Origin of the sequence: Burkholderia sp. BCC1047 (assembly GCF_902833155.1) — a bacterium.
In the GTDB taxonomy this organism is placed as follows: Bacteria; Pseudomonadota; Gammaproteobacteria; order Burkholderiales; family Burkholderiaceae; genus Burkholderia; species Burkholderia sola.
Map to the genome: position 1 here is coordinate 1 of NZ_CADFEH010000034.1, position 57,671 is coordinate 57,671.

At 62.8% G+C, this 57,671-nt stretch carries 46 protein-coding genes, 1 tRNA gene and 1 pseudogene (1 of these 48 running past the window's edge); 32 read left to right on the top strand and 16 right to left on the bottom strand.

The window, feature by feature from the left end:
- Positions 1 to 132 precede the first annotated feature (132 nt).
- The 4 genes from HWX55_RS28305 to HWX55_RS28320 form a co-directional block, all read right to left on the bottom strand.
- A complete protein-coding gene (locus HWX55_RS28305) occupies positions 133 to 903 on the bottom strand; it encodes a DUF6710 family protein (protein ID WP_175978122.1) in 771 nt (256 codons plus the stop codon).
- A 215-nt stretch (positions 904 to 1,118) separates the two neighbouring features.
- Positions 1,119 to 2,138 (bottom strand): DUF4365 domain-containing protein, encoded by a 1,020-nt coding sequence (locus HWX55_RS28310; protein WP_175978123.1) that lies wholly within the window; start codon positions 2,136 to 2,138, stop codon positions 1,119 to 1,121.
- Between the two features lie 32 nt (positions 2,139 to 2,170).
- Entirely contained in the window at positions 2,171 to 4,171 is a 2,001-nt protein-coding gene (locus HWX55_RS28315) for an ATP-binding protein (protein ID WP_175978124.1), read from the bottom strand.
- Between the two features lie 138 nt (positions 4,172 to 4,309).
- On the bottom strand, positions 4,310 to 4,903 hold the full coding sequence (locus HWX55_RS28320; protein WP_175978125.1) for a recombinase family protein: 594 nt from the start codon (positions 4,901 to 4,903) through the stop codon (positions 4,310 to 4,312).
- Between the two features lie 394 nt (positions 4,904 to 5,297).
- On the opposite strand from HWX55_RS28320, the gene HWX55_RS28325 reads away from it, so the two are divergent.
- The 7 genes from HWX55_RS28325 to HWX55_RS28355 all read left to right on the top strand — a co-directional run bounded on the left by HWX55_RS28325 (position 5,298) and on the right by HWX55_RS28355 (position 19,066).
- A complete protein-coding gene (locus tag HWX55_RS28325; protein ID WP_175978126.1) occupies positions 5,298 to 8,966 on the top strand; it encodes an SIR2 family protein in 3,669 nt (1,222 codons plus the stop codon).
- A gap of 437 nt (positions 8,967 to 9,403) precedes the next feature.
- The gene (locus HWX55_RS28330) at positions 9,404 to 11,911 is read left to right on the top strand and encodes a type VI secretion system Vgr family protein (protein ID WP_089445342.1); all 2,508 of its coding nucleotides are present in this window, start codon (positions 9,404 to 9,406) and stop codon (positions 11,909 to 11,911) included.
- Between the two features lie 51 nt (positions 11,912 to 11,962).
- Positions 11,963 to 14,980 carry a lytic transglycosylase domain-containing protein gene (locus HWX55_RS28335; RefSeq protein WP_175978127.1) on the top strand — a complete coding sequence of 1,006 codons (3,018 nt, stop codon included), beginning with the start codon at positions 11,963 to 11,965 and terminating at the stop codon, positions 14,978 to 14,980.
- The gene (locus tag HWX55_RS28340; RefSeq protein ID WP_175978128.1) at positions 14,977 to 15,924 is read left to right on the top strand and encodes a hypothetical protein; all 948 of its coding nucleotides are present in this window, start codon (positions 14,977 to 14,979) and stop codon (positions 15,922 to 15,924) included. The genes HWX55_RS28335 and HWX55_RS28340 overlap by 4 nt, the downstream gene beginning before the upstream one ends.
- Positions 15,925 to 15,934: 10 nt before the next feature.
- On the top strand, positions 15,935 to 16,186 hold the full coding sequence (locus HWX55_RS28345; RefSeq protein ID WP_047900375.1) for a PAAR domain-containing protein: 252 nt from the start codon (positions 15,935 to 15,937) through the stop codon (positions 16,184 to 16,186).
- A 1,907-nt stretch (positions 16,187 to 18,093) separates the two neighbouring features.
- Entirely contained in the window at positions 18,094 to 18,387 is a 294-nt protein-coding gene (locus HWX55_RS28350) for a hypothetical protein (RefSeq protein ID WP_175978129.1), read from the top strand.
- Positions 18,388 to 18,391: 4 nt separating this feature from the next.
- Positions 18,392 to 19,066, top strand: coding sequence for a hypothetical protein (locus HWX55_RS28355; RefSeq protein ID WP_175978130.1), 675 nt, complete (start codon positions 18,392 to 18,394; stop codon positions 19,064 to 19,066).
- Between the two features lie 4 nt (positions 19,067 to 19,070).
- On the opposite strand, the gene HWX55_RS28360 is transcribed toward HWX55_RS28355, so the two are convergent.
- A complete protein-coding gene (locus HWX55_RS28360) occupies positions 19,071 to 19,391 on the bottom strand; it encodes a helix-turn-helix transcriptional regulator (RefSeq protein WP_174387813.1) in 321 nt (106 codons plus the stop codon).
- 121 nt (positions 19,392 to 19,512) lie between these two features.
- On the opposite strand from HWX55_RS28360, the gene HWX55_RS28365 reads away from it, so the two are divergent.
- A complete protein-coding gene (locus HWX55_RS28365) occupies positions 19,513 to 20,418 on the top strand; it encodes a hypothetical protein (RefSeq protein ID WP_175978131.1) in 906 nt (301 codons plus the stop codon).
- A gap of 22 nt (positions 20,419 to 20,440) precedes the next feature.
- Here HWX55_RS28365 and HWX55_RS28370 read toward each other — a convergent pair whose 3' ends face one another.
- On the bottom strand, positions 20,441 to 20,764 hold the full coding sequence (locus HWX55_RS28370) for a helix-turn-helix transcriptional regulator (protein ID WP_060042739.1): 324 nt from the start codon (positions 20,762 to 20,764) through the stop codon (positions 20,441 to 20,443).
- 107 nt (positions 20,765 to 20,871) lie between these two features.
- On the opposite strand from HWX55_RS28370, the gene HWX55_RS28375 reads away from it, so the two are divergent.
- Positions 20,872 to 21,348 carry a hypothetical protein gene (locus HWX55_RS28375; protein WP_175978132.1) on the top strand — a complete coding sequence of 159 codons (477 nt, stop codon included), beginning with the start codon at positions 20,872 to 20,874 and terminating at the stop codon, positions 21,346 to 21,348.
- Between the two features lie 122 nt (positions 21,349 to 21,470).
- Here the strand turns inward: HWX55_RS28375 and HWX55_RS28380 are convergent.
- Positions 21,471 to 22,612 (bottom strand): IS3 family transposase gene (locus HWX55_RS28380; RefSeq protein WP_175978169.1). Its coding sequence is split into 2 segments (ribosomal slippage): positions 21,471 to 22,375 and positions 22,375 to 22,612, totalling 1,143 coding nucleotides; the frame shifts between segments, so codons are not numbered across the junction.
- A gap of 59 nt (positions 22,613 to 22,671) precedes the next feature.
- Between HWX55_RS28380 and HWX55_RS28385 the strand changes: the two are divergent.
- A pseudogene (locus tag HWX55_RS28385) lies at positions 22,672 to 22,881 on the top strand (H-NS family nucleoid-associated regulatory protein); the annotation flags it as partial.
- A gap of 81 nt (positions 22,882 to 22,962) precedes the next feature.
- The gene (locus HWX55_RS28390) at positions 22,963 to 24,138 is read left to right on the top strand and encodes an ATP-binding protein (RefSeq protein WP_175978134.1); all 1,176 of its coding nucleotides are present in this window, start codon (positions 22,963 to 22,965) and stop codon (positions 24,136 to 24,138) included.
- Positions 24,139 to 24,440: 302 nt separating this feature from the next.
- On the opposite strand, the gene HWX55_RS28395 is transcribed toward HWX55_RS28390, so the two are convergent.
- A tRNA-Ser gene (locus HWX55_RS28395) sits at positions 24,441 to 24,531 on the bottom strand.
- Positions 24,532 to 24,588: 57 nt separating this feature from the next.
- Positions 24,589 to 26,769: a TonB-dependent siderophore receptor gene (locus HWX55_RS28400; protein WP_175978135.1), complete on the bottom strand. Its 2,181-nt coding sequence runs from the start codon at positions 26,767 to 26,769 to the stop codon at positions 24,589 to 24,591.
- Between the two features lie 334 nt (positions 26,770 to 27,103).
- On the opposite strand from HWX55_RS28400, the gene HWX55_RS28405 reads away from it, so the two are divergent.
- The 8 genes from HWX55_RS28405 (at position 27,104) to HWX55_RS28440 (ending at position 33,887) form a co-directional block, all read left to right on the top strand.
- Positions 27,104 to 27,733, top strand: coding sequence for a LysE family translocator (locus tag HWX55_RS28405; protein ID WP_175978136.1), 630 nt, complete (start codon positions 27,104 to 27,106; stop codon positions 27,731 to 27,733).
- Between the two features lie 45 nt (positions 27,734 to 27,778).
- On the top strand, positions 27,779 to 28,195 hold the full coding sequence (locus tag HWX55_RS28410; protein WP_175978137.1) for a hypothetical protein: 417 nt from the start codon (positions 27,779 to 27,781) through the stop codon (positions 28,193 to 28,195).
- A gap of 352 nt (positions 28,196 to 28,547) precedes the next feature.
- A complete protein-coding gene (locus tag HWX55_RS28415) occupies positions 28,548 to 29,645 on the top strand; it encodes a toxic anion resistance protein (protein WP_175978138.1) in 1,098 nt (365 codons plus the stop codon).
- A 20-nt stretch (positions 29,646 to 29,665) separates the two neighbouring features.
- Entirely contained in the window at positions 29,666 to 30,406 is a 741-nt protein-coding gene (locus tag HWX55_RS28420) for a VWA domain-containing protein (RefSeq protein WP_175978139.1), read from the top strand.
- A 43-nt stretch (positions 30,407 to 30,449) separates the two neighbouring features.
- Positions 30,450 to 31,466, top strand: a complete 1,017-nt coding sequence (locus tag HWX55_RS28425; RefSeq protein WP_124557638.1) for a DUF475 domain-containing protein — start codon at positions 30,450 to 30,452, stop codon at positions 31,464 to 31,466.
- Positions 31,467 to 31,563: 97 nt separating this feature from the next.
- On the top strand, positions 31,564 to 32,220 hold the full coding sequence (locus tag HWX55_RS28430; protein WP_050018000.1) for a TerD family protein: 657 nt from the start codon (positions 31,564 to 31,566) through the stop codon (positions 32,218 to 32,220).
- Between the two features lie 51 nt (positions 32,221 to 32,271).
- Complete coding sequence (locus tag HWX55_RS28435) at positions 32,272 to 33,144, top strand: hypothetical protein (RefSeq protein WP_175978140.1); 873 nt, start codon at positions 32,272 to 32,274, stop codon at positions 33,142 to 33,144.
- 122 nt (positions 33,145 to 33,266) lie between these two features.
- Positions 33,267 to 33,887: an HAD family hydrolase gene (locus tag HWX55_RS28440; protein ID WP_175978141.1), complete on the top strand. Its 621-nt coding sequence runs from the start codon at positions 33,267 to 33,269 to the stop codon at positions 33,885 to 33,887.
- 21 nt (positions 33,888 to 33,908) lie between these two features.
- Here the strand turns inward: HWX55_RS28440 and HWX55_RS28445 are convergent, their stop codons facing one another.
- The gene (locus HWX55_RS28445; protein WP_175978142.1) at positions 33,909 to 35,018 is read right to left on the bottom strand and encodes a fatty acid desaturase; all 1,110 of its coding nucleotides are present in this window, start codon (positions 35,016 to 35,018) and stop codon (positions 33,909 to 33,911) included.
- A gap of 224 nt (positions 35,019 to 35,242) precedes the next feature.
- On the opposite strand from HWX55_RS28445, the gene HWX55_RS28450 reads away from it, so the two are divergent.
- On the top strand, positions 35,243 to 36,280 hold the full coding sequence (locus HWX55_RS28450; RefSeq protein ID WP_175978143.1) for an AraC family transcriptional regulator: 1,038 nt from the start codon (positions 35,243 to 35,245) through the stop codon (positions 36,278 to 36,280).
- A 59-nt stretch (positions 36,281 to 36,339) separates the two neighbouring features.
- On the opposite strand, the gene HWX55_RS28455 is transcribed toward HWX55_RS28450, so the two are convergent.
- On the bottom strand, positions 36,340 to 37,386 hold the full coding sequence (locus HWX55_RS28455) for a beta-propeller fold lactonase family protein (protein WP_175978144.1): 1,047 nt from the start codon (positions 37,384 to 37,386) through the stop codon (positions 36,340 to 36,342).
- Positions 37,373 to 38,740 (bottom strand): MFS transporter, encoded by a 1,368-nt coding sequence (locus tag HWX55_RS28460; protein ID WP_175978145.1) that lies wholly within the window; start codon positions 38,738 to 38,740, stop codon positions 37,373 to 37,375. Before HWX55_RS28460 ends, HWX55_RS28455 begins: the two co-directional genes overlap by 14 nt.
- Positions 38,741 to 39,312: 572 nt before the next feature.
- On the opposite strand from HWX55_RS28460, the gene HWX55_RS28465 reads away from it, so the two are divergent.
- Positions 39,313 to 40,293 (top strand): acetyltransferase, encoded by a 981-nt coding sequence (locus tag HWX55_RS28465; RefSeq protein ID WP_175978146.1) that lies wholly within the window; start codon positions 39,313 to 39,315, stop codon positions 40,291 to 40,293.
- 327 nt (positions 40,294 to 40,620) lie between these two features.
- The gene (locus HWX55_RS28470) at positions 40,621 to 42,099 is read left to right on the top strand and encodes a deoxyribodipyrimidine photo-lyase (protein ID WP_175978147.1); all 1,479 of its coding nucleotides are present in this window, start codon (positions 40,621 to 40,623) and stop codon (positions 42,097 to 42,099) included.
- A 22-nt stretch (positions 42,100 to 42,121) separates the two neighbouring features.
- On the opposite strand, the gene HWX55_RS36360 is transcribed toward HWX55_RS28470, so the two are convergent.
- From HWX55_RS36360 to HWX55_RS28480, 3 genes are all read right to left on the bottom strand, one after another.
- Positions 42,122 to 42,244, bottom strand: coding sequence for a hypothetical protein (locus HWX55_RS36360; RefSeq protein ID WP_050017994.1), 123 nt, complete (start codon positions 42,242 to 42,244; stop codon positions 42,122 to 42,124).
- The gene (locus tag HWX55_RS28475) at positions 42,235 to 43,464 is read right to left on the bottom strand and encodes an MFS transporter (protein WP_244140661.1); all 1,230 of its coding nucleotides are present in this window, start codon (positions 43,462 to 43,464) and stop codon (positions 42,235 to 42,237) included. Before HWX55_RS28475 ends, HWX55_RS36360 begins: the two co-directional genes overlap by 10 nt.
- 165 nt (positions 43,465 to 43,629) lie before the next feature.
- Complete coding sequence (locus HWX55_RS28480; protein ID WP_175978148.1) at positions 43,630 to 44,571, bottom strand: LysR substrate-binding domain-containing protein; 942 nt, start codon at positions 44,569 to 44,571, stop codon at positions 43,630 to 43,632.
- Between the two features lie 284 nt (positions 44,572 to 44,855).
- Between HWX55_RS28480 and HWX55_RS28485 the strand changes: the two genes are divergently transcribed.
- Both HWX55_RS28485 and HWX55_RS28490 read left to right on the top strand, forming a co-directional pair.
- Positions 44,856 to 45,896, top strand: coding sequence for an alpha/beta fold hydrolase (locus tag HWX55_RS28485; RefSeq protein ID WP_175978149.1), 1,041 nt, complete (start codon positions 44,856 to 44,858; stop codon positions 45,894 to 45,896).
- Between the two features lie 127 nt (positions 45,897 to 46,023).
- A complete protein-coding gene (locus HWX55_RS28490) occupies positions 46,024 to 46,779 on the top strand; it encodes a 4'-phosphopantetheinyl transferase superfamily protein (RefSeq protein ID WP_175978150.1) in 756 nt (251 codons plus the stop codon).
- 19 nt (positions 46,780 to 46,798) lie between these two features.
- On the opposite strand, the gene HWX55_RS28495 is transcribed toward HWX55_RS28490, so the two are convergent.
- On the bottom strand, positions 46,799 to 47,719 hold the full coding sequence (locus HWX55_RS28495) for a glutamate/aspartate ABC transporter substrate-binding protein (RefSeq protein ID WP_175978151.1): 921 nt from the start codon (positions 47,717 to 47,719) through the stop codon (positions 46,799 to 46,801).
- Between the two features lie 212 nt (positions 47,720 to 47,931).
- On the opposite strand from HWX55_RS28495, the gene hutH reads away from it, so the two are divergent.
- From hutH to HWX55_RS28535, 8 genes are all read left to right on the top strand, one after another.
- Positions 47,932 to 49,455: a histidine ammonia-lyase gene (gene hutH / locus HWX55_RS28500; protein WP_175978152.1), complete on the top strand. Its 1,524-nt coding sequence runs from the start codon at positions 47,932 to 47,934 to the stop codon at positions 49,453 to 49,455.
- Positions 49,456 to 49,459: 4 nt separating this feature from the next.
- The gene (hutC, locus tag HWX55_RS28505) at positions 49,460 to 50,155 is read left to right on the top strand and encodes a histidine utilization repressor (protein ID WP_050017987.1); all 696 of its coding nucleotides are present in this window, start codon (positions 49,460 to 49,462) and stop codon (positions 50,153 to 50,155) included.
- A gap of 39 nt (positions 50,156 to 50,194) precedes the next feature.
- Positions 50,195 to 51,883, top strand: coding sequence for a urocanate hydratase (hutU, locus tag HWX55_RS28510; RefSeq protein WP_175978153.1), 1,689 nt, complete (start codon positions 50,195 to 50,197; stop codon positions 51,881 to 51,883).
- A 2-nt stretch (positions 51,884 to 51,885) separates the two neighbouring features.
- Positions 51,886 to 52,497 (top strand): HutD family protein, encoded by a 612-nt coding sequence (locus HWX55_RS28515; RefSeq protein WP_175978154.1) that lies wholly within the window; start codon positions 51,886 to 51,888, stop codon positions 52,495 to 52,497.
- A gap of 4 nt (positions 52,498 to 52,501) precedes the next feature.
- On the top strand, positions 52,502 to 53,725 hold the full coding sequence (gene hutI, locus HWX55_RS28520) for an imidazolonepropionase (protein ID WP_175978155.1): 1,224 nt from the start codon (positions 52,502 to 52,504) through the stop codon (positions 53,723 to 53,725).
- Between the two features lie 199 nt (positions 53,726 to 53,924).
- On the top strand, positions 53,925 to 55,301 hold the full coding sequence (locus HWX55_RS28525) for a formimidoylglutamate deiminase (RefSeq protein ID WP_175978156.1): 1,377 nt from the start codon (positions 53,925 to 53,927) through the stop codon (positions 55,299 to 55,301).
- 60 nt (positions 55,302 to 55,361) lie between these two features.
- Positions 55,362 to 56,159 carry an N-formylglutamate deformylase gene (gene hutG / locus HWX55_RS28530; RefSeq protein WP_175978157.1) on the top strand — a complete coding sequence of 266 codons (798 nt, stop codon included), beginning with the start codon at positions 55,362 to 55,364 and terminating at the stop codon, positions 56,157 to 56,159.
- 734 nt (positions 56,160 to 56,893) lie between these two features.
- Positions 56,894 to 57,671: the 5' portion of a gamma-glutamyl-gamma-aminobutyrate hydrolase family protein gene (locus HWX55_RS28535; protein WP_175978158.1), read on the top strand. It continues 35 nt past the right edge of the window; the window shows 778 of its 813 coding nt (coding positions 1–778); it begins with the start codon at positions 56,894 to 56,896; its stop codon lies beyond the right edge, outside the window.

Below are 57,671 nucleotides of genomic sequence, written 5' to 3' on the forward strand. Positions count from 1 at the left end.
AGCCACGTCGATCACTCCGTTCCCCTGCCCGTTGCCGAGCAGGTCAGTGTTCTACGTGGGTCAATATTCGATGCAAATTACTGCGTAGGGTGGGTCAGGATTCCGTGCAAATCAACATGTATATGAACGTGTTCACGACTGGCTGCGGAGGCGATTCGGCACTACGCCATGCGCTATCATGAGGCGACCGATTTCAAATACGGCAGCAATGCGTGGATTGCTGACTGGAGCGATTTTGCGGCCAGTCGCAACCTCATGATAGTGCCGTCCATCACAGTGGACCCTGTCCAACATGGCGGACATGTCATAGACGGCTTCCGGTACCAGTTCACCTTCACCTGACACAATCCCCGCTGTCAGCGAATGATTGCCACCTGCGACAAACGCAATGCCCCACGGCAGCCAGAGCAACACACAGTGGTTTTTGAAATCCTGCTCCCATGGACCCGCCGCTTTGCCGGTGCCGATTGATGAGAGTGTATTTGCAATGCGCTGGCGATTCCACGGCCAAGGGAGCACTACGTCTGTCGACAGCCGTATGCGAAACTGCTCATTGGGTAGCTCGCGCTCGTAAAGTTCACCGGTTCGAAAATTATTGTCGGTGAAGAAAAACGTCGGACCTTCAATGTCAGCTGGCGCCTCATGCTCCGCATTCTCCACGACACCAAGCATTGCCTCAGCCTGAATCGGCCGGAGAATCAATTTGACAAGGTCGTACAGCGCGCCTGGATTTTTATCTGCGACAGCATGGGCCATGTCGATAATATTTTCGAAGGGCGTTTTGCGCTTTATGCGCTTACGGGGCCTGAGTTGCCGAAGTATTTTGAAACGCCAGCGTTCCAAGAAGCTCATTCCAATGGTTTGTGGGTCCACAACCTTCAAATCGCCCAGATTTTCCGACATCGTTGTTCCTCTTTTTTCTTTGTACCTATGAGGCCCCGAACTTGATGGAGGCGCCGTCGTTGCGATGGCACAGGCGCCTCGATTATCGCATCTAGGCGTATAGCTTTTCGAAGGTCCTTGCTTCTGCGGGCGCGCGAGTGGTACTCCGAACGTTTGCCCTATTGATGACATGTCAACCGGCGAGTGACATGCCGCAACATATTCGCGCTGGCATATCACGAGTTGCGTGCTTGAAATGAAAACTTGAGTGCGCCGATTGCTTTAAGCTTGGCCTCGATGGCTGCGTGAAAATTTGGGTCCGATTCACGGTGATCCACCATTACCTGCTGAATGTGCCGAGCGGTCGCTATACGCCCGACAAAATTCCAGAGGTCTTGGTTTTCGACGGTCAGTTCTGTGCTTTTGACTCGTTCGACGACCTTGCTCAATGCCTCCTGATAAGCTTGACCGATCAACTTCATCGCTTCACTGAAGGTCCCCCAGGACAGCAAGGAACCACCGTTCCATAAACCCGAGTTGCGCATGTACCAGTCATCAAGCGACGGAAGTTCGTCGTTCGAGAGGCCGACTTCGAGGCGCAAACGAAGGGCATGACGATAGAAAAGGCGAAAATCTCCGTCCTCTGCTTCTGCTAGTTCAGACCATGCATCGTAGTGGTCGACATCGGATTTGAGCCTTTCGTATATGGCATGGAACGGAGGAATCTCTCGCAACATTGCATCGCCGGCGCGAGCTGTGAACCAAGAATCGAGGTAAGCACGAAGGGGGGAGAGACCGTGCCGAAGGTCATTCGATTCATCGAATTTAACAGAAAATGAAGATGCTCCCGTTCTAGGGTGATGTGCCAGCGCAGGGGTCCAGTACGCGGCTCCAGAGGAGGTGTCAACGTGGAACAAAATTGTAATAGTTGGGGTCGCTTTCCATAGGTTGTACGTCGAAGTTTTGACGGACACTGACGACTCGCCATCCTTAAATGTGATCATCTTGCTAGATTTGACTTGACATTTCGCGATGCGCCCGGTGACCTTGTTGCGTTCAACAATTTCGATTTCACCGTCAATGCCAAAATCGTCGTCCCCCGCTTGACGTCGAAAAATCCAACCCTCTTTCTCGAAGATGACCTGAAGCTGGCTTACACCTAGGCGGCCCGTTTGATTATTTTCGTCGGGGAGGTTAGAGTCCATAGGGAGGTATATAAAGAGTTCGAATAACGCTGCATCGCTCCTCGCTTCCATTGCACGGTAGCGAACGCGCCACTGACGATATTTCAGTGCTTGTGCAGGCCAAGCTTGTCGAAGAGTACTCTATTCCGTCGATTGGCATCTCGAAGTAGCTTATCGTACGAGATGATCTCGATCGAGCCATTCCCACCGGGTAGCGAGTAGAAGTACCCTTCGTTGTCAGCGGTCCTGTGGTAACGCATAGCGACCTGCCGCTGCAGCGTCGGGGTCAAATCGGCTATGAGGTAACCCGTATATCTCAGGCGTTCGGGATTTATCGGTCGGCCGTCGATGTCCTTAACCCCGCCTTGGTCGATCTCTACGAAACGCTGGATGATTTGGTCGGCAGGGTCTTTGTCATAGTTGTCCCGGCCTGGCCGTTTGAACTCGACGATTACGACTCCGCCACCGGGCAGATTGTCTGGTTCAGCAACTCCAATGGGGGTGTCGTAGAAGAACGCAAATATATCTGGCTCCTTTCCGGACGTCTGGCCGAGGCCGGGCACCTTGTTCAGTTTCTTGTCGGAAGTCAACAGCGTATGAAAGCACAGACGTTCGTCAATGAGCCAAAGATTTTGCTGGTCGAGAAAGATGTCTTTTGACGAAACGCCCATTGGGAAGATCATTTTGTGCAGCACCTTCTCGAAGGGGTACATCTCGTCGTTTTGTACTCGCTTAAGGCTTTGATTAACCAAGTCCAGGATTGTGCGCCGATGCGCAACATAGTCGGCCAGTTTAGCTTTGCCAACATCATTCATTTCTTCCATCAGGCCTTTGATGCGCTCCTGATACGCATCAAACGATTCCTTTTCGATAAGCGCCGCGACATGGCGCTCCTCGACCCGAATACTGTCTTCAATTTCGCGGCGAATATGAAGCAGGGCTTCGTCAAGTTGTTCATCCTTGAGGCCAGGCTGCACTCGCTGCTCAAGGATCGGACGATATTTTTCATGAGTGAGAACGCGGTACTCAGGTGCTCGCTCAACGAAGCGACCGATTTGGGCGATCTTCTCCTCGTTGGTAACCTTGAGATCGGCAGCAAGGACAGACCGTAGCGCTGCCGCAAGTCCTTTGTTAAGCGCCTGACGCGAAACGAGGGTTTCCTCAAGTTCGGGCTCTTCCTCGGATTGAAATGCAATCTTTGTACGTTCCTGATTGGCGTGGTCGTCGAGATACTCCCCCGTCACAAGCACTATCAGTGTGTAGGCTTCCTGCGCGTCGTCCACCAGTCGCTCCGGAAGTTCGGGGAGCAGATCGCGCAACTTGTACGTCATCACGTCGCGGCCGTTCGCGCACAAGTGATAGTCGTGACGCGAGCGACCGTCACGGTGTCGGAATGCTTGGAGCGCGAACGTGTGTCCATGCACGTCAAAGAAACGATCTTCGATGTGCGGCTGGACGGTGGACTGGAAAAGCTTATGGAGGTCTATTGGTTCGTACCTGGGAGCTTCAAGTGTCATGCGGGGGCAAGAGCGCGCAGCAAAGCGAATGAGAAAATGTGCAACGATACGTGCGGCAAGTATCGCGGGATCGGTCGGCCACGCGGCGCGGTATCGGTCTGCTAAACCGCGCACTCGAACCGTCGTGCCAGTCGGAGCGCTGGTCGGGGTGACCTTGTCTGCCCCATTAAGCTCTTCGGTGATCGAGAAACTGAAGTTGCGTGCGAAATGCTTGCCGTCGCGCTCGTAGACGCTACTTATTTCGCAATGGTTGAAGACCTTGAGGAAGGTGAATCTGCCGACGCCCTTGCCGCCGAGCTTAACTTTCGAGAGTGTGTATGCCTCTCCGAAAGAAGCGATGTTGAGTTCATTGAATCCGACGCCATCATCAACCACGTCGAAGCCGTCCGTAATCAGCGTGTCGTCACCGCCTTTCTGAGCAAGGTCGTCGGACGGGAGTAGCTTGATTTTAATTGAACCGGCTGCAGAGCTGCCATGCTTATCCTCGATAGCGTCCATCGCGTTCGATACCGCCTCAAAGAGCGGCATGAGACCGCGCGACGGCGCTAAATCGAGTCTATCGACAAGTCCCCGGATGTTGGTAAGCATGGCATCCCTCGTTCTGCATTTTTTGTCGCACTGGTACGAGTCACCTCGTCACGGAATCTCGATTCTAATGCACGCTTGAGCATTTGCACCGACCGACTTGCATGTCGGAAACTGATGGAGCGGGGCACCCAGTCATGTTCAATCGCCGTCCGCGCACGCTCGCTTGACCGTCGCAGTGCCGACCCCGAAGTGCTCTGCCGTCCCTCGAATGCTCGCGCCGTTCTCAGCGCGCCACTCCTTGATCGCTGCGTAGTCGTTCGACCGCGCTCGCCCCTTGTACTTTCCATCTGCCTTGGCAATTGCGATGCCCCGACGCTGCATCTCGGCGCGGTTCAGGTAGTCGGCTTCGCCCTGCGCGGCCATGAATGCAAGGATCGCGTCGCGCGTTGCTTTCTCGATGGGGTCCTTTGCTTTCCCATCGAACACCATCCCGTTGAGCGTGCATTCGACACGCACGCCCAGTTGCATGAGTCGGCGCATGGTCGCGTGTAGCTCGTCGTAGCGGCGACTGATCCGGTCCAGCCAGCGCACGATGAGAATGCCTCCGTGACGCAGATCGTGTTCGGCTCTGCCCCACTGTTCCCGTGCGTCAGGAGCCACGTGATAGCCGCTCACGCCCTCGTCAATGAAAACGTCCTTTTCCTGCACGCCGTGGGCTTTGGCGTCCTCGTACTGGCTCGCGGATGACTGGCCGTCCGTGGTCGAAATTCGCCCGTAATAGAGCTTGCGCATGGCTTTGCGATGGATCTTTTAAGATGGTAGATCAATTATATCATCTGGATCAACAACGGTTGACCCTATTGATCCATGCGCCAGCCCCTGAGCGGATAGCTCATTACAGTGTACCCAAGTGATCCATATTTATGAATGGCGTGCGCGCTGGTGTTTATGCGTGCTGCTCCCGTTGACTCTGCGAGTTGCGGTAGGCTACGGCATTCGATATCAGGCTTTGTTCGATGTCGTTTTTGACCAAACGGAGACTAAACTGAGGTTCCTACCTGACGGGCCGTCGATCCCAAATGAGCTGCTAAGCCTCAGGGATAAAGGCGAAGTAGTATTTTTTTGTGGCGCTGGTGTTTCTATGCCAGTTGGCTTACCGAGTTTTTTCAAACTCACGAAGTGCGTCATGACGCGTCTGGGTGTTTCCCCAGCGTCAAAAATTGGCAAGCTCATGGCGCCTGCAATGGAGAAAAACGACCCGGACCTGGCGCCGCCGTTGGATCAAGTATTTGGCCTTCTTCATAGAGAGTATTCCCGTCCGAGGGTCGAGCGGGAGGTCAATTGGCTATTGAAGATACCAAAGGCAGCAAATCCGACTAAGCATGAAGCTATCCTCCGTCTCTCTGCTGATGCTTCCGGTACTCCGCTCGTAGTGACGACAAACTTCGATCTGATGTTTGAGCGGGCGAATAGACAGCTGCGTCGGTGGACACCACCGTTGCTGCCACCGATGACAGCCATGGAGGTGCCGACGGGGATTGTTTATCTTCACGGCCGTTTGCGGCAGCAGAGCGACGATGGTCAGAATCTCGTGCTGAGTTCGGCCGACTTCGGCCGTGCGTATCTTGCAGACGGCTGGGCGACGACATTTATGCGTCAGTTGCTTGAGCAGCGGGTGGTTGTGCTATTGGGATACTCAGCAAGTGATCCCCCGGTTCGTTATCTCCTCGAAGGTTTGTCCGCAAGCAATTCCGCGAAATTGCGCACAATTTATGCGTTCGACCGAGGGGAGCCGGAGACCGTGCGCGCGAAGTGGCACGAATTGGGTGTAACCGGTATAGCCTTTCGGCAGTTTGATGACTTATGGACAACGCTCGAAGCTTGGTCTGTTCGAGCAATCAACAAGGACTCGTGGACTGCAAGTGTTCTCGCGCATGCGCACACATCGCCACGGTCGTTGCTTCCACATCAGCGTGGTCAGGTTGTTGCGTTGGTCGAAACTCGAGAAGGCGCGAAAGCGTTTGCTGACGCTGAGCCCCCACCTCCAGCGGAATGGCTGTGTGTTTTTGATAAATTCTCGCGATATGGACGTCCAGAAAAGAATGGCTGGTCGAATGATGCAGCAGAGATCAATCCGCACGTAGAGTTTGGACTGGATGATGATCCACCTCGTCCTCCAGCGAATGGCCGGTCTACGGACGTAGGCGGTGTCGATCTGATCGGAACATTGGCCACTGATGACGATGGTCAGAACTACATGCGCCTCGCTGGGATGCGATCCTCTCCCGGTACCGTGGATTCGAAGCGTCTCTGGTGGCTGGTCCGTTGGTTTGAGCGAGTCGCAGAACAACCTGCCGCTATTTGGTGGGCCGCGCGGCAGCGGAGTCTACATTCATCGCTCTTGGAGGCTGTGGATCGTCGATTGAATGGGCGCAATGGAGCCGTTTCAGCATTTGAAGGCGAATCTAGACATATTTGGGCGCTCATGTCCGAGTCGTTCGCTGAGTTGCCGGAAGATGTAAGGGAGTTTTCATGGTATAGGCTTGCTGATCGAATTCGTACCGAGGGCTGGTCTACTTCCGTACTTCGCAAGCTTGAAAAAATCGCGCAGCCACGGCTTTCAGTGAAGGCTATGTCTGCCACCCGCCCATCCGTACCGCCTCCGATAGATGAATCGGTTGATATGGAGAGGCTTGTTCGATTTGAAGTTGTAACCGCGCAGCGACATGGAGCCGACATTAACGTCCCGGACCATCTCGTGCTTGCTGTTTTTCAGATTGTTCGGCGAATATTGCTCCGTTCAATAGACCTTCTGAACGAAATCATCGGATCGTTAAGTTATTTTAGGTTGCCTGCAATTGAACCTGATGCAAGACCGGGAGGGCATATCCGTCATCGTGAAGGTGTCGAGGCGGATTTCTTCTGGGCGGTTGAATTGTTTCAACGCTTGTGCGATCTTTATCCGGAAGACGCACGTGATGAGGTGGTGAAATGGCCTAAATCAGATAGGTATTTTTTTGACAAACTGAAATTACATTTTTGGCGGAATCGCATCGTATTTGATGGCGAGTGTGTTGAGCAGGGGCTTAATTGGTTATCTGATGAGGTGTTCTGGAATGCATATATGCGGCGGGAAGTGCTTCTGTTGCTCAGAGATCGATGGTGTGATGTTCGACCTGAGATCCGAAGGCGCATAGAGCAGAGGTTCATCGACGGTCGGCAACCGTATGAGGGGGAGGCGTCTGAGGACTATGAGCAGAGAGTTATTTTTGATGCCGGTACTTCTCTAGGATGGCTCGAACGGAATGGCTGCGAGTTATCGCGATCAGCCGTAAATATTCTCAGTGCTATCCGGAGAAGGCCGGGTTGGAGTGAGGATGCTGAGAAGGCTGCCGACCACGATTGGGATGGTAGAAGCGGCTGGGTTCAGCGAAAGACGGACCCAGAGAATTTGCTGCACCTGCCATTGGCCGAAATTGTCCCGCAAGCTCTTAAATTGTCACGACATGACAATTCAGATTTTGTCGAACACGCACCGTTCGCTGGACTTGCGTCGGCGCGGCCAGTCAGAGCACTCAGAGCTCTTTCGGTGTATGAACCAGGGGGCGACCATAGTGTATTTCTTTGGAAACAGTTGCTTTCCAATTGGCCGGATGCCGCGCCGAGAAAAGCACTTCTGATTTGTGCGTACAAGCTTGCTGACGCTCAAGAAGATTTATTTTTTAGAATTCGCTTTGAGGCTACATCATGGATTGAAAAATACTTGCCTCGCTTGTTTTCTTATCGAGAAAATGTCTTCTGGAGTCTATGGGACAGGGTATTCGATAAGATTATTGCGATGGGGGGTAGGGCAACGGAAAGTGCTATTCATGAGATAAGGCAGGGTGGGGAGGTGAAATCTTTTTCGAGGTCGATGGATTTTGCCATAAATGCACCGGTAGGTCGTATGGTTGAGACGTTGTTTTCTACTTTGGGGGAGAAGAGCTACCAATTAAATGAGGGGCTCGATGCTGAACTGCTTGAAAGAATCTGCCGAGCGCTTACATCCCCTGGTGACGGGGCGCATCATGCGGCTACCTTGGTTGGCCGACGATTGAACTTCCTCTTTTATGTGGACAGCCGATGGGTAAAGCGCCGAATACTTCAACTTTTCTCTCGCAAGAACACATTGTCGAACGCAGTATGGGCAGGTTTAATTTGGGAGGCAAATGTGCCTTCGGCTGCGCTCTTTCATTTGTTGAAGAGTGATTTTGTAGCGCTTTTCTCGGAATCCAAAAGTCTGTTGTCAGATGAGGAGCTGGAAAGGAATGCGGTACATATGTTGATCGTCGCCAGATATTGGTGGGCTAACGATAGGCGATATATTAATGCTGTAGAATGCCGTCGCATTCTACAGGAGATCAGTGATTTGGGGCGGCAGTCTGCATTATGGATGGTTGGTCGAATCGTGGTGGATCAGTCGGCGTGGGAAACATTTGGTAAGTCATTTTTTGTATCGACTTGGCCACAGGAAGTCGTATTGCAGTCTAGTGCTATCACGGAAAGCATGATTCGTATGGCTCAGGATCTACCCAATCTCTTCAATAAGGTTGTAGAGGCTGTGCGAGACTACCTTACCCCAATTGAGCATCCGGACGTGGTGCTTTATGGCTTGCGAGAAAAGATGACAGAAAATCTGTCACTCTCCAGAAGATGGCCAAAGCAGGTGCTTTTCTTGATAGACAGAATCATCGAACAGGCACCTAGCTATCCCCCTATGGGATTGCGGGAGCTACTGGATGAAATTGTCGAGGCTGCCCCTACTCTACGAGCCACAAAATCGTGGAGAAGACTACATAATTTATTGTCGGAATAGGGTGCTGATAGCGCCTTGTATTTTTACTGGGGCGCGATGTAGATGGCTCGTGAAGCGGGCCCGTCAACCACTCTGATTTCTCGTAGTAAATGACGCACTGAGTGGTTGACGACTCGACGATCGACAGGTCGGCGGGCGCTGATTTTGGTTGTGCTGGTGTGAAGGTCGGTAATTCGAATCTGCGATGAGTTTCGGCGGATAGCGTCAAGAAGACAGTCAAGAATCGTCACGGCGCCTTTATCGTGGCGAGCGGACTTTGGTATGATCTTTGGAGGCATCTTCCGCAATCACACTTTAGGTCGACTGCGGCCTCTGCGTGAAGGCTAAATTTAATATTTATGTTTGTTATTTGTAATTTTCATGTAACACATACGCAGTCCCGGCGTTTTGATGTCTAGTTACGGTCGGACGCGTTCTGTACAAAACGGGGTGACCGCATGAGCGGGGAAGTCTTGCTGAAGGTGCTGCGCGGAGGCTATGCGCAGTTCGACCGCATCGTCAAACTTGACACGCCGGTTGGTGACGACTGGCTCACGCCGCTGTACGTCAAGATCAACGCGCGGCTTGGGCGCAATTTCGAGGTGACCGTTGACGCCTCATCCGTCATGGGCGACAAGATCAAGCTCAACGCTCTGATGCTGCAACCCGTCACGCTCTGGATTCGGCAGACTGACGGAGGCTATCTGCCGATCCATGGCTATGTGCAGCGGGCTCGCCGCCTTGGAAACGATGGAACCGTCTCGTATTTTCAGCTTCAGTTCTCTTCGTGGTTAAGCTTCCTCAAGCTCAGCAGCGATCGGCGCGACTGGCAGGAAGCCAGCGGCTGGCAGATTCTCACCGACGTCTTCGAAAAACATCCGCAGGCTTCCGGCAACTATGGTCAGGAGCTACGCGCGGCGATGCGCTCGTATTCGCACCGTGTGCAGTGGGAAACCGACTGGAATTTTGTCCACCGGAGTCTGGAAGAGGTCGGCGTGTTTCCGCGATTCGATTTCGCGAAGGATGGCAAATCGCACAAGGTCGTCATGATGGACGACCTCTATTTTGGGCCATCGTTACCGAATTCGGAGATGAAGTTCAGCCACGCGGGTACCGACGAGGATTTCGACGGACTTACCCAGTTGAGCGAACAGCAGGACGCCCAAAGTGCGACGCTGACGCTCGGGACCGCCGACTACAAGCGACCTGACCTCGATAAACAGGCGAGCACGCCAGCGGCCGACTTGGAGGAGTTACCTGGTCAGGGCGAAGAGTATCTCTATACCGGCTCACAGACGTGGGCCGAATCTGATGCTGGACAACAACAGGCCCGCATCCGCACCGAGGAATGGGCATCGCGAGCAAAACGCTATTTCGCGATCGGCAGTCCCCGCTATGCATTGCCAGGCTACTGGTTCAAGGTGTCGGGACATCCCCTCTTCGATGCATTGCCGGAAGAGGAACGCGAGCTGTCGATCATCGCGAGCGACTGGCTGATCCAAAATAACTTGCCCGGCATGGATGCGCTCACGCGATTCCCGCGCAGCCTGCGCAGCGCGATCGAACAGGTCAAGGTGGCCGGAACTGGTACGACCGTGAGCCACCGCGATGGCGGTACCGGATTTTTTCACGTCGAGATCGAAGCGCAACTTCGCAAGACGCCATTTCGCAGCCCATTCGAGCATGAGAAGCCGGAAATGCATTTGCAGACGGCAATTGTCGTAACCGATAGTGACGAGGAAATCGTCACAGACGACGGCAATCGTGTGCGGGTCCGGACGTCGAACAGTCGAAAGGATCGCAATACGAAGTCTACGTCGTGGATTCGCGCGGCGATGCCGGACGCGGGCGCTAGGCGCGGCGGCTATTTCCCGTTGCGCAAAGATGACCAAGTGCTTCTAGGATTCGTAAATGGCGATTGCGACCGACCGGTGATCATCTCGCGACTGCACGGGGGCGCGACGATGCCGGTATGGCATACGCACGGCCTGCTGTCTGGTTTCCGCTCTCGCGAGTATGGTGGCGACGGCTTCAACCAGCTTGTCATGGACGACTCGAGCGGGCAGAACCGGGCTCAACTTTACTCGTCGAGCTACAGTTCTCACCTGCATCTCGGCTATCTGATCGAACAGTCCGATAACACGCGCGGCTCGTTCGTTGGCAGTGGCTTTGATCTCAAGTCGGAGGCGCATGGAGCGATTCGGGCGGTACAAGGCCTGTCGATCTCGACTCACCCGGCAGCGGTACAGCCAATGAACGTATCGGCCGCGACCGATCAGCTCGCAGCTTCGGAGGCAGTATTAGAGACGGTCTCGCAGGCGAGCGAAACGAATCGGGCCGAAAGCCTGCAGGACGGCAGCGATGCGATGAAGGCCTTTACTGAGATGACGCAGGGCAACGTTCCGGGCGTCACCAAAGGTGGCCGCACGGCTGGCGGTGGAACGGGGAATGCCAGTGGCTTTGCGAAACCGGCGTTGCTGCTGTCGAGCCCGGCAGGTGTCGGCCTATCCAGCCAGCAATCGATTCACGCGTCGGCGAATCAACAGGTCAACTTGGTAGCGGGGAAAAATGTCAATCTCGCAGCCGGGAAGTCGCTGCTCGCGAGCGTGATGAGCAAGATCAGCCTGTACGCTCAAAACCTCGGGATCAAAATTTTCGCGACCAAAGGCCCTATCGAAATTCAGGCTCAGAACGATGCGTTGACGATGCTGGCGCAGCAGGACGTCAAGATCGAGAGTGCATCGGGACGGATGATTCTGCGCGCAGAGAAGGAACTGATTCTTAATGTCGGTGGATCGTATATCAAGATCACGCCTGACATGATCGAGAACGGGACGTCGGGCCAGATTCTCGAAAAATGCGCGTCGTGGGACAAGCCCGGTGCGTCGACCATGACGTTGCGTGATCCGCTGAACGGCACGCCGATTTCGAAGCATGGTGGTTACGCCGACGATTTCTCTGGTTGATCGAGATGCCCCGTTCCTGAAGCACGATAACGACTTACGATTTCAATTGCCATGACGGATAAGCACCCTCCTAAAAAACAACCTCCCAAGACGCCTGAGCCGGACGCCAAACCCGCGTACACGCCTCTTGCATGGAGCTATCCATTTTCGCCTGCTACCAAGGAAGGTGCAGCGTCCGATGCCGCAGACCCCATGACCTACATGAAGGTGCTTGCGACTGCGGAGGATGGATTTTATCCACTGGGAGCTAGCGGCATCTGGCACGGCGGCATTCACTTCGGGCAGAAAACAGGTGAGGCCCTGAAACAGGACGAAGGCGTACGCGCGATCGCCACGGGCGAGGTTGTCGCTTACCGACTCGACAACGAATACCCCACGCTGACCTACCAGGACCAGCGTCATGCGTTGTACTCGCGGGGCTTCGTGTTGATCCGCCATACATTGCAATTGCCACCCGCACCGATAAAGACGCAACCAGCACCCGCCCCCGCAAATGCACCCGCCGGATCACCCGCCTCAGGGGGCAATGCAACGCCTCCGCCGCCAGCCCCGACACCAGCTCCCGCGTCCTCCGGTCCGCCACCCGGTGAAACGCTGACGTTCTTCAGTCTGTACATGCATACGCTCGACTGGAAAACGTATAAAGCCGCGCTCGATCAGCCCAAAACGGAGAGTGCGGACACCAAGGCGCCGCAACTCAAGCCTCTTCCGTACTGGGAAGCTGACCGCTCGTATCGAGCATTGAAACCGAACAAACAGGACCTTCCGAAACCGAAGCCGATCGATCCGAGTGCGCCCGATGACGATTCGTCGCCGCAGCAACGAGGCCCAGATGATGCGCTGCCGGAGCCTGTATCGGGTGTGCGGGTTCGCATTACTCCGAACGCCAAGCTCCTCGGTTTGCTACCCGAGGGCACGGAACTCACTGTGAATGAGGCCGATAACGGTGGGCGCAAGGGCTGGGCAAAAATCACGAAGATCATTAAAGGTGATCCGGTGGGCCCAGTCGTTGGTCAGCCGCCCGACGTGCAACTGAAGTGGGGTTACGTTTTCGTTTCGGAGCTCGAGCCGATTCCCCAGTCTGGCCCCGTCGATAAGGTGGTCGTGCTCAAGAAGCCGTACCCCGTCAAGGCGGGAGACGTTGTTGCGCATATCGGACAATACCAGCGATACAGGGAAGCGAAGCCCACACCGCCGTTGCCCACCCGACCGTTGCTGCACCTCGAAGTTTTTGCGGGCAACGATCTTCCAGCGTTCATCGCCAAGAGTCAGGCGCGCGCGAAGGAATTGTCGGCGGCAGATCCGAATATGGACAAGCCTTTTCTGGAAGTTCTGACAGGTGCAAAACTCGTGACGAAAGCGCCTGATCCAGATTACACCCTTGAGCAGACGGGTTTGAAGCTTGTTCCCGTCAGCGATCCGAAATCGCGATGGGTCAAGGTACAGCCCAAGACAGTAAGAATTCCCGCCGTGCAACCGGAGCCTGCTGCTCCGGCTGGCAAGGGGAAGAAGCACAAGGCAAAGCCTGCGAAAAAACCTGAGGCAATCGAGACGCCGACCGGTATCCCGTTCTGGATCGACAGCACCCTAGGTCTTGTAAATCAAATGACGACGGCGCCTGTCAAGGGCTGGAAAGACTTTCCGCTAAAGGTTAGCCAAGCAGACGGGCCCCCAACGGACTTCCGGGTCATGTTTCGGGTGGTCGATCTCGACAAGCAGGGACCGCAAAGCTTGGCACGAGAAGACAAGGACGCGAGCGGAAAAACGAAACGCTGGTGGAATGTGACGGTCGGCACGAAAGACGGTGGAACCCGTCAAGGCTGGGTGCGTGAACGGGACCATCCCAAAGTGCAGCTGTGTAGCCAGTGGGACTGGCCGGGGTTCGAGCTCGTCGACAACAGTTCGACCACGATGGTCGATATGTTCAAGCGTTACCTGTTCGTCGCTGAACTGGCCATGGGAGAGGATCAGGATAACTTCAAGCCGAGTGCTGATGCATTGGCCACCAGTGAGCTCATCCAGAAGCTCGAAAAAGCCATTGATGTCAATCACGATGGCAAGGTTACTGCCGCGGAATTGGCGGATGCGCAGAAGACGCCATGGTTAGCCGAAGCAATCTCGCACATAGTCGTGAAAAGTGAGAGCGAATGGGGCGGCAACATGGGGAAGTGGGAGGACATCACGCCCCATATGAAGCTCGTGCCGTGGAAATGGCTGAACGAGATGGAGCGGATCAGAAAACTGCAGTGGTGGGAGGATGTTCAGGGGATTGACGCGAAGATTCTGCCGAAAGAGCCAAAGCCGTGGCATTTTCATCCGATCGGGCTGATTGGAAATTTTTCGGCATCAGGCTCCTGCAATTGCATAAACGTGGATGAGTTTTGCAAGCGATATGCGGATCAACATCCGACTGAATTTGGCTGGTTCGAAGGCAAGAAACATGTGACGTTGCCACCGATGAATCCCCAGTCGGTCAAGAGCTTGCATGATCTTGTGACCGAAATGATGAAGCAATACCCAGTCCATTTCAAGGAATGCAAAACAGAGTACCTTGCGTATATGCTGGCAACAGCTCGAATTGAGTCGTACGACTGGCATACTCAGCATTTCTTCTCCCCGATATGCGAAGGAATTTCATATGATGAGGCGGAGACAAATTACGGAGTTGGTCCTCATGCAACAGAGGCACATAAAAAACGGGCTATAGCCAACGGAAACACAGAAGCTGGAGATGGATATAAATATCGGGGGCGCGGACTGGTTCAACTTACGTGGAAAATTGGATACAAGAAATTTAAAGAAATAGCTGGTGCCGATATTGTCGCAAATCCAGATTTGGTCTTGGATTTACCGGTTGCGGTTAGAATTATGATGATTGGAATGAGGGACGGATTGTTTAGAGGGGGGAACTCGCTATCAACTCACCTCGATGGAACAAAGCCTGACTATTATCATGCTCGCTACATTATTAATGGCGATAGTCCGGCAGGATCAGGTCATCCAGACAAAGCCGAGCAGTTTCAGTTTTATGCCGAGAAATTTGAGAAGCTTATCAGGGAAACGAAATGATTGCTAAGTTTAGCTTTGGAACATGCCTCGCGTTTGCATTTGCGTCAACTGCACTGGCGGGCAGCTATCAGATTCCTGGTCTGGAAGTTTGCGATGCGAATTCATCTGGGAAGCACTGCGGCCTCCAGTTGGATAGCAGTGGTTATCTCGTGGATAGTGCTAGCGGTACACACTTGTCTTCTGATCCCGATTTCAAGGGAGTCGTGAGTGATGCTACTCTCTATGAGAGCAAGACAAGTCTGGCTTTGGAATACAGTGATTCTTCATCGTCAAAAAACTGGACCGTCCTCATCTTCTCCTACAAGAATGGCGAGTTGCATGCTAAGAATTACATATCGCTCTCGAAGATGACGTTAGTGAATGGTGAACGATGGGGCGGGCAAAGTTGCCGAGGGGATGTGGTCTTGACCAGGGGGAAAACCATTTTGGCGAGTGCCTTTAAGGGTCTGTGCAATGGGAATGTGAATAATGATTCGCCGACTCCGACCAACACAGAAGCAATCAGAGTTGCGAGCCAAGCAGGGCTTGTTGTAACAGTGCCAGCATACGATGCTGATACGAGAGTTTGGTCGGTGGCAACGTACGCTTTCCCTTCCAACAGCGTGCCCGACGCAAGCGCATTACTCTGCCTTTCTGGTTGCAAGACTGACCCAGTCCATCAGCGTTTAGGTGGATGGATTGGAAAGGATTTTTGGATAGATGCATCCTTGCCCAAAAGTGAGGCTGGCACGGTCGACGGCAGTTACATCTATCTGAAGAAAAAGGCGCCAATTTCAATTAAAGGAACAGTGGCGAATGGAAGTATGAGCTTAACAGAATATTCGAGCTCAGGAAACGTGCCTGTCGCGACATTCACTGGAAAGAAGTTTGATAGCGCATATGTTGGAACCTGGGCATCAAATAACAAAAAATACAAATTCCTCCTGGGAACAATACTTTATTGATTATCCCGCCATGATTGATCTTATCCGCATCGGCGACGACACCGACCATGGCGGCAAGGTCGAAACGGGCTCGGCGACCATGCGTTTCGATGGTCGCTATGTCGCCCGCAAGGGTGATCGCGTGTCGTGCCCCCAACATCCCGATGTCTCACCTAACCTCATCGAGGAAGGCGATCCATCGATGACGGATGATGGTATTCCGATCGCTCGTCACGGCCACCGCGCCACGTGCGGCTGTCACCTAATCTCAAGTCTCGTTTGAGTTTGAGGTCGAGCAGGTAGCCCAGTGTCGACACCATCATCGGTTATGTAGTGAAATCCGCACTCACAAATGTATAGTACCTAGTGCCCACACTTTTGCCGGGCTGGGGTGTTGGGTAACACATGGTTTGTTATTGGTAACGAGCGCTGTTTTTATGGCAACCGGCAACGATCGCCTCTCGAAAATTCGTGACTACCTGGCCACGGCGGGATTCACGCTGATGGCCCGTGAGTGGTGCGACGTATCGAGTCCGTACCGGTTCCGTTGCGAGAGCGGTCACGCTTCTTCGCAGTCGGGAGCTAGTCTTTTGCGCCTCGTCCGAGGGACGCGGGGCTTGCTACGATGCCGTCAATGCTGGATCGAGCAGACGATGACTCGAATCCACGAAACCGCTGGCTCGGCTGGAGGCCAGTGCCTGAGTAAGCGGTATCGTGGAAAAAGCGCACACTACCGCTTCGTCTGTGCTGCAGGCCATAAGTTTGAGGCCACCGCCGCTTCGGTCTTGACCGATCATTGGTGTGCAAAGTGCTCCACCGAACGACGAGCCGAGCGTCGTCGATATCAAGGCGGCCTGAAACCGATACAGGATCGTGCGCGAGAGCGGGGCGGCGAATGCTTGTCGACCGCCTACGACGGCCGGATGGCGAAATATCGGTTCAGATGCGGTGCGGGACATGAATGGGAGGCCGCGGGCTACGACGTCTTGCGCAAGGCGTGGTGCCAAGAATGCTCTTCAGATCGTAAGCGAATACCGGACGGACTTGCGAAGCTGCAAGAGAGGGCGGCCGAGCACGGCGGCAGATGTCTCGCATCCCAGTATCAACGTATCCAGGCTCGTTACCCATTTCAGTGCGAGCGGGGACACGAGTGGATGGCGTGGGGTACGGAAATCTTGAAGGGGCACTGGTGTCCGACATGTCGTACCGAAGACAGGCAGCGACAGGGCCTCGAATTGATGCGATCGATTGCTGCGGACCGGGGCGGCATGTGCGTATCTGAGCACTATGTCGACAACAACTCGAAGCTCGAATGGGAGTGCGCGCGCGGTCATCGATGGTGGGCGAGACCCCGGCAGGTTTCGTCAGCGGGCAACTGGTGCGCTCAATGTCAGTACCTGTCGCAGATTACCCTGGAAAAAACGAGGCGAAAGCGTCGTTATGAGGCAGTTAAGTCGTCGGAACCTTGATTCGACGTCACATGAATGAATCTGATGGGACTGGAAAGCGATGTCGAGCCTTGTTTTGGCATTCCAGCGCCTGATTCGGGTAGTAATAAAGGCGTTAGCCTATATTTCGGGCTGCCAAGTACCTGAGGCAGGCTGTTTTGCTCAAAAAATGAGCAAAGACGACCATTTTTTGCCCCCGAAACGGTCCCTCCAACGGTGGCCGCGCCGCGCAAATATTACAAAATTCTTTCGTCGCAAAAAATCGGGCCATAGCTCCGTCGCATGGGTGCACCCATGCCAAGCCCTATCCGGGGTGAATCGGGGCCCCTAACGGGCCGGAAAATAAGTCAGAGGGTCATTTCCGATACCGCCGGAGCGTTCGAGACCCGCCAGAAGACACTGAAAAGTAAAAATTACCGATTTGAGAGCGATTGATCGATCCCTTTTATCGGTTTTGGTCGAGTTGTGTTACATTTTCCGTGCCGAAGAGTCGTTCTGGGGTGTTTTTGGTCGGTTTTTAGCGAAAATCCCTAGCTCTGCCTCATTACCTCGTGGTTGCCGCACGTTTTACGGCCCGCCTGGGCATCGCGTCTTCAACGGCTCTCGCGGTCCCATTCACCGCACCTCGCTTTCCTGAAACGCCCCTATATTGCCTCGCGTTTCAGTCTTTTCCACCCTTGAGATTGTTTCCGAACATCAGTTCGGTGCCTTCGCTCGCCTAAATTATTTCGGATACCTAATTATGTATACGCATCGTCGTGAACCTTTGTTCCCTCTTGGCTTGGTTGTTGCCACACCGGGTGCGCTCGATCTTCTCGATCGAACCGGCACCAACGCAAATGGCCTGCTTCGGCGGCACAGCAGAGGTGATTGGGGTGTCGTCAGAGCGGCCGATGCTCGCTCGAACGATCTCGCGGTGACGCATGGAACGCGTCTGCTGTCTGCGTATGAGTTGGGCGATCGTCGCGAACGGCTGTGGGTCATCACGGAAGCCGATCGCCGGGCGACAACCCTCTTGTTGCCGTTCGAATACTGACCCGATGGAGGCCACCGTGCAGCAACTCCATCCTGCTCTTCAGTCCGGCCGACGCCTCACGCTAGTCGGCTCGAATACCCCGGCGTTCAGTTTCCAAGGCTGCTGGGACGGCGGCTGCGCGTGCCATGCGACAGCAATGGCGCTTGCCATGCTTGGGTTCTTGTCCGATCCCTTAAATGTGTCGTCGCGTCGTCGCGCCCCGGAAGCGGAATTCTGGCGTCGTGCGCGGCCGTTTTACTTCTCCGGCGTGTCACTCCAAGAGCTGCAAACGCTAATTCGAGAACTGGACGTGGGGCTGCGCCCGACCCGCTTCGAAGGGACGCACGTAAATGTACTCCGCTTCAGCGAGCGAGAAGTACTGCGCGGTCGGCCGGTGATCCTGACGTTTCGGCAATCGCGCCGGGCAACTCTGCATGCGGTGTTGGCCGTCGGCATCGAAGGAAGAAGGATCGGCCGGACCTTCGACGGACACACGTTGCTGGTAGTCGACTCTGCCGAAGCCGAACCTGTACTCGCGGCCTACAACGCGCGGTTGACACGGACAGCAGCCGACCGCGGCAGGTTGGGCGGGCACGCCCAGTACGTCACCGGGCTCGATCAGCGAAAAGTTGTGCTGGCCGGCGCAATGTCGATCCGGTTATCTGCAACGGCAGCAGACCGGAAAGCGCGGCCGCCGTAGTGCATCAGCGCAACCGTGAGCGCTCGATCTTGGGCGGCTTGGCGGCATTGACTCGACGTGCGTCCTTGTCGTTCAGCGTCATCGTCAGCGGCGCGAAAAGTTCCGCGAGCGAAATGCCGAGCGGCCCGCACAACGCCGCCAGCGTCAGCACCGTCGGGTTTGTCACACCCGACTCGATCGAACTGATCGCGGCTCGACCGACCGACGCCTCGTGAGCAAGGTCTTCCTGACTCTTGCCGGCTTGGCGACGGACTTCCTTGAGCCGTTTTCCAACGGCGACGGTAATGGGGTTGCGTTCTTCGGTGGGCGGGACGGGTGCTTTCATGTCCGAGAGGATGCCGCCTCAACGCAGCAATTACCATCGCACAAACCGTACATATTTTGTTATGTTAACCGTACAACATCACCAAGGGCAAACACCCACAACCATCCGGGGATTCAGAAAAATGTCGGCACCTACCATCCAGAAAACCACTACAGCAGACGGGATTCAATTCGAGAGATGGCCCGCGCGGCGTTCGATCGGTCACGGGCATGATCATCCGGCTGTCCAGATCGTCGGGGTAGGAGAAACGGGCGGTGGATTGGCTGCCGGCCTGTACTACCGGCTCGGCGTCGATGACGGCATCGCGTTCCAGCATGTCTCGGCAACGGACGGAGCATTATCGGGCGACGCATCGCTAGTTGTTGATCACGTGCCGTTCGCAGGGGCAAGCGCGGTAATAGTCATCGCGGCCGCCGCCGAGCCGGACGCGCTGCGGGTTTCGGTGATCGTCAGCGCCGCCGCACAGAAGGCCGGCGCGGGAGTTGTAGCGCTGCTTGCCCAGCCGCCGCTTCCTCCGGGCTCGCTGGTTCGGGCGGTCGCAGCCGAGCTATCACGCTGCGCTGACGCGGTCGTGTTCGTTCCCGAATCTCCCCACCCTTCCGTGCTGTACTGCCTGGTCGACGTCTACGTGGCGGCAATGCGGGGGACGCAGCCGGATTTGTCGGAATGGAAGATGCCGACCGGAAGTGATTTCCTTGATGTGCGAGAGGCGTTTGCCGGTACGACTGGAGCGGTGATCGGTGTCGGCGAAGGAAGCGGCCCAGATCGTATCAAGAACGCCGCCCGGCAAGCGATTCTGGATGTTGGTTCCGACCGGCTTGCGATGGCGGGTGGCCTGCTTGTGATGGTTTCGGGCGCGGAATCCCTTCGGCTCCGGGAGGTTGCGGCGGCGGTCTACGCCATCTGCGAGGCGACCACGGGCGATGCGGGCTCTGTGCTCGCCGCGCATTACGACGATCGGCTCGGCGAGACGGTTCGCATTACCGTAATCGCAGCCGAACGTGACGACACCGACTGCATGCAATAACGGTGTTTGCAGACGGATGCAGCTACCGCAGAGGACGGCGTCTCGGCTGCGGTGCTTCGCCTCGGTGTTCACCTGTTGGCTTGAGTGCCATTTTCAGCGGCTCGAATAGGTCCGCGAGCGTGATCCCAAGCACGTAGCAGATAGTCGCCAACGTTTCCACCGTGGGATTACCGATGCCCCGTTCGATCGCGCTGACGCGGGTCCGATCTAGACGAGCTTCGTAGGCCAACTCTTCTTGAGACTTCTCGGCCTCGATCCGGCACGCCTTCACTCGCTTGCCGATAGCGGTTGCCACGGCGTTACGCCGATCACGGGTTCTCGGTTTGGTACTCATGGCGTACAGCATGCTTTTCTGACGCCTTTAGAACCACGTCTTACAAACCTCTATTAAATGAATCTTATAAGCAACATGTTTACGATACACTTCGGGCCGCCGGACGGCGGTAGACCGGTATGGACGAAGCGGAACTTCACGAAACAGTCGCCCTGCGTCGAGATGACAGCGGGCACCAATCCAAAACTGCAAAGGGGCTTTCAATGAATACTTCTGGAGACCAGACGGGCAGCGCTACGACGACTCAAGCCCAAACCGCCTCCCCGATTCGAACAAGCAAGTTGGGAACAGCGGCTTGGATTATCGTCGCGCTATTTGTCGCCCTCTTGGCGACGGGTGTGTACATGCCTCAACATCCGAGCCATCCTGCTCTCAAGTTTCTCTTTCTCTGGTTCGGTGGTGCGTGGCTTGGCTATATCGGCGTCAGGCTGGGTGACGGCGTGCGGAGAATTTTCCGACCGGACATCATCGTGACGAGCGGCGGAATCTCCGATGCTATCTGGACGAGGATGTGCTGGGCGATCGGTCCGCAATGTGTTGGCCTGCTCTTAGGCGCAGTCACCGGCACCAGCATCTTGGCTGGATGGATTAGCTGAGCCAGGCGGACGAGTCTACTGAAGACTCACACGTGCCGAAGGCAGCGAAGCCGTCTTGCGCTTCGCTGCCTTTATCGCTGAAAAATTCTGGAGGGGTGGACCGGCCAGAGTTTCATAGACACTCACGAGCCGTTTAACGCGTAGCGCCGCTCGAACTCAATCGGTGAAAGATCGCCGGCGGAACCATGCCGACGAACCGGGTTATAAAACATTTCGATGTAATCGAACAAGTCCGAGGTCGCGGTCGCCCGACTCGGATAGATGCGCCGCTTGATTCGCTCCTTCTTTAGGGCACTGAAGAAGCTCTCGGCCACGGCATTGTCGTGGCAATTACCGCGCCGACTCATGCTTGGCACCATATGGTGTGCCTTCAGGAATGACTGCCAGTCATCGCTCGTGAATTGACTGCCCTGGTCGGAATGCACCATGACACCGGGTCCCGGTTTGCGTTTCCAAACCGCAGCCAACAGCGCCTGTAAAACCAGATCGCTGGTCATCGTCGAGCGCGTAGCCCAACCGACGATCTGGCGCGAGTACAGATCCATAACAGCCGCCAGATACAGCCAGCCCTCGTAGGTCCGGATGTACGTGATGTCCGTTACCCAGACCCGGTTCGGTGCGGTTGGCGCGAACTCACGGTTCAACACGTTGGCGATTACGCCGACCGGACCACCCCGATAGCGGGGCTTGCTGCCATAGCCCACTTCTGCCCGCAGACCTTCGCCTCTCATGAGGCGATGGACGCGGTGACGGCTGCACGTTTCGCCCGATTCACGCAAATCCATCGTGACCTTGCGGTAGCCATAGACGCCGCCGCTGGCCAGCCACGCATGCTTGATCAGACCGAGCAATCGCTCATCCTCACGCTTGCGGGCCCCGACTGTCTGCCGCTGCCAGACGTAATAGCCGCTACGATGCACGCCAAGGACCCGGCACATCGAGTACAGGCGGAACTCGCCGAGATGGGCTCGCATGAACGCGTACCTTGCCGCTATCCCTTTGCAAAGTACGCGGCGGCTTTTTTTAGAATGTCGCGCTCCTCGGTCACGCGTTTGAGCTCGGCCTTCAGTCGCCGAACCTCGGCGCTCTGATCCAGCTGCGCTTGCCGCACGACGTCGGGCCTGCCGAACTTCAGTTTCCAGGCGTAAAGGCTGTGGGTCGTGATGCCCAACCGCTGCGCCACATCCGCCACCGAATGACCCCGTTCGGTTACCTGTTTGACTGCCTCGATCTTGAACTCATCCGTGTACCGCTTGCCGCTCATCCTGACCTCCTCGGTTGCCATAAATTATGGCTCGAAGATGTCTACGAAAGGCTGGCCGGTCCACATTAAGGATTTTTGTGACGGAGTATGGCATCACGGAGTTGGAATTACCCCAGGACGAAGGCTTCGTGAAAGCGAAGAAGCAACCGCCTGCGAAGTACTACGATCCGTCGTCGGGGAAATCATGGTCAGGGCAGGGCTCGTGTCCGAAATGGCTTGTCGGTAAGAACCGTGACGACTATCTGGTTCGCGAAACGCCAAAACCTTGATGGCTAGAGAAAGCGCGATGAGACTCGGATGCACTCTTGAAATATAGGGCCAGTGTGGCTTCACCATGTGGAGAATGGGTCATGATTCCAAAATCGATCGCTGATATTGTTCAGGCAGATATTGACGCGCTCGTTGCCAATGCTGTTGAAGAGAGCGACCAACTCGACTTCAAGCAGGTGCTCGCAATAAACACACGAGACGAAAGGAAGGAGTTTGTCTCGGATGTCTGCGCATTTGCAAACGCTCGTGGTGGCGACCTCATATTTGGAATTCAAGAGAACGCCGAGGGGCGAGCACACGCAGTAGTGCCGATGACCTTCAATGCTGACGAAGAAATTCTTCGAATCGAGAACATTATCGCCGACTCGGTGGAGCCGAAGCTATTTGGCGTGCGTGCTAAGGCTATTGCGTATGACGCGGGGGCGGTGTTGGTTGTTCGTGTGCCACGATCAGTGCAAGGCATCCATCGGAACAAGCTTGATGAACGATTCTGGGTGCGGGAGTCGCGATCCAAACGCTCCCTCGATGTCCCTGCGCTAGCAATCCGCTTCCAAGGTTTGGCTGAGCGTCAGGACAAGCTATCGGAGTTTCTTGCCGGTCGCTATGCGGCGGTTGCCACCGATCAGTTGGCAGTCCCTATGCGGCCCGGACCGAAACTTGTCATTCACGTCTTTCAAGGTTTTGCCGGAATCGATCAGGTTATCGATGTCCAGCCAGTTGCGGAGGTTTTAGGATTGCCGATTCCAACAAGGCCGGGTGATCGAGACTTTCGCATGACCTATGAAGGTCCAATGCAACATTCCCCCATCGCCGACGGGTGGATTCGCGCCTACACACTTACGCATCATTCTGGTGTGATTGAGGGAGTCTCGAAGATTGCCGATCCGGGCGAGCCCGTTCGGACTGAGACCGTCGAGTGCGCAATATTGCAATACATTGGCGATCTCATTCCCGCTGCAATCGGGAAACTCTCGATCGATCCGCCGTTCGTGGTCCGAAGCAGCATTGTTGGCGGCCTAGGAACAGTAGTACAACCGTTCCCTGCTGCGGGGCGGTGGGCGCTTGATGCGCCACATCCGAGTCCAATAAGCCGTACTGCACTTGTGCTACCTGATGCCGTACTTGAAACTGGCCGCGAAGACTTGCCAGCCTTGTTTCGTCCGGTATTTGATCGACTGTGGCATACGGCTGGCTATCAGAGAAGCTTTACGTATCAGGATCGAGGGGCTGGTCTTGTATGGGCTGGCCGTTGCTAAGGCGGATTTACGCGATGCCCCGCCGTAACGAAGTCGCTCTGACCATTGAAGAACCGAAGGAGCTTATCGAGGATCGATGGGCAGACCCCAAGCCTTGGAGCAGATTTCACCGGCGGCTTGCGTCGCCAAAGTTCGTGCGGAGCGTTGGAGTCGATGCCCGCCATCGATACCCGGCTATCCGAGCGTGTTTGGATCAACTGGGATGCTACTCAGTAAGACGGAAGCGGGTGATGGGCCGTGCGATGGGCTGAAAACAAAAACCCCCGTAAGTCATTGACTTTACGGGGATTTTTGCGGTGTCCTGGCGGAGAGAGGGGGATTCGAACCCCCGATAGGCGATTAACCTATACACGCTTTCCAGGCGTGCGACTTAAACCACTCATCCATCTCTCCGGAAGACCGAGAGTATAGCAAACTCTGGCGGCAGCCCGCCACTCCCTTCCGCGTTCGTCAGAAATCCGTCGTCATCGACAGCCACACCGAGCGCGGATCGCCCTGCGTCAGGTATCCGCCGATCGTCGACGACCAGTACGACTTGTTCGCGACGTTGCGCACGGACGCGCGGAACGTCGTCTTCTTGCCGAACACCTCCGTCGCGTAACGGGTGCCGAGGTCGACGCGGTCCCACGCGTGGATCGACATCGTGTTCGCGACGTCCAGGTACTGCGGCCCGGTGTGGATCCAGCGCGCGGTCAGCGTGAGCCCGTTCAGCATCGGCACGTCGTATTCGGCGCCCGCGTTGAGCAGGAACGACGGCACGCCGATCGGCCGGTGGCCGTCGTTCGCGCCGCCCGCCGTGTCCTGCAGCGTCGCGTTGAGGTACGTCGCGCCCGCGATCAGCCGCACGCCTTTCCACGGTTCGCCGTACACGGCCGTCTCGATGCCGCGGTGGCGCTGCGTGCCGTCGGCGCCGAACAGGTTCGTCGCCGGATCGGTGTACGCCATCGGCTTCTCGATCTGGAACAGCGCAAGCGACGCGCCGACCTTGTCGGTGTCGTAGCGGATGCCGGCTTCATATTGCTTCGACCGGTACGGCGACAGCGCCTGGCCTGCGTTGCGTGCAGTGTTCGGCGCGATTTCGCCCTGGGCGAGCGCTTCGCTGCGGTTCGCGAAGATCGACACGTTGCGCCACGGCTTCACGACGAGACCGAATACCGGCGTCGTGATCGCGTCGCTGTAGACGCCCGTGACCTCGCCCGTGTAGCTGAAATTGTCGACCGAAATCGACTGGCGGCGTGCGCCGATCGTGAACAGCACGCGGTCGTCGAAGAAGCCGAGCGTATCGGACACCGCGACGCTGCGCAGCCAGCTCTTCGTGACCGTGCCCGGATCGTTCATGTCGCCGCCTGCATAGGCCGTCGGCGGGAACGCGACCGGCGCCGGATCGTAGAGCGTCGTCGGGAACGCGTTCGACAGCGTGTACGCGGACTGGCTGTCGACGCGGATGAACGACGCGCCGGCCGTCACGAAGTGCGACACGGGGCCGGTCGTGAAGCGGCCGCGCACGCCGGCTTCGGCCGACTGCGCATCTTCCTTGTGCGGCACGCTCAGGCGCGAGCCGGTCGTGCCGGACGACGAATAGGTCGGCGTGTAGTAGTCGCCGTGCTCGTTCGTATGGCGCGCGCCGGCCGATACGTAGGCCGTCCACGCGGGCAGGAAGTCGTACTCGGCGTGCACGATCCCGACCGTGTCCTCGAGTTCGCTGAAGCTCCACGGCTGCGCATAGTTGTGCGTCGCGGACGGCACGGCGGGCAACTGATTGCCGCTGACGAGCACGATCGGGCGGCCGTTGTCGATCCGCTGCCGCTGATACAGGAAGTCCCCTGACAGGCGCAGCCTGTCACCGCGCCAGTCGAGCGACACCGCCGTCACGTTGCCGCGGCGGCGCTCGTCGTCGACGGCCGTGTCGCCGCCGCTGATCGACTGGTTCACCCGTACGCCGAACTGGCCTTCGCTGCCGAAGCGGCGGCCGATGTCGACATGCGTGCCGAGCGAACCGGACGTGGCGCCGTCGACGGTGACGCGCGTGAGCGGCTTGTCGTCCGCGCGCTTCAGTTGGAGGTTCACGCCGCCGCCGACTGCCGAACCGTTCGGCGATGCCCCGTTCAGGAATGCATTGGCGCCCTTGAACACGTCGACGCGCTCGACCGCATCGGTTTGGACGAGCTGCCGCGGCGTGACGCCGTACAGGCCGTTGAGCGACACGTCGTCGCCGGCGAGCGCGAACCCGCGGATGACGAACACCTGCGAGAAGTTGCCGTAGCCGGATGCGCTGCGCACGGCCGGATCGTTGTCGAGCACGTCGGCGAGCGTGCGCGCCTGCTGGTCCTCGATCAGTTTCGACGTGTAGGTGGTCATGCTGAACGGCACATCACTCGCCTTTTGCCGGCCGAGCACGCCGAAATCCGCGCCGCGCGCGACCTGGCCGCCGGCGTAGGTCGGCGCGAGGTCGCCCGGCAGCGGCTCGGCCGCGCCGGTCACGTTGATCGACGGCAGCACGGCGCCATCGGGCGCGGCGTTGGGGGCGGACGTCGCTTGCTGAGCGCGTGCGGCGGCCGGGAAGGCGCAGGCGAGCACAATGCCGAAGGCAATCGGCGTGAGACGCCGGACGGGTAACGAAAGTGTCGACATGGGACGCAAATCGGTGTGGTCGATGATCCGTCCCAGGGCGGCAAGTCGGAATCCGGGCGGCGTGACGCGTCCGTACTGTCGCGGACGTGTTTTTATCGAGCGGCGGAGTCTAACGTAAACGAGAATCATTGTCGTTTACGGAGAAATCAGTCCACTATTTGAGATAACCGGGGGCCGTTCACCGGCGACGGCGCATAACCGCCGAACGGGTGTCGGGACGAACATGCGATCATGCGAAGTCCGCATTCGTCGTAACAAATCGAACGCATTGGCCGGGGCTAATCCTGACGATACCGTCCGTCCGCACCGCCATCTTCAAAAGGAACGCCACACCATGTCGCTCTCCGCCTTGCTCGCCTTTGCGCTGATCCTGTCCGTCGGTGTCGCGACGCCCGGCCCGACGGTGTTGCTCGCGATGAGCAACGGTTCGCGCTACGGGTTGCGTCACGCGATGGTCGGCATGCTCGGCGCGGTCACCGCCGACGTCGTGCTCGTCGCGCTGGTTGGCTTCGGTCTCGGCGTGCTGCTCGACGCGTCGGAAACGGCGTTCGTGACGCTGAAGCTGCTCGGCGCGGCATGGCTCGCGTATGTCGGCATCCGGATGGTGATGTCGAGCGGCGGGGCTGCGGCTGCGCAGCCATGCGTATCTGCGACGCCCGATCGTCGGACGGCCTTTGTGAAGAGCTTCTTCGTCGCGATGAGCAACCCGAAGTACTACCTGTTCATGTCGGCGCTGCTGCCGCAGTTCGTCGACCGGTCGCACGCGATCGCGCCGCAGTACGCGATTCTCGCGGCGACGATCGTCGCGATCGACGCGATCGGGATGACCGGTTACGCGCTGCTGGGCGTGCATTCGGTCCGCGTATGGAAGGCGGCCGGGGAGAAGTGGTTGAACCGCGTCAGCGGATCGCTGCTGCTGATGCTCGCGGGGTACGTTGCGCTGTATCGGAAGGCTGCGCATTGACACGGTGATGGAGCGGGGAAGCAGGATGCCGAAGGCAGCGCGGCGATGAAACCGGTCGACCGCTTCGCGCTCGCAACGCATGACGGGCTGTATGAAGCGTGGCCGGCGCGCACCGATGTGCTCGTGGATGGCGTGCGTTCCGGTCTCGCTGTTTCCGGTTACGTGCTGCTGCGCCAGTTCGAGACGCCGGCCGCGTTTCTGCTCGTCACCGACTACGACTGCCCGTTCGAGGAAGCCGTCACGTTTACGCTCGTGTCGAAGGGGCCGCTGAAGGTGCTCGCGCAGCGCACGGTCGGTGCGATGTATGCGTCGTGCCATCTGGACGCGTTGACGTGGGCGGACGACCGGCATTTCAGCGCGACGTTCGTCGGTATCGACGGACGATGGGATTTCACGATTCGTGACTTATCGGTGCCGTTCATCCGGTCTCGGCTCGGCATGCATCGCGTGCGGGATCGCTGACGCGCGACCGACGAGCACGCGCATTTCATGCCGGTGGGGCCCGCGCTACATCTACAAAAATCGTCTATTTCATTTCTCTTTCACTTTGATCGGAGGTGTAAGTTTTGATGCGCGCCGATCGTGCGTGCCCTACGCACATGGCGGCAGGAATGGCGACGTCCGGGCCTCGCGCGCGTTCACGACATTACAAAATGAATGGAAAATGAAAGAAATCCTTCCCTTGACGCCATGCATCGTCGCCCTTTATTGTCCGGTCTGCCGCCCGTGAGAGAGCACCGACGGCACCGCGCAAGCGCGCCTCGCGCGCACGACAACACGTAGTAAAAAGCAGAAAAGGAAACGTGGTAGCCACATGAAGCCGCTATTCGACGACAACAAATCCGATGCGGTCAGCGATCGTCCTTCCACGCCGTCTTTGTCGCCCATCGCCGCCCCGGCCGCCGTCGCCAACGTCGTCGTGCCGGCCGCGCAGCCGACGGAACACGCGTGCCTGATCACCGTCGACGAGATCGACCAGCTCGGCGCGACACAGGGCACGCGGATCGCAGCCTTCTCCCAGCAGATCCTCGCGAGCGTCCGCGCGTCGGACGCCGACCAGTTCGGCGACAAGCTCAACGAGCTGATCGCGATCGCTAAAGGGCTCGACCCGCGCGGCGCCGACAAGGGCGGGCTGCTCACGCAGGTCACGCGGCTGTTCCGCTCGACCAAGGAGAAGCTGCTCTCGCAGTACGAATCGGTGAGCAAGCGGATGGACACGCTCGTCGTCGAGCTCGAAAACCATTCGCAGCGCCAGAAGGCCGGCATCGACGAGCTCGAGCGGATGTACAACGACAACTACGCGCTGCACCAGGAACTCGCGCAGTCGAAGGCGCACGGCGAAACGGCGCTTGCGGCGCTGCGCGCGCATCTGGCGGCCGGCCAGCAGCCGGCGGACGATGCGTTCGCCGCCCAGTGCCTGCTCGACGTGAAGCGCAAGATCGACGCGCTCGAAAGCAGGCTCGACGATCTCGACCGCGCGATGCTGATGTCGAAGCAGCTCGCGCCGCAGATCCGGATGGAGCAGGACCAGAAACGCACGCTGACGTCGAAGTTCATGACGATCAAGACCGTGCTGATCCCCGCGTGGACCAACGCGTTCGCGCTCTACCTCGAGCAGCTCGGCACGAAGCGCGCGGCGGCGCTCGCGAACGCGACGTACGACGCGGCCGACGAGGCGATCCGCGCGCAGGCCGACCTGAATCGCCAGAACGCGCAGGAAGTCGCGAAGCTCGGCCAGCGCCCGGTGATCTCGACCGACACGTTCGAATACGCGCAGCAGCAGCTGTTCGGCGCGTTCGACGACATCACGCAGATCATCGCCGACGGCCGCCGCCAGCGCGAGCAGGACGCGCCGCGCCTGCGCCAGCTCGAACAGGACCTGATCACCCGATTCGCTCCGAAGCATAACTAAGAGAACTGAGAGAACACCGCATGATTACGCTTGAGAAACGCGCGGCGAAGGTCGCGATCGTCCTTGAAAAACGTCAAATCCTGAAGCCGCCGGTCGTGCGCGTCGGCGCGGCGCTCGACATCTCGGGTTCCGCGAAGCCGCTGTACCAGTCGGGCGTGATCCAGGAAACGCACGACCGCATTCTCGGCATTGCACTGAAGTTCGACGACAACGGCGAGGTCGACACGTGGACCTTCACCGAAGGCTACGACCGCCTGCCGACCGCGACGCCGGACAACTACGGCTCGTACATTTCCGATCACGTGCTCAATGCACGGATCGACAAGTGGGGCGGCACGCAGTACGCACCGGTGATGAACGACATCGTCGATTTCTTCTTCCGCGCGCCGGAGCCGAAGCGCGAGGAAAAGCGCGGCTTTCTCAGCCGGCTGTTCGGCGGTGCGGACGACGCGCCCGCGCCGGCCGCTGCGGCGCCCGCGAACGGCCATCTGCCCGCATGGGTGCTGTTCGTCACCGACGGCCAGAACCCGAAGAACGACCGCAAGCGCGTGCGCCAGCTGCTGGCCGAATCGCAGCACTTTCCGCTCTACTGGTCGCTCGTCGGCGTCGGCGATCCGAGCGAATTCGACTTTCTCGCGGAAGTGGCGGACGAAATGCCGAACGTCGGCTTCCTGCATCTCGAATCGCTCGACCTCAGCGACGAACAGATCTACGAACACCTGATCACGCAGGAATTCTGCGATTGGGTGCGCGCGAAGTAAGCGCGTCCCGCCTGCCCATTTTTCTGAACTCGATTACTCCATCATGTTGAAAGACTTCAAGATCCCGTTGTCGCTCACCGCGCTCGCGCTGATCGCGGCCTATCTCCTCGGCGGCGTGAAGGACATGCTGATCGTCGCGGTCCTGTGCGTGCTCGAAATTTCGCTGTCGCTCGACAACGCGGTCGTCAACGCATCGGTGCTCAAGAACTGGTCGGAGAAGTGGCGCAACCGCTTCATGGTGTTCGGCCTGCCGGTCGCGGTGTTCGGCATGCGGCTCGTGTTCCCGCTGCTGATCGTCGCGGTGATCGGCCACATCGGCCTGTGGGACGCGCTGACGCTCGCGGTCGAATCGCCGGACAAGTACGCGGCAGTGCTGACGTCCGCGCATCACGAGGTGTCGGCGTTCGGCGGCGCGTTCCTGCTGATGGTGTTCTTCAAGTTCATGCTCGACACCGAGAAGGACGAGCACTGGATCGGCTTCCTCGAAGGCCCGATGCGCCATCTCGGCCGCATCACCGCGCTGGAAGTGGCGCTGACGCTCGCGATCGTGATCGTCGCGTCGTTCTACGTGCCGGCAACCGAGCAGGTGAGCTTCCTGCTCGCGGGCGCGTTCGGCGTGATCGGCTTCGTGATCGCGCACGGCGTGGGCGACCTGGTCGGCGGCGAGGACACGGGCACGCGCGTGGTGCGCGAAGGCGTCGCGGGCTTCATGTATCTGGAAGTGCTCGATTCGTCGTTCAGCTTCGACGGCGTGATCGGCGCATTCGCGCTGTCGAACAACATCTTCTTGATCGCACTCGGCCTGGGCGTCGGCGCGGCCTACATCCGGGAGATGACGCTCGTGCTGCTGAAGAAGGGCACGCTCGCGCAGTACCGCTATCTCGAACACGGCGCGTTCTGGGCGATCGGCGCGCTCGCGACGATCATGTTCCTCGGCGTGAAGCTCGAGGTGCCCGAGGTCGTCACGGGCCTGGTCGGCGCGGCGATGATCGCCGCGGCCGTGTGGTCGTCGATCGTCGTGCAGCGCAAGGAAGACCGCGCGGCGGTGGCGGGCAAGTAAGCGCGTCACGCGGCACGAAAACCATCCACGAAGGGGCCGCCGCGCGCGGCCCGGCATCGCCGCCGGCGCAACGGCGGTTCCAGCAGAAGAGGTTCAGATGATCAATTTGTCGAAAGGCGGTCGCGTCAACCTGTCGAAGGAAGCGCCCGGCACGCAGAAATTCCGCATCGGTCTCGGTTGGGACGCGAACGCGACGGACACGGGCACGGATTTCGATCTCGACGTGTCGGTGTTCCTGTGCAAGTACGACGCGCAGAGCAATCCGAAACTGATCTCGGATCAGCATTTCGTGTTCTACAACAGCGAAGTGCGCACGATGGAGCGCAAGGAAACCTTCATCCAGCCAGGCGACGATTTCCCGAAGCGCGGGATGCCTTCGTCGAAGTGCCTGGGCGTCGTGCATAGCGGCGACAACCGCACGGGCAGCGGCGACGGCGACGACGAAGTGATCTTCATCGACATCACGAAGCTCGCGGCCGACGTCGAGGAAATCTCGGTGGTGGTGACGATCGATCAGGCCGAAGCGCGCCGCCAGAATTTCGGGCAGGTTCGCAACAGCTACATCCAGATCGCCGACGAGGTGTCCGGCGCGGTGATCGCGAAGTACGCGCTCGAGGAAGACTTCTCGATGGAGACGTCGGTGCAGGTCGGCAGCTTCTATCGTCGCGACGGTCACTTCATGTTCAAGGCGGTCGGCGCCGGCTACAACCGCGGCCTCGGCGATTTCGTCCGCGCGTACGGCGGCGCGGTCTGACGGGCGGCAGCCCGGCGCGCGGCACGCCGCCGCGCCGGGCAGGAAGCAGCGATGACGAATCCGTCCGACGAGCCGAAGCGGCTCGAGTTCGATACGACGCCCGAGCGCACGCCCGGGCGTCTTGCGTTCGACACGCCGGCCGCGCCCGGTGCGTCGCGCGAGCGTGCATCCGAGCGGCCCGCGCCGCAGGCGCTCGACTTCGGGCCGGCGCCCGCGTCCGATCGAGCCGTGCGTGCGGTGCCCGCCGACGCGATCGGCCGCGCGCTGTTCGGCGAATCGAATCATCCGCAGCTCGAAGCGTGCTTCCGCGCCGCGCAGGCCAGCTTTCCGAACCTCTATCCCCACTACGCGCCGCGCATCGAGCGGCATATCCGGCAACTGGTGCCGCTGAAGCTCGCGACGGTCGCGACGATCGGCGACGGCGCACTGGAGACGGCCGGCAACTTGGTTGAAGCCGTCGCCGCGGCGACGCGCGAATTCAACGAACTCGGCGCGGCCGACATGATGGCCGGGATGCTCGCGCAGGCGACACGCAAGGCCGGCATGTTCGAACGCTGGTTCGGTGGGACGTCCAGCCATGTCGACTACCGCGCGGCGCTCGGCGCGCTGAAGCAGTCGCTCGGTTTTTTCCCGCGCCGCACCGAGGAACTCGCCGCGAAGGTCCGCCATGCGGAGGAAAACCTCGTGGTCGTGCTCGCGGCGCTGAGTGCGGTGTCCGACGTGGTGCGGGCGCCGGACGATGCAGGCGTCGAACGTACGCTGTTCGACCGTCGCAACATCGTCGGGCAGGCCGTCCAGCAGATCCGGATGCAGCCGGCGCAACTGCGCGGGCTCGACGAGCGCGTGACCGACCTGCTGTCGCGCGCCGATCACCTGATGAACGTCGTGCTGCCGGCGGCGCTGGCCGCGCGGCCGTCGCGCTGAGCGAACGAGCCGACCGTATGCGCTTCGCCGCGTGCGGTCTCGTGTCGGGCGATACGGTTTCGCGTGGGGGCCGCGAGTCTGCTATCTTCCCGGGCATCTCATCGCTTTCCCGCCGATTCTTCATGACCGACCGCATCGTCGCCGCCTTCGATTTCGACGGCACCATCACGACTACCGACAGCTTTCGCCATTTCGTCCGCCAGACGGTCGGCACGCCGCGTTTCGCGTGGGCCGGGCTGCGCGCGCTGCCGTGGATCGTCGCGATGAAGGCAGGGATGCTGTCGCGTGGCGACGCGAAGGCGAAGTTCGCATCGTTCGCATTCGGGCCGATTCGCGAAGACGCGCTCGACGCGCACGCGCGCACGTTCGTCGACAGCTATCTGCCGAGCCTCGTGCGTCCGGAAATGCTCGAGCGCATTCGCGAGCATCGCGCGCGCGGGCATGAAGTCGTGCTGGTCAGCGCGTCGCCGTCGCTGTATCTGGAGAAGTGGGCGAAGACGGCCGGCTTCGACGCGGTGCTCGCGACGCGGCTCGCGTTCGAGCGCGGCGTCTTCGCCGGGCGGCTCGACGGCGAGAACTGCTGGGGGCCGCAGAAGGTCGTGCGGCTGCGCGGATGGTGGGGCGACCGGCCGCCGAAGCAGCTATTCGCGTACGGCGACAGCCGTGGCGACAAGGAAATGGCCGAGCTCGCGAACTGGTCGTGGATTCGCGGGCAGGGGCCGATGCCGCCGATCGGCGATTGATGCAGTGCTTATGCGCCGCCGTTACGCGTCGGCCGGCGCGTTGCGCGTGCCGCGCGGCGGACGATAGCCGCCCCAGCGATTCGCACGCGCGAACGTGCCGACATCGTTGAAGCGCACGCCGACTTCACGTAATGCCGCATGCGCGGTGCGCGCGGTCAGTTGCCGGATGTAGAACGGATCGCGCACCACGAAGTGATGGATCGCGTGCGTGCTGCCGAAATTGAAGCAGAACAGCTGGAACGGCAGCATCCACCACGGATTCAGCACCTGCGTCTGCTGGATCACGTTGCGCGAATCGATGTCGCCGAAATAATGCATGTTCGAGCTGACGAAGTTGATGCAGAAGCTGCGCAAGAAGTTCGGCCCGAGCCACACCACCGCGAGGAAATCGACGACGCTCATCGCGCGCTCGACGCCGGTGGGCACCGTCACCGCGACGCCGAATGCATGCAGCGCGAACAGGCCGACGTGATAGACGATGAACGCGTGCCACAGCGCGTAGTACAGGTGACCGATCGGCATGTACGACGACACCTGCTCGACGCGCAGCTGCAGGCGCTCGGACGGATCCTGCACCGGCTGCGCGGCCACGTACTGCTTCACCTTGCGGCGCATCGCGGCCGGCCGCAGCACGACGGCGAGCATGCCGTCCGCGATCATCAGCAGTCGCTTCACGCCCCAGCGCTCGCCGTTGGTGATGCCGAATTCCTCGAGATCCGATTCACCGCCCGACACCTTGTGGTGATGCAGATGCATGCGCCGGCGCGTCCACGGATTGATCGTGCCCGGCCGCGTGAGCCAGCACAGCGCCATCATCAGGTGATACGCCCACGGCGTCTTCTTGAAGTACATCAGGTGGATCAGGTCGTGCTCGAGCTCGTGAATCAGCGACGTGACGAACGCGGCGAGCGGCAGCGCGACGTACCACGCGAGCGCGCCGCGCGCATACAGCCATGCGATCGCGAGCATCGCGCTGACCGACACGGCCATCACGGTCGCGCCGACGAGGTTCTGGTTGTCGAGCAGCGGAAAGCGCGCGCGGATCGCGTCGCTCGCGGCGTTGACTTCGCGGCGGACGTACGCGACCTTGTCTGCGTCGTGGCGAAAGGCGGTTCGTGCGGGTTGGCTCATCGAGCGGAATCCGTGCGGAAGGGTGGGGCGCAATGCCGATGCGACAAGCATAGGCGCGAGCGGGAACGCGGGCGAGGGCCGTCGGTGCCAATGATGGTGTCATTTCGGGCCGCGTTGGCCGTCGGGCGGCCGCCCGAGCGGATGTCGGCCCGCTAGAGTGCCGCCGCGGTGTCATTGCGGGCCAGCGACGCTACAATCCGCCGAAACCGCTCCGGAGTTCCCGCATGGCCTCGTCCGTTCCGGATACCGCGCGCCAGTTGAACAAGGCGACGGTGTCGTCCGCGTATGCGCTGTTCATGCTGATGCTGGCCGAGGAGCGCGGCATCGACGGCGGCCGCATTCTCGCCGGCTCGGGCGTCGGGCGCGACCGGCTCGCGCAGCCCGATGCGCGCATCACGCCGCTGCAACAGGCGGCGATCGTGTTCAACCTGCTCGACGCAACCGACGATCCGTCGATCGCGATCGAGATCGGCCTGCGCAGCAGCCTGACGAAAGCGGGGCTGATCGGCTTCGGGTTGATGAGCTGCGCGACGCTCGGCGAGGCGATCGCGCTCGGCATCCGTTACCTGCCGACGCGCGTGCCGTTTTTCTCGGTGCGGCTCGCGCAGCTCGACGGCATCGTCGACATCGACGTGCTCGAAGCGTTTCCGCTCGGCCGGCTGCGCCAGTTCGCGGTGGAAAATTTTCTGGTCGAGACCGCGATCCTGTTCAATTCGCTGCTGTATCCGACGCCGGGGCGCACGCTGCAGTCGCGTGCCGAACTCCATTTCGAATGGCCCGAGCCGCCGTGGTTCGAGCGCTATCGCGCGCGGCTGCCGCGCTGCCATTTCGACGCGAGCGCGAACCGCATCCGCTGCGACGCCGCGCTGCTCGACGAGCCGATCGGCACCGCGAACGCGCAGACCGCGCAGATGATCGTCCAGCAGTGTGAGGCCGAACTCGCGCGGCTCGGCTATGCGGAGAGCATCGTCGAGCGCGTGCGCAACCTGCTGATCTGCGGCGAACGCGGCTATCCGTCGGTCGACGACGTCGCGCGCGAACTGCATGTATCGGTGCGCACGCTCAAGCGCAAGCTCGCCGAATACGGCGCGACCTATTCGGCGCTCCTCGACGAAATCCGGCTGCGCGATGCGCTCCGGTTGCTCGAAGGCACGCGGCTACCGGTCGACGAGATCGCGGCACGCGTCGGCTATACCGACCGTGCCAATTTCACGCGCGCGTTCAAGCGCTGGACGGGCGTTGCACCGAGCGAGCGGCGTTGAACGTCGCACCCGCATCGGGGGGGCGGTTCCCGCGCAGGCGCCGAATCTTTTTCAGACCTTCAGACGATCGCGATCCAGTTCGCGCCGCGTCCGCCCGGCACGCGCGCGTGCAGCGACAGCGTGCCGTCGTCCGGCGCGATCGCATACACCGCGACGTGTTCCGACTGTTCGCCGCAGGCGACGAGCCAGCGTCCCGACGGATCGATCGCGAACCCGCGCGGCTGGGTCTCGGTGGGTGTCGCGTGGGTGGGCTCGAACGTGCCGTCTTCGTTGCGGCGATAGCCGAGCAACCGGCTCGACGTGCGCTCGCTGACGTACGCGAAGCGCTCGTCGGGCGTCAGGTGCAGATCGGCGGCCCACACGGATGGTTCGGCGGGCGCGGGCGGGCGCGCATGGCCTTGCGCGAGTTCGGCGACGGCCGGATGGCGCGCGCTCACGTGCGGGTCGCCGAGCCGGCCGGTGTCGGCGTCGCGCGCGAAGGTCGCGAGCGTTCCCTGGAATTCGCTGACGACGACCAGCGTGCGGCCGTCATCCGCGAACCGCAGGTGACGCGGGCCGAAGCCGGCCGGCACGCGCGTTTCGCCGTGTTCGACCGCGCGCACGCCGGCGGCGTCCTCGACGAGCGCGAAGCCGAACACCCGATCCGAGCCCAGCGAACTGACGTACGCGAAGCGGTTGTCCGGCGATACGATCACCGCATGTGCGTTCGCGATGCCGCCCGCGACTTGCAGCGGCGTGCCGTCGCCGTCGCGCACGCGCGCCGCGTCGTAGAGGCTCAGCGAACTGCCGCCGTACGACGCGCCGAGCAGCCAGCGGCCGCTGCGGTCGAGCGACAGGTACGCATGGCTCGCGTCGATCGCGGTCGTGCCGATGCGCACGAGCGCGCCCGTGGCGGCGACGCGGAACGCGACGATCGTCGGCTGCTCGCCGCGCGTCGCGACGTAGAGCCGCGCGCGGTCGGCCTGCACGGCGATCGGCATCGCGGCGTCGGCGGCCGGATAACGGGCGAGCGGCGCGAGCGTGCCGTCGCCGGCGAGGGAGAACGTGGCGAGGTCGCCGTCGACGGCATTCGAGACGACGACGGTCAGGCGGTCAGTGTTCGGCATGGCGGAGCATCGAAGCGTGCGTGAAGGATTCGTCGGCCGGCCGGCCGCGCGGCGGATCGCTGCGCCGGTGCGTGCGCGCGAACAGCGCGGCGACCGCGGCGACGAGCGAAGCGATCGCGAGCGCATACAGCCCGCCCGTGATCGAACCCGTATGTTGCTTCAAATAGCCGAAGGCCGTCGGCGCGACGAAGCCGCCGAGGTTGCCGACCGAGTTGATCAGCGCGATCACGGCCGCGGCCACGCGCGTGTCGAGATAGCCCTGCGGGATCGGCCAGAACAGCGACGCCGCTGCCTTGAAACCGAGCGCGGCGAAGCAGATCGACGCGAACGACCACACCGGATTCGGCGACGTCGATGCGAACAGTCCGCACGCGGCAAGCACGAGCGCGAACGCGAGCCAGCGCTGCGGATGCTTCCACTTCGACGACAGCACCGCGAAGCCGTACATCGCACCGATCGCGATCATCCACGGAATCGTGTTGTACAGGCCGACCTGGAAATCGGTGAGGCCGCCCATCTTGCGGATGATGGTCGGCAGCCAGAACGTGGCCGCGTAGATCGTCAGCTGGATCGAGAAGTACAGGAGGCAGAACAGCATGATCTGCGGATCGCGCAGCAGCGTGGTCGCGCGCACCGACACGTTCGAGCGGACGTCGCGCGTCGCGCGCTCGTCGTCGAGCGCGTTCTGGAGCGCCGTGCGTTCTTCCGGCGTGAGCCACGTCGCGTCGCGGATATGCGATTTCAGCAGCAGCCAGCTCGCGCCGCACAGCGCAACCGAGAACAGCCCTTCGATCAGGAACATCCACTGCCAGCCTGCGAGGCCGAAGCCGCGGATCGACAGCAGCGCGCCGGTGACGGGCCCGGACAGCACCGACGCGAACGCGGAGCCGCCGAGGAAGATCGCCATCGCCTTGCCGCGTTCCTGCGGCGGCAGCCACTGCGACAGGTACAGCACGACGCCGGGGAAGAAGCCGGCCTCGGCGGCACCGAGCAGGAAGCGCAGCGCGTAAAACGATGTGTCGTTCCACACGAACGCCATCGCGGCCGCGACGATGCCCCACGTCGCCATGATCCGCGCGAGCCAGATGCGCGCGCCGTAGCGCTGCATCAGCAGGTTCGACGGCACTTCGAACAGCGCGTAGCCGACGAAGAACAACCCGGCGCCGAGCCCGTACGCGGCCGCGCCGATGCCGATCGACGCTTCGAGATGGCGATCGACGAAGCCGACGTTCACGCGGTCGATGTAGTTCGCGATGAACATGATCAGCACGAGCGGCAGCACGTGCCACTTCACTTTCGAGACGGCGGACGCGAGCGGGTCGCGGCCGGGCAGGGCGGACGAGGGCGGGTTCAACGGTGTCTCCGGTCGGGCGGCCGCGGACGGGGCGGTAGCCCGCGTCGCGTCTAGTTAGCAGTTTGTGTAGTACGTCGTCGTATGACATGGTACGCCGGTGCATGGGCGATGACGTCGCGGGTTTACCCGAAAATTTTCTGGGTTTTGGAGAAATCAGGCGATGGAAAGCAGAAGTTTTCACATCTGATGACGTATGACATGAAACGACGTTGCGTCGACCGTCAGGTGCGGCGCGGGCCCGCCTCGGCGTGAAAGCTCGGGATCGAGGCGATGCATTCGGGCCCGGTATGTTGAGGGAGCCGGGCGAGAGAACCGACCTCGACGGCGCACTACCCGATATCCGCGTGTTTCGCACGACGGCGCTCAAGCGGGAAGTCGTGCTGCGCAGAAAGCGGCAACAGCGCGCTCGTGGCGAACGACATGCAGCGATCCGCAAGCCGTTTGCAGGGTAGCGCCGCTACGCTGTATCGAAAGCGCGCGCGGTTGCGGCAAAATACCGGGCACGCGCGTTCGGCGTGCACGCCACTCGCGCGAACGGCGAATTTCATGCGTTGACGATGGAGCCACGGATCATGCAGGACAACCAGTACGCGCGGCATGTCTTCGCGTTCAACGGCGACGCGGACGGCCTGTGCGCGCTTCAGCAACTGCGGCTCGCGGAACGCGTGCACGGCACGCTCGTGACCGGCGTGAAGCGCGACATCAGGCTGCTCGAGCGCATCGACGCGGGCGCCGGCGACATCGTCACCGTGCTCGACGTGTCGCACGACCAGAACCGCGACGCGTGCGCGCGGCTGCTGCGCGACGGCGCGACGGTCCGTTACTTCGACCATCACTTTGCCGGCGAGCTGCCCGACCATCCGCGCTTCGACGCGCATATCGACATGGCGGCCGACGTCTGTACGAGCGCGATCGTGAACCGCCATCTCGACGGCCGGTACGCGCGCTGGGCGATCGTCGCGGCGTTCGGCGACGAACTGCCGGCGCTCGGCGAGGCGCTGGCGCGCGAGCATGGCGTCGACGGAGCCGAGTGTGGCGTGCTCGCCGAACTCGGGCGCTATCTGAACTACAACGCCTACGGCGAGTGCGTCGGCGATCTGCACTTCGATCCGGCGGCGCTCGCGGACGCGATGCGGCCATGCGTCGATCCGCTCGATTTCGTGCGCGGGACGGCCGTGTTCGCCGCATTGCGCGACGGCTACCGCGACGACATGGCGCGCGCGTGCGCGCTCGCGCCGTTGCGCGAGGTGCCGGGCGCGACGCTGGTCCGGATGCCCGATCATCCGTGGGCGCGGCGCGCGACCGGCATGCTCGCGAACGAGCGGATGCGCGACGCGCCGCATGCGGCGCTCGCGGTGCTGTCGCCGCGCGCGGGCGGCGGGCTCGTCGTCAGCGTACGCGTGCCCGACGGCCGGCCGATCGGCGCGGACGAGTTCTGCCGCGGCTTCGCGACCGGCGGCGGGCGCAAATGCGCAGGCGGCATCAACCATCTGCCGGAAGCCGAGTTCGATGCGTTTGCGGAGCGTTTCGAGGCCACGTTCCGGCTCGATTGACCCGGCGCATCGTTGACCGGATCAGCCGGTCGCACCGGCGGGCACGGACGACCGTCGGGCAGCCGCATCGTGGCTCGATGCGTTCGGCGTTGCGTCGACCGTGCGCGGTGTGCGGTGTGCCCGAACCGTTCGACATACAACACAGTCAGAGCAACATGCCGTGCGTGCGGCCGTCCGGCAGCGCGACTTCCTTTGAATTGAAGCGGATCGTGCGGTCGCACGCGGTGTCGCCATGGCGTTCTGTACGTGACGACCGGCGTCGACACCGCGTAGCGCAGCCGCGACAATACGCGTCTCTTTTCGCTTTCGTCATCGAGGTGCCTGCCCGTGTCTGCCAAGCCGTCCGTTGCTCCCGCGCTCGTCTGGTTCCGCGACGATCTGCGCGTGACCGATCAGCCCGCGTTGACGCGCGCGGTCGAATCCGGCCGGCCGCTCGTCTGCGTGTTCGTCGACGACACGGGCGCCGGCGCCGGACCCGCGCTCGGCGGCGCGGCGCGCTGGTGGCTGCACGGGTCGCTGGCCGGGCTCGACGCCGCGCTGGCGCGTCACGGCGGGCGCCTGCTGCTGTTGCGCGGCGACGCGCGGCGCGAGATCGAGCGCGTCGTCGGCGACACCGGTGCGGCCGCCGTGTACTGGAACCGCCGCTATGCGCAGCCGCAGCGCGACGCCGACGCGGCGCTGAAGGCATCGCTCAAGGCGCGCGGCGTGACGGTCGAGAGCAGCAACGGCAGCCTGTTGAACGAGCCGTGGGAGGTGCTGACGGGCAGCGGCGGCCCGTACCAGGTCTTCACCGCGTACTGGCGCGCGGCGCGCCGCGATCGCACGGTCGCCGCGCCGTTGCCGGCGCCCGAGCGGATCGCGTTTCATCCATGGCCGCAAGCCGTGCGCGACCGTGCGCTGTCGCTGGACGCACTCGCGTTGCGTCCGCCTGCGCCGGACTGGGCCGGCGGCCTGCGCGACGCGTGGCCGGCGCCCGACGAAGCCGGCGCGCACGCGCAGCTCGACACGTTTGTGACGACCGCGCTCGCCGGCTACGCGGACGCGCGCGACCGTCCCGATCGCCCTGCGACGAGCCGGCTGTCGCCGTTCCTGCGCTTCGGCAACGTGTCGCCGCGACAGGTATGGCATGCGGTGCAGGGCGCAGCGCACGCAGGCGGCGCGGCGTATGCGGCGCACGCCGACAAGTTCCTGAGCGAGCTCGGCTGGCGCGAATTCAGCTACACGCTGCTGTATCACTTCCCGGCGCTCGGGACCGACAACTTCCGCACGCAGTTCGATGCGATGCCGTGGCGCGACGATCCCGCCGCGTTACGTGCGTGGCAGTGCGGGCGGACCGGCTATCCGCTCGTCGACGCGGGCCTGCGCGAGCTGTGGACGACCGGCTGGATGCACAACCGCGTGCGGATGGTCGTCGCGTCGTTCCTGATCAAGCACCTGCTGATCGACTGGCGCGCGGGCGAAGCGTGGTTCCGCGACACGCTGGTCGACGCCGATCCCGCGAACAACGCGGCGAGCTGGCAATGGGTCGCCGGCTGCGGCGCCGACGCCGCGCCGTATTTCCGCATCTTCAATCCGGTCGCGCAGGGGCAGAAGTTCGACCCGGACGGCGCGTACGTGCGGCGCTGGGTCCCCGAGCTTGCGGGCCTCGACGACGCGTCGATCCATGCGCCGTGGGAAGCGTCGCCGCTGGCGCTCGAAGCGGCCGGCGTACGGCTCGGCGTCGACTATCCGGCGCCGCTCGTCGAGCACTCGGCCGCACGCGCCCGTGCGCTCGATGCGCTGGCCACGTTGCCGAAGCGCCGCTGACCGTCCGCTCCGGTTTGCCGCATCAATTGCAGAAGGCGACGTGCTCGAGCAGCGCGTAGGCGACGCCCGCATCGAAGTAGGCCGCGCCGCACCACGCGACGAACGCGAGCGTGCCGGCGGCCAGCGCCGCGCGCATCATGCCCATGCCGCGTTCCCCGATGCCGGGCGCGCGACGCGCGCGTCGTCGATCGGCAGGTGCAGCAGCGCCGCGAGCACGCCGAGCGCGATCGAGCCGATCCACAGCGGCAGGTACGAGTGCGTCGCGTCGTACACGAGCGCGCCGAGCCACACGCCGAAGAAGCTGCCGAGCTGGTGGCCGAAGAATACGAAGCCGAACAGCGTCGCGATGTAGCGCACGCCGAACATCTGCGAGATCACGCCATTCGTCAGCGGGACCGTGCCGAGCCACGTGGAGCCCATCACGGCCGCGAACACGTAGACGCTCGTGGGCGACAGCGGCGCGGCGACGAACGCGGCCATCGCGAGCGCACGCACGAGATACAGCACCGACAGCACGTACTTGCGCCGCAGCAGCCCGCCGAGATGGCCGCACGCATAGGTGCCGGCCACGTTGGTCAGCGCGATCAGCGCGAGCGCGACGCTCGCATGGCGCGCCGGCAGCCCGTGGTCGAGCAGGTACGCGGGCAGGTGCGTCGCGATGAACGCGAGCTGGAAGCCGCACGCGAAGAAGCCCGCGTTCAGCAGCCAGAAGCCGCGATGCGCGAACGCCTCGCGCACGGCTTCGCCGATCGACTGTTCAGGGCCGGCGGCGCCAGCCGCTTGCGCGGGCCGGTCGCGCAGCACAACGGCGAGCGGCGCGAGCAGCGCGGCGACGAGCGCCAGCGCGATGAACGCGTGCCGCCAGCCGATGCCGCCGATCAGTTCCTGTGCGACGGGCACCATGCAGAACTGGCCGAGCCCGCCGATCGCGCCGGCGACCCCGAGCGCCCAGCCGCGCCGATCGGGCGGGAACAGGCGGCTCAGCGCACCGTAGATCGACGCGAACGCCGAGCCCGACAGCGCGATGCCGATCACGAGCCCGGCGCCGACCGTGAACAGGCCGGTCGTGGCCGCCTGCGCCATCGTGACGAGCCCGGCCGCGTACAGCAGCATGCCGGCGACGATCACGCGCACCGAGCCGAAGCGGTCGGCGATCATCCCGGTGAACGGTTGCGCGACGCCCCAGATCAGGTTCTGCAACGCCAGCGCGAGCCCGAACGCCTCCCGCGACCAGCCGTGGTCGAGCGACACGGGCGCGAGGAACAGGCCCTGCACGTGGCGGATGCCGAGTGCGGCGCCCATGATCAGGCCGCCTGCCAGCACGGGCAGCCAGCGGCGCCGGACTTCCTGCTCGATCGGGGTCATGCGTGTCTCCGGATGAAGGCGCGCGGCGAAACGGTCGCGCTCGATCCGATTAGACGAGCGGGGCGGTCGTCGCTCAAGCGATCATTCGGTCAGGTTGGCATGCGTGACGGGAATGCGAAGGGGCGACGTCGGCTGCCCGCGGTCACGCGTATCCGCACCGCCGGCTCAGGCCGACGTCATGTCGTGCGCGTGCATCGACGCATCGCATTCGGCCGCTTCGGCGAGCATCCAGTCGCGCACGTCGGCGACTTCGCGGCGCGGGGCCGGATCGTGCTGGAACAGCCAGTAGCCGTACGTTTCCGACAGCGTCTGCGTGTGCGGCCCGAGCACCGCGAGCCGGCCGTCGGCGAGCATCGGCGCGACGAGCGCGAGCCGGCCGAGCGCGATGCCCTGGCCGGCGATCGCGGCCTGGATCACCTGGTCGTACTGGTTGAAGCGCAGCACGCCTTTCGGGCGCGCGTCGCCGAGCCCGGCCGCGTGCAGGTGCGCGTGCCACTGCAACTGCGGTTGCGGCGGCCCGTCGAATTCGAGCAGCACGTGATCGGCGATCGCGGCCGCGCTCGTGACCGGCCGCGCGGCGAGCGCGGGATGCGCGACCGGCACGACGATCTCGTCGAACAGGCGCAGCGCGCCGGCCGGCGCGCGCTCGCGCGGGCAGTAGCGGATGCCGAGGTCGATGCCCTCCGCGCGCAAATCGAGTACCTTGTCGTTCGCGGCGACGCGCAGGTCGATTTCGGGCAGCCGCGCCTGCAGCCGGCCGAGCCGCGGCAGCAGCCACAGCGCGGTCACGCCGATGCTGGCGGTGATCGTCACGGGCTGGCGCTCGCGCGCGGCGGCGAGCGACGCGATGGTGTCCTGCAGGCCGTGCAGCGCCGCATCGGCGACGCGGAACAGTCGTTCCCCTTCCGGCGTGAATGAAATCTTCCGGTAGCCGCGCTGCAGCAACGTCACGCCGAGATGCGCTTCGAGCGCATGGACCTGGCGGCTGACCGCCGACTGCGTGACGCACAGATCCTGCGCGGCGAGCGTGATGCTCATGCGGCGGCCGACGGCGACGAAACCGCGGACGAGATCGAGCGACGGGAGGCGGACGAGTGGCGTTGACATGCGCGTGACTCATGCGAACGGAGCAGCAAGATTGGTTGAGAACGCGGCACGCGTCAAGTTCAATGGAGGCGGGTTGGTTGCGGAGGAGGGAGGCTGAGTAAGTGCTGAAGCGCCAACCCGGACCGATCGCGAAGCATGAGACCCCAGTAAGCGCTAAAGCGCTAACTGGGGTCGACCGCGATGCATGGGGGCCGAGTAAGCGCTAAAGCGCTAACTGAGGTCGACAGCTATGCATGGGGTCCGAGTAAGCGCTAAAGCGCTAACTCGGACCGACAGGAGACACGATGACGATTTCGAACGAGGAAAGCCGGGCGGCGCAGGGCAGTCGCGCGGCGGGCGCGTTGCCGCCGGAACCCGTGACGCTGCGCGCGGCCGACGGCTACGTATTGCGCGGCCATGTCTGGCGCCATCGCGGCGGCGGCGCCGTGCGGCCCGTGACGGTCGTCAATTGCGCGACGTCGGTGCGCTGCGACTACTACTTTCGTTTCGCCGCCTGGCTGTTCGCGCAAGGGCGCGACGTGCTCGTCTACGACTATCGCGGTATCGGCGGATCGCGTCCGGCGCAGCTCGCGAAGCTGCGCGCGAACTGGCTCGACTGGGGGCGGCTCGATTGTGAAGCCGCGCTGCACTATGCGCGCGACGCGTTTCCGGGCCAGCCGCTCGATGTGGTTGCGCACAGCATCGGCGGCTGCGTGCTCGGCCTCGCGGCATCGAACGTGCACGTGCGGCATGCGGTGACCGTCGGCGCGCAGTACGCGTATTGGCGCGACTATTTGCCCGCTGAGCGGCGCCGCATGTGGTGGAAGTGGCATGTCGCGATGCCCGCGCTCGCCGCCGTGTTCGGCTACGTGCCCGCGAAGCGGCTCGGCTGGATGGAGGACACGCCGCGCGGTATCGCGCTGTCGTGGGCGCGTTCGCGGCCGCGTTTCGAGGACGGCTACGTCGGCAGCGTGCTCGACGACGGCGCGGCGAGCCGTGCCGCGTTGCCGGCGCGCTTCGCGGGGCTGTCGGCGCCGATGCTCGCGGTCGGCATCGACGACGACGCGTTCGGCACGGTCGCCGCGATCGAGCGGCTGGTCGGCTACTACACGGGCAGCAACGTCACGCATCTGCGGATCGCGCCGGCCGACATCGGCGTCGACGCGATCGGTCATTTCGCGTTTTTCCACAGCCGCTTCACCGACACGCTGTGGCCGGTCGCGTTGTACTGGCTGCAACACGGCGTGCTGCCGGCCGATGCACCGGGCGTCGTGCACGCGCTGCACCCGGCGTCGCGCGGACGAGTGACGGGGAGCGGCGTGCCGGGCAGGGCGGCGAGCGGGTGACCCAGCGTATGCGACCGCGACGCGCAGCCTCGTTCGCGTCGCGCGCCCGCTGCAGCAGCCGGCCGGACGCCGCCGCGATCGATTAACATCGGACGTTTCGCTCCCACGCACAGACTGCCGCGCGCCGATGTCCATTCCGTCCGATTCCGCTTCTCCCGTTGAAACGCCCCGCGCATGGCGCATGCACGCACTCGACGTGCCGCCCGCCGCCGCGCGCGCCGGCGTGCGGATCGCGCGCATCGATTTCGACTGGCGCGTACCGCTCGCGTCGCCCGCGTATGCGGCGCTGAGCGACGACGAGCGCGCCCGCGCCGCGCGCTTCCTGCGGCACGAGGATGCGGTGCGCAGCGCCGCGACGCGCGCCGCGCTGCGCGACGTGCTCGGCGCGGCGCTCGGCATCGCGCCGCGTGCGGTCGAGATCGTCGTCGACGCAGCGGGGCGGCCGTCACTGGACCCTGCGCATCGTGCGTCGCTCGACTTCAACGTGTCGCATGCGGGCGCTCATGCGCTGCTCGCATGGGTGCTGGCCGGTCGCGTCGGCGTCGATATCGAGGGCTGCAACCGCGCGACGGACTGGCGCGCGCTGACGCGCGAAGTGTGCGCACCCGCCGAGATTGCGTATCTCGACGGCCTGCCGCCCGGCGCGCGCGAGGGTGAATTCATGCGGGTGTGGTCCGCGAAGGAGGCGCTGCTCAAGGCGCTCGGCACCGGCATCGTCGGCGGGCTGCGCGCGTTCGCGGTCGTGCCGCCGCGCGACCCGGCGACACCCGCGACGACGATCGTCGAGCCGGGCGCGCCTGCCGCCGGCGTCGCGGCGTTCGACGCGGCCTGGCTCGACGCGGCGCCCGGCTACGCGGCGTGCGTCGCGTGGACGCGCGCGTAGGCCGAGCGCGACGCGGCGCTTACTCGAGCGGCGCGTCGTTCGGCGCCGCGTAGCGCGCCTTGATCACGTCGCTCATCGGGAAGTCGAACGACAGCCCCTTCGGCGGCACCGGCTTCATGAACCATTTGTCGTACAGCGCGTTGATCTCGCCGCTTTTCATCAGCTGCACGAGCACGCCGTCGACGAGCGCCTTGAACTGCGGATCGTCCTTGCGCAGCATGAACCCGTAGGCTTCCGACGATTGCGGCGTGCCGACGAGCTGCCAGTCGGCCGGCTTCGCGGCGAGCTGGCGCACGCCCGCGAGCAGCACGTCGTCCATCATGTACGCGGCCGCGCGGCCCGATTCGAGCGTGAGACGTCCTTCGCCATAGTCCTTCGCGCTGATGATCTGCATGCCCATCTTCTTTTCCTCGTTCATCTTGCGCAGCAGGCGCTCGGACGTCGTGCCCTGGTTCGTCACGACTGTCTTGCCGGCGAGATCGGGGAAGTCGCGGATGCCCGAGCCCGTGCGCGTGAGCAGGCGCGTCGTCGCGACGAAGAAGGTGGTCGAGAACGCGACCTGCGCATGGCGCGCGGCGAGATTGGTCGTCACGCCGCATTCGAGATCGACGGTGCCGTTCTGCACGAGCGGAATGCGGTTCTGCGACGTGACCGGAATGAAGCGCACCTGCAGGTCGGGCTTGCCGGTGCGCGCCTTCACCGCGGCGATCACGCGGTCGCACAGGTCCTGCGAGAAGCCGATGACCTTGCCGCTCGCATCGACATAGGAGAACGGCACCGACGTTTCGCGATGGCCGATCGAAATCAGGTTGGACTGCCGGATCTTCTCGAGCGTGCCGGACAGCGGCTCGGCGGCGATGGACGCGCCGCACGCGAGCACGCACGCGACGACGAGCAAGGGGCGGCCGAGGCGGGCGGCGAATCGTGACGGGAAGGGCATGACGGTCTCCGTAGCGAATGGTGATCCACATGTTGCCAAAGACAAAATAAAAGCAACATATGTTAAATCGCGACCCCGATCGGCCGAGCCGGCGGGGCGTGGCGGACATCAGGGAAACTCCCGAGCCGGAATTATGAAAAACGGGTTGTCTAGACAAGTTCCGATGGCTACACTTCAATCCATTCCGAACTTGTCTAGACAGGATTGCTCACATGATTACGTTGACCCCCGGCCATCTGACCCTCCCGCAACTGCGCCGGATCGCACGCGAATCCGTGCAACTGAAGCTCGACCCGGCCAGCTTCGCGAAGATCGACGCGGGCGCGAAGGCCGTCGCCGACATCGCCGCGAAGGGCGAGCCGGCCTACGGCATCAACACGGGTTTCGGCCGTCTGGCGAGCACCCACATCCCGCACGACCAGCTCGAACTGCTGCAGAAGAACCTGGTGCTGTCGCACGCGGTCGGCGTGGGCGAGCCGATGGCGCGCTCGTCGGTGCGTCTCTTGATGGCGCTGAAGCTGTCGAGCCTCGGCCGCGGCCACTCGGGCATCCGTCGCGAAGTGATGGACGCGCTGATCACGCTGTTCAACGCGGACGTGCTGCCGCTGATCCCGGTGAAGGGTTCGGTCGGCGCCTCGGGCGACCTCGCGCCGCTCGCGCACATGTCGGCCGTGCTGCTCGGCGTCGGCGAAGTGTTCATCCGCGGCGAACGCGCGAGCGCGCTCGACGGTCTGCGTGTCGCCGGCCTCGCGCCGCTGACGCTGCAGGCGAAGGAAGGCCTGGCGCTCCTGAATGGCACGCAGGCATCGACCGCACTCGCGCTCGACAACATGTTCGCGATCGAAGACCTGTACCGCACCGCGCTCGTCGCCGGCGCGCTGTCGGTCGACGCGGCAGCCGGCTCGGTGAAGCCGTTCGACGCGCGCATCCACGAACTGCGCGGCCACCAAGGCCAGATCGACGCGGCCGCGTCGTACCGCGAACTGCTCGAAGGCTCGCCGATCAACCAGTCGCACCGCGACTGCGACAAGGTGCAGGACCCGTACAGCCTGCGCTGCCAGCCGCAGGTGATGGGCGCGTGCCTCGACCAGATGCGTCATGCGGCCAACGTGCTGCTGGTCGAAGCGAACGCCGTGTCGGACAACCCGCTGATCTTCCCGGATACCGGCGAAGTGCTGTCGGGCGGCAACTTCCATGCCGAGCCCGTCGCGTTCGCGGCCGACAACCTCGCGCTCGCCGCGGCGGAAATCGGCGCGCTGGCCGAGCGCCGCATCGCGCTGCTGATCGACGCGACGCTGTCGGGCCTGCCTCCGTTCCTCGTGAAGGACGGCGGCGTGAACTCCGGCTTCATGATCGCGCACGTGACGGCGGCCGCTCTCGCATCGGAGAACAAGACGCTCGCGCACCCGGCGTCGGTCGACTCGCTGCCGACTTCCGCGAACCAGGAAGACCACGTGTCGATGGCGACGTTCGCCGCGCGCAAGCTCGCCGACATCGCGGACAACACGAAGCACATCCTCGCGATCGAACTGCTGGCCGCCGCCCAGGGCGTCGACCTGCGTGCGCCGTACCACACGAGCCCGAAGCTCGCGCCGGTGATGGAGACCATCCGCGGCAAGGTTGCGCACTACGAGCTCGATCACTACTTCGCACCGGACATCGCGGTGATCGCGAAGCTGGTCGGCGAGCGCGCGTTCGCGAAGGTCGCGCCGTTCTCGTTCGCATCGGAACAGTAAGCCGATGAGTGCGCCGGTCTACCAGGAGATCAAGGATTTCATCCTGGGCCGCATTCACGCCGGCGAGTGGGCGGAGGGCGATCAGGTGCCGTCCGAGAACGAACTGGCACGCGAGTTCAAGGTCGCGCGCATGACCGTCAACCGCGCGGTGCGCGAGTTGACGGCCGAGCAGGTGCTCACGCGCATGAAGGGTGCGGGCACCTACGTCGCGCGGCCGAAGTACGAGTCGACGCTGGTCGCGATCCGCAGCATCTCCGAGGAAGTCGGCGCACGCGGGCATGCGTACCGCGCGAGCGTGCTCGGGCTCGACACGATCCGCGCCGACGACGCGCTCGCCGACGAGATGCAGGTGGCCGTGCGCACGAAGCTGTTTCATTCGCAGGTGCTGCACTTCGAGAACGACGAGCCGGTGCAGCTCGAAGAACGATGGGTGAATCCGGCGGTCGCGCCGGATTACGCCGAGCAGGATTTCACGAACACGACGCCGAACCTGTACCTGATGCGCGCGGCGCCGTTGCAGCGCGTCGAGTACCGGATCGAAGCGGCGGCCCCGGCGCCGGAGCGGCGCGAGCAGCTGCGGATGGACGACGTCGAACCGTGTCTGGTTTTACATCGGCGCACCTGGTCGCAGGGCGTCGTCGCCTCGGTGGCGAATTTGTGGCATCCCGGCAGCCGTTATCGCTTCACCGGGCATTTCTGATTCCTTATTGATCTTCCATTTCCTTCGGGAGTAGTCGTCATGAACCATCCGAAACACATCGATCCCCGTCTCGATCCGACGCGCACGATCCGCGCGCCGCGCGGCAGCGAAAAGACCTGCAAGACCTGGCTGGCCGAAGCGGCCTACCGGATGATCCAGAACAACCTCGACCCGGAAGTCGCCGAGCATCCGCATGCGCTCGTCGTGTACGGCGGCATCGGCCGTGCGGCGCGCAACTGGGAATGCTACGACCAGATCCTCGCGTCGCTGAAGGATCTCGAGGAAAACGAAACGCTGCTGATTCAATCGGGCAAGCCGGTCGGCGTGTTCCGCACGCACAAGGATGCGCCGCGCGTGCTGCTCGCGAACTCGAACCTGGTGCCGCACTGGGCGAACTGGGATCACTTCCACGAGCTCGACCGCAAGGGCCTGATGATGTACGGCCAGATGACGGCCGGCAGCTGGATCTACATCGGCAGCCAGGGCATCGTGCAGGGCACCTATGAAACGTTCTTCTCGGTCGCGAACCAGCACTTCAACGGCGATCCGTCGGGCCGCTGGATCCTGACGGGCGGCCTGGGCGGGATGGGCGGCGCGCAGCCGCTCGCCGCGACGATGGCCGGCTTCTCGATGATCGCGGTCGAATGCGACGAGACGCGCATCGACTTCCGCCTGAAGACGCGCTACGTCGACAAGAAGGCGACGACGCTCGACGAAGCGCTCGGCATGATCGACGAAGCGAAGCGTACCGGCAAGCCGGTGTCGATCGGCCTGCTCGGCAACGCGGCCGACGTGTTCGCGGAACTCGTCAAGCGCGGCATCACGCCGGACTGCGTGACCGACCAGACGAGCGCGCACGACCCGATCAACGGCTACCTGCCGCAAGGCTGGACCGTCGCGCAATGGCGCGAGGCGCAGAAGGTCGATCCGCAAAGCATCGTGAAGGTCGCGAAGCAGTCGATGGCCGTCCAGGTGCGCGCGATGCTCGCGTTGCAGGAACGCGGCGCGGCGACGCTCGACTACGGCAACAACATCCGCCAGATGGCGCTGGAAATGGGCGTCGAGAACGCGTTCGACTTCCCGGGCTTCGTGCCGGCCTACATCCGTCCGCTGTTCTGCGAAGGCAAGGGGCCGTTCCGCTGGGTCGCGCTGTCGGGCGATCCGGAAGACATCTACAAGACCGACCAGAAGGTGAAGGAGCTGATCCCCGACGATCCGCACCTGCACAACTGGCTCGACATGGCGCGTGAGCGCATCGCGTTCCAGGGCCTGCCGGCGCGGATCTGCTGGGTCGGCGTGAAGGATCGCTATCGCCTCGGCCAGGCGTTCAACGAGATGGTGAAGAACGGCGAACTGAAGGCGCCGATCGTGATCGGCCGCGACCACCTCGACACGGGTTCGGTCGCGAGCCCGAACCGCGAGACGGAATCGATGAAGGACGGTTCGGACGCGGTCAGCGACTGGCCGCTGCTGAACGCGCTGCTGAACACCGCGGGCGGCGCATCGTGGGTGTCGCTGCACCATGGCGGCGGCGTCGGCATGGGCTTCTCGCAGCACTCGGGCGTCGTGATCGTCGCCGACGGGACGGCCGATGCGCACGAGCGTCTCGGTCGCGTGCTGCTGAACGATCCGGCCACAGGCGTGATGCGCCATGCGGATGCAGGCTACGAACTCGCGCAGCAGACGGCCCGCGAAGCCGGCCTGAAGCTGCCGATGCTCGGCCGCTGAGCATGACGGCGCTCGACCAGGCGCCGGTGAACGCGACGCTGATCCGCGCGGCGGATCTCGTTGCGTCGCCGTGGAAGAACGGCGGCGGCGTGACGCGCGAGATCGGCGCGTTTCCGCCCGGCGCGGCACTCGATGCATTCGCGTGGCGCGTGAGCGTCGCGGACGTCGGCACGGCCGGGCCGTTCTCGCGTTTCGACGGCGTCGACCGCACGCTGGTGCTGCTGTCCGGCGCGGGCATGACGCTCGCCGAAGCGGGCGGCACGCGGCACGTGCTCGACGCACCGCTGGCCCGTGCGGATTTCGCGGGCGAGACGGCGATCGACGCGACGCTGCACGACGGCGCGACGCGCGACTTCAACCTGATGACGCGCCGTTCGGCCGCGCGCGGGTCGGTCGACGTATGGCCCGAGGGCACGCACCGCATCGAGCGCGCCGATACCGTGCTGCTGTTTTGCGCGACCGGCGCGGTCGGTGTCGAGATCGACGGCGCGCACTACGCGCTGCAGGAAATGGACACGCTGCGGCTCGACGGGCCGCGGCGTGCGTTTGACGTCGTCGTGAGCGGAAGCGGCGCGCTGCTTGCCGTATCGCTCGCCGTCGGCGAACGAGACTGAACGCATGAAACCGACTGTCTGGCATCACCTGAGGCTGTGTCCGCACGGCCATCCCGACGAGACGATCGACGACGCGGCGATCGCCGTCGACGAAACCGGCACGATCGCGTGGCTCGGCGCGTTGTCCGCGCTGCCGCACGGTTATGCGCACTGGCGGCGCGAGGACCTGCACGGCGCGTGGGTGACGCCGGGCCTCGTCGACTGCCATACGCACCTCGTGTACGGCGGCACGCGCGCCGACGAATTCGCGCAGCGCCTCGCGGGCGTCAGCTACGAGGAAATCGCGCGGCAGGGCGGCGGGATCGTGTCGACGGTGCGCGCGACGCGCGCGGCCGACGAGACGGCGCTGTTCGTGCAGGCCGCCGCGCGCCTGCAGCCGCTGCTCGCCGAAGGCGTGACCGCGATCGAGATCAAGTCGGGCTACGGGCTCGACCTCGCGAGCGAGCGCAAGATGCTGCGCGTCGCGCGCCAGCTCGGCGAACGCTTCCCGGTCAGCGTCTATACGACCTTCCTCGGCGCGCATGCGTTGCCGCCGGAATACGCGGGCCGCGCGGACGACTACATCGACGAAGTGTGCGACCGGATGCTGCCGACGCTGGCCGACGAAGGGCTCGTCGACGCGGTCGACGTGTTCTGCGAACGCATCGGCTTTTCGCTCGCGCAGACAGAGCGCGTGTTCGAAGCGGCGACGCGCCGCGGGCTGCCGGTGAAGCTGCATGCGGAGCAACTGTCGAATGCGGGCGGCACGGCGCTTGCCGCGCGTTACCGCGCGCTGTCCGCCGACCACCTCGAATTTCTCGACGAAGCCGGCATCGAGGCGATGAAGGCGGCCGGCACGGTCGCCGTGCTGCTGCCCGGCGCGTACTACTTCATCCGCGAAACGCAACTGCCGCCGATCGAGCTGCTGCGCAAGCACGGCGTGCCGATCGCGCTCGCGACCGATCACAACCCGGGCACGTCGCCGCTCGAATCGCTGCTGCTGACGCTGAACATGGGCTGCACGCTGTTCCGCATGACGGTGCCCGAGGTGCTGCAGGGCGTCACCCGCCATGCGGCCGCGGCGCTCGGCCGCGCGGATCGCCACGGCGCGCTCGAGGTCGGTCGCCAGGCCGACTTCGCCGCATGGTCGGTCGGTTCGCTGGCCGAGCTGGCGTACTGGATCGGCCGGCCGCTGTGCGAGCAGGTCGTACGCAGCGGCACGACCGTGTTTCGCAGGATGAACGGATAGTTTTGGCGACGGATCGGGCTCGGTACGTGACGTACCGGATCCGGCCGATGCTTTGCAGGGGACCGGACCCGGCGCGCAACGGCGCATTCCGGTCGATCGCCGCGAGGCCGGCGCCGGTGCGACGCGCTCGCGCCTGCCGGCCGCGGCACCGGGCCGGACGAGATGCTCAAGCGCTCGATCCGGTCGATGAGGACACGCAATGACCGACACCCTGTTGTTCGCGGACCATGCCTACCTGCCCGATGGCTGGCGCCGCAACGTGCTGCTGCGCTGGGACGCGGCCGGCACGCTGATCGACGTGACGCCCGACACCGACGCACCGGCAGGCGTCGCGCGCGCGGCCGGGCCGGTGCTGCCCGGCATGCCGAACCTGCATTCGCACGCGTTCCAGCGCGCGATGGCGGGGCTCACCGAATACCGCGCGAATCCCGCCGACAGTTTCTGGAGCTGGCGCGACCTGATGTACCGCTTCGCGCTGAAGATCACGCCCGACGCGCTCGCGGCGATTGCACGCTGGCTATACGTCGAGATGCTCAAGTGCGGCTACACGTCGGTGTGCGAATTCCACTATGTGCATCACGCGCAGGACGGCTCGCGCTATCCGCGGATCGCGGAGCTCGGCACGCGCGTGGTCGATGCCGCGCGCGCGGCCGGCATCGGCATCACGATGCTGCCCGTGTCGTACCAGTTCGCCGGCTTCGGCAACAAGCCGCCGCGCGACGACCAGCGCCGCTTCATCAACACGCCCGACGGCGTGCTCGAACTGCTCGACGCGATGCGTCGCGCGGCGCCCGAGCATGGCGGGCTGCGCTACGGCGTCGCGCCGCATTCGCTGCGCGCGGTGTCCGAGAGCGGGCTGCGTGTGCTGCTCGACGGGCTGCCCGGCGATGCGCCGGTGCATATCCACATCGCCGAGCAGACGGCCGAAGTCGACGACTGCGTGCGCGCGTACGGCGCACGCCCCGTCCAATGGCTGCTCGACCGTTTCGACGTCGACGCGCGCTGGTGCCTCGTGCACGCGACGCACGTCGATGCGGCCGAGACGGCGGCGCTCGCGAAGCGTCGCGCGGTCGCCGGGCTGTGCCTGACGACCGAAGCGAACCTCGGCGACGGCGTGTTTCCGGCCGTCGACTATCTCGCGCAGGGCGGCGTGATCGGCGTCGGCTCGGACAGCCACGCGTCGGTCGAGTGGCGCTCGGAGCTGCGCCTGCTCGAATACGGGCAGCGGCTCGTGCACCGCGCACGCAACGTGCTGGCGAGCGAGTCGCAGGCGCACGTCGCCGATCGCCTGTTCGATGCGTCGCTCGCGGGCGGGGCGCAGGCAAGCGGGCGACGCATCGGTGCGCTGCGCGCGGGCTGTCGCGCCGACTGGCTCGTGCTCGATCCCGATCATCCGGCGATCGCCGAACACGACAGCACGGCATGGCTGTCGGGCATCGTGTTCGCCGAACATGGCGAGACGCCGGTGCTCGACGTCTACACGGGCGGCGAGCGCGTCGTGAGCGGCCGCCGCCATCGCGACGAAGCCGCCGCGTATGCCGACTATCGCGCCGCGCTGGCGCAACTGCTGCGTTGAACGCGCGGCAACCGGCGCATGCCGCATGCGTGCGCCGGCCGACTCTTACGGTGAGGCGACATGACTGAACAACCGGCTGTATTCACGCTGAAGCAGGGCACGCTGCCGCTGCTGATCTCGATTCCGCATGCAGGCACGCACATCCCCGACGACATCGCCGCGACGATGACGCCCGACGCGCGCTTCGTCGACGATTGCGACTGGCATCTGGAGCGGCTGTACGGCTTCGCGGCCGATCTCGGCGCATCGATCCTCGTGCCGTCGCATGCGCGTTACGTCGTCGACCTGAACCGTCCGCCCGACAACGAGAACCTGTATCCGGGGCAGGACACGACGGGGCTCGTGCCGGTCGATACGTTCGACAAGGCGCCGCTGTATCCGGCCAACGCGCTGCCCGGCAACGACGAGATCATGCGTCGCCGCGACCGTTACTGGGTGCCGTATCACGACGCGCTGCAACGCGAGATCGTGCGCCTGAAGGGCGAACACGGCCGCGTGCTCGTGTGGGAAGCGCATTCGATCCGCTCGCACGTGCCGCGTTTCTTCGACGGCCGCCTGCCGGACTTCAACTTCGGCACGTCGAGCGGCGCGAGTGCGGCGCCCGGGCTCGCGGAGGCGCTCGCCGCGCGCGTGCTCGCGCATGGCGGCTACACGGCCGTCGCGAACGGTCGCTTCAAGGGCGGCTACATCACGCGTCACTATGGCGTGCCCGAGACCGGCGTCGAGGCCGTGCAGCTCGAGCTGTCGCAGATCACCTACATGGAGGAGAAGCGTCCGTACGCATACGACGAAGCGCGTGCAGCGCGGATCGTGCCGCTGCTGCAGACGCTCGTCGAAACGGCGCTCGCACATCGCTGAGCACGGGCCGCATGCATGCGGCAGCGCGGCGGGGCAGTGCGTCTCGCCCCGTCGGCACGGAGCAGGCAAGCCGATGCAACGCACAAAACGGCATCGATCCGCGCGATCGATGCCGTTTTTTTTGTCTGACCGATGGCGTCATCGGCACCTGAAAATTTGACGCAATTTTTAAGTGATATAAGCTGAATGTCAGGAAGTCGTCACGCGCGTACCGGCGGCGGGGCCATCGACGATGGCCGGACTGCGCCGGCATCCGCTGCGAGACATCTTGCTGACGTGTCGCCACGCGGCATAGCGACACGTGTCCTGCCTCCATCAGTCAGTCGAGTACGATCGTGAAAGCCGCCAGCCCTTCGATACGCCGGACGCGAAGTCCGTCGGCGGGCGCGCCGCCTCAGGCCGGGCCGAACCGGCATGCTGGTCGCGGCACGCGCGCCACCCCGTTACGCGAGCCTCGCTTCTTCGCCATTTCCCATCGCGGCCCGCGCCGCTTCAATCTCGCGACCGCGCACCTGTCCAGCGCGGTGCAGTGCGACGGCAGCGCATCGTTGTTGCCCTAGCGTCCGTTTCCGTTTTCGCTTCCGTTCCGGGACGCATCGCCCGTTGTCGCAGCATCCGTGCGGCAGGCGCGCGCTTGCGCCTGCGCCGCGCGATCGCACGCGCGTGCGGCGTACCCGTGAACCTGGATCGTTGCGCGCGCAAGCGTGTCGCGCGCCCTTACCGGAGAGACGTCGATGCGTGAACGCCCGATCGTAGCCGTCACCGCCGACCGCATCCTGCGCGGCGCCCATCCGAACCACACGGCGGGCGAGAAGTACCTCGCCGCCATCGTCGACGGCGCCGGCGCGCTCGCGTTCGTCTTGCCCGCGCTCGGCGCGCGGCAGCCGGCCGACGCGATCGTCGCGGCAATCGACGGGTTGCTGCTGACCGGCAGCTATTCGAACGTCGAACCGCATCATTACGGCGGCGCCGCGAGCGTGCCCGACACGCTGCACGATCCGGCGCGCGATGCGACCGCGTTGCCGCTGATCCGCGCGGCAATCGACGCGGGCGTGCCCGTGCTGGCGATCTGCCGCGGCATGCAGGAGCTGAACGTCGCGTACGGCGGCACGCTGCATCAGCGGCTGCATGCGACGACCGGCTTCGGCGACCATCGCGAACGGCCGGACGATCCGCTCGAACGGCAGTACGGTCCCGCGCACGTCGTGCAGCTCGCACCGGGCGGCCTGCTGCAGCGGATCGCGCGCGGCGCGCACGAGGCGACGGTCAATTCGCTGCACGACCAGGGCCTCGCGCGCCTGGGCGCGGGGCTCGTCGTCGAAGCGAGCGCGCCCGACGGGCTGGTCGAAGCCGTCAGCGTACGCGGCGCGCGTGCGTTCGCGCTGGGCGTGCAGTGGCATCCCGAATGGCGCTACGCGGAGCAGCCGCTGTCGCGCGACATCTTCGCGGCATTCGGCGCGGCATGCCGCGCGCGGATGTCGCATCGCCTTCATGCGGCCGGCGGCGCGACGC

Coding starts and splice junctions, on each gene's coding strand:
- hutC (WP_050017987.1), top strand. CDS start 49,460: ATGAGTGCGCCGGTCTACCAGGAGATCAAGGATTTCATCCTGGGCCGC.
- HWX55_RS28315 (WP_175978124.1), bottom strand. CDS start 4,171: ATGCTTACCAACATCCGGGGACTTGTCGATAGACTCGATTTAGCGCCG.
- HWX55_RS28400 (WP_175978135.1), bottom strand. CDS start 26,769: ATGTCGACACTTTCGTTACCCGTCCGGCGTCTCACGCCGATTGCCTTC.
- HWX55_RS28425 (WP_124557638.1), top strand. CDS start 30,450: ATGTTGAAAGACTTCAAGATCCCGTTGTCGCTCACCGCGCTCGCGCTG.
- HWX55_RS28440 (WP_175978141.1), top strand. CDS start 33,267: ATGACCGACCGCATCGTCGCCGCCTTCGATTTCGACGGCACCATCACG.
- hutG (WP_175978157.1), top strand. CDS start 55,362: ATGACTGAACAACCGGCTGTATTCACGCTGAAGCAGGGCACGCTGCCG.
- HWX55_RS28445 (WP_175978142.1), bottom strand. CDS start 35,018: ATGAGCCAACCCGCACGAACCGCCTTTCGCCACGACGCAGACAAGGTC.
- HWX55_RS28365 (WP_175978131.1), top strand. CDS start 19,513: ATGTCGGCACCTACCATCCAGAAAACCACTACAGCAGACGGGATTCAA.
- HWX55_RS28345 (WP_047900375.1), top strand. CDS start 15,935: ATGATTGATCTTATCCGCATCGGCGACGACACCGACCATGGCGGCAAG.
- HWX55_RS28525 (WP_175978156.1), top strand. CDS start 53,925: ATGACCGACACCCTGTTGTTCGCGGACCATGCCTACCTGCCCGATGGC.
- HWX55_RS28490 (WP_175978150.1), top strand. CDS start 46,024: ATGTCCATTCCGTCCGATTCCGCTTCTCCCGTTGAAACGCCCCGCGCA.
- HWX55_RS28415 (WP_175978138.1), top strand. CDS start 28,548: ATGAAGCCGCTATTCGACGACAACAAATCCGATGCGGTCAGCGATCGT.
- HWX55_RS28480 (WP_175978148.1), bottom strand. CDS start 44,571: ATGTCAACGCCACTCGTCCGCCTCCCGTCGCTCGATCTCGTCCGCGGT.
- hutH (WP_175978152.1), top strand. CDS start 47,932: ATGATTACGTTGACCCCCGGCCATCTGACCCTCCCGCAACTGCGCCGG.
- HWX55_RS28495 (WP_175978151.1), bottom strand. CDS start 47,719: ATGCCCTTCCCGTCACGATTCGCCGCCCGCCTCGGCCGCCCCTTGCTC.
- HWX55_RS28325 (WP_175978126.1), top strand. CDS start 5,298: ATGACGCGTCTGGGTGTTTCCCCAGCGTCAAAAATTGGCAAGCTCATG.
- HWX55_RS28305 (WP_175978122.1), bottom strand. CDS start 903: ATGTCGGAAAATCTGGGCGATTTGAAGGTTGTGGACCCACAAACCATT.
- HWX55_RS28485 (WP_175978149.1), top strand. CDS start 44,856: ATGACGATTTCGAACGAGGAAAGCCGGGCGGCGCAGGGCAGTCGCGCG.
- HWX55_RS28335 (WP_175978127.1), top strand. CDS start 11,963: ATGACGGATAAGCACCCTCCTAAAAAACAACCTCCCAAGACGCCTGAG.
- HWX55_RS28455 (WP_175978144.1), bottom strand. CDS start 37,386: ATGCCGAACACTGACCGCCTGACCGTCGTCGTCTCGAATGCCGTCGAC.
- HWX55_RS28330 (WP_089445342.1), top strand. CDS start 9,404: ATGAGCGGGGAAGTCTTGCTGAAGGTGCTGCGCGGAGGCTATGCGCAG.
- HWX55_RS28420 (WP_175978139.1), top strand. CDS start 29,666: ATGATTACGCTTGAGAAACGCGCGGCGAAGGTCGCGATCGTCCTTGAA.
- HWX55_RS28410 (WP_175978137.1), top strand. CDS start 27,779: ATGAAACCGGTCGACCGCTTCGCGCTCGCAACGCATGACGGGCTGTAT.
- HWX55_RS28350 (WP_175978129.1), top strand. CDS start 18,094: ATGTATACGCATCGTCGTGAACCTTTGTTCCCTCTTGGCTTGGTTGTT.
- HWX55_RS28375 (WP_175978132.1), top strand. CDS start 20,872: ATGGACGAAGCGGAACTTCACGAAACAGTCGCCCTGCGTCGAGATGAC.
- HWX55_RS28320 (WP_175978125.1), bottom strand. CDS start 4,903: ATGCGCAAGCTCTATTACGGGCGAATTTCGACCACGGACGGCCAGTCA.
- hutI (WP_175978155.1), top strand. CDS start 52,502: ATGAAACCGACTGTCTGGCATCACCTGAGGCTGTGTCCGCACGGCCAT.
- HWX55_RS28370 (WP_060042739.1), bottom strand. CDS start 20,764: ATGCTGTACGCCATGAGTACCAAACCGAGAACCCGTGATCGGCGTAAC.
- hutU (WP_175978153.1), top strand. CDS start 50,195: ATGAACCATCCGAAACACATCGATCCCCGTCTCGATCCGACGCGCACG.
- HWX55_RS28465 (WP_175978146.1), top strand. CDS start 39,313: ATGCAGGACAACCAGTACGCGCGGCATGTCTTCGCGTTCAACGGCGAC.
- HWX55_RS28405 (WP_175978136.1), top strand. CDS start 27,104: ATGTCGCTCTCCGCCTTGCTCGCCTTTGCGCTGATCCTGTCCGTCGGT.
- HWX55_RS28310 (WP_175978123.1), bottom strand. CDS start 2,138: ATGGAAGCGAGGAGCGATGCAGCGTTATTCGAACTCTTTATATACCTC.
- HWX55_RS36360 (WP_050017994.1), bottom strand. CDS start 42,244: ATGGGCATGATGCGCGCGGCGCTGGCCGCCGGCACGCTCGCGTTCGTC.
- HWX55_RS28355 (WP_175978130.1), top strand. CDS start 18,392: ATGGAGGCCACCGTGCAGCAACTCCATCCTGCTCTTCAGTCCGGCCGA.
- HWX55_RS28515 (WP_175978154.1), top strand. CDS start 51,886: ATGACGGCGCTCGACCAGGCGCCGGTGAACGCGACGCTGATCCGCGCG.
- HWX55_RS28435 (WP_175978140.1), top strand. CDS start 32,272: ATGACGAATCCGTCCGACGAGCCGAAGCGGCTCGAGTTCGATACGACG.
- HWX55_RS28390 (WP_175978134.1), top strand. CDS start 22,963: ATGATTCCAAAATCGATCGCTGATATTGTTCAGGCAGATATTGACGCG.
- HWX55_RS28475 (WP_244140661.1), bottom strand. CDS start 43,464: ATGACCCCGATCGAGCAGGAAGTCCGGCGCCGCTGGCTGCCCGTGCTG.
- HWX55_RS28430 (WP_050018000.1), top strand. CDS start 31,564: ATGATCAATTTGTCGAAAGGCGGTCGCGTCAACCTGTCGAAGGAAGCG.
- HWX55_RS28340 (WP_175978128.1), top strand. CDS start 14,977: ATGATTGCTAAGTTTAGCTTTGGAACATGCCTCGCGTTTGCATTTGCG.
- HWX55_RS28450 (WP_175978143.1), top strand. CDS start 35,243: ATGGCCTCGTCCGTTCCGGATACCGCGCGCCAGTTGAACAAGGCGACG.
- HWX55_RS28360 (WP_174387813.1), bottom strand. CDS start 19,391: ATGAAAGCACCCGTCCCGCCCACCGAAGAACGCAACCCCATTACCGTC.